The organism is Bacteroides sp. 2_2_4 (assembly GCF_000157055.1).
Lineage (GTDB): Bacteria > Bacteroidota > Bacteroidia > Bacteroidales > Bacteroidaceae > Bacteroides > Bacteroides ovatus.
Window position 1 is genome coordinate 46,234 of sequence record NZ_EQ973355.1, and the last position, 57,671, is coordinate 103,904.

At 40.7% G+C, this 57,671-nt stretch carries 50 protein-coding genes and 2 pseudogenes (1 of these 52 running past the window's edge); 23 read left to right on the forward strand and 29 right to left on the reverse strand.

Translation table 11 applies throughout. The features are described 5' to 3' along the window. Positions 1-30: 30 nt before the first annotated feature. The 5 genes from BSCG_RS26910 to BSCG_RS26890 form a co-directional block, all read right to left on the reverse strand. Positions 31-237: a hypothetical protein gene (locus tag BSCG_RS26910; protein WP_004307025.1), complete on the reverse strand. Its 207-nt coding sequence runs from the start codon at positions 235-237 to the stop codon at positions 31-33. A 52-nt stretch (positions 238-289) separates the two neighbouring features. Beyond that, positions 290-775, reverse strand: coding sequence for a cold shock domain-containing protein (locus BSCG_RS26905; RefSeq protein WP_004307024.1), 486 nt, complete (start codon positions 773-775; stop codon positions 290-292). A gap of 53 nt (positions 776-828) precedes the next feature. Then, positions 829-1,953 carry a DEAD/DEAH box helicase gene (locus BSCG_RS26900; RefSeq protein ID WP_004296138.1) on the reverse strand — a complete coding sequence of 375 codons (1,125 nt, stop codon included), beginning with the start codon at positions 1,951-1,953 and terminating at the stop codon, positions 829-831. 89 nt (positions 1,954-2,042) lie between these two features. Further along, a complete protein-coding gene (locus BSCG_RS26895) occupies positions 2,043-3,116 on the reverse strand; it encodes an NAD(P)H-dependent flavin oxidoreductase (protein WP_004307023.1) in 1,074 nt (357 codons plus the stop codon). Positions 3,117-3,487: 371 nt separating this feature from the next. Continuing rightward, on the reverse strand, positions 3,488-3,787 hold the full coding sequence (locus BSCG_RS26890) for an RNA recognition motif domain-containing protein (protein WP_004296140.1): 300 nt from the start codon (positions 3,785-3,787) through the stop codon (positions 3,488-3,490). Between the two features lie 315 nt (positions 3,788-4,102). Between BSCG_RS26890 and ung the strand changes: the two genes are divergently transcribed. Continuing rightward, entirely contained in the window at positions 4,103-4,765 is a 663-nt protein-coding gene (ung, locus tag BSCG_RS26885) for a uracil-DNA glycosylase (RefSeq protein ID WP_004310617.1), read from the forward strand. 47 nt (positions 4,766-4,812) lie between these two features. Further along, positions 4,813-5,586, forward strand: coding sequence for a LuxR C-terminal-related transcriptional regulator (locus BSCG_RS26880; protein ID WP_008774554.1), 774 nt, complete (start codon positions 4,813-4,815; stop codon positions 5,584-5,586). Positions 5,587-5,623: 37 nt separating this feature from the next. Here the strand turns inward: BSCG_RS26880 and BSCG_RS26875 are convergent, their stop codons facing one another. After that, complete coding sequence (locus tag BSCG_RS26875) at positions 5,624-6,208, reverse strand: hypothetical protein (protein WP_004296144.1); 585 nt, start codon at positions 6,206-6,208, stop codon at positions 5,624-5,626. Between the two features lie 137 nt (positions 6,209-6,345). On the opposite strand from BSCG_RS26875, the gene BSCG_RS26870 reads away from it, so the two are divergent. Further along, positions 6,346-8,409, forward strand: coding sequence for a HelD family protein (locus BSCG_RS26870; protein WP_008774555.1), 2,064 nt, complete (start codon positions 6,346-6,348; stop codon positions 8,407-8,409). An 87-nt stretch (positions 8,410-8,496) separates the two neighbouring features. After that, positions 8,497-8,793, forward strand: a complete 297-nt coding sequence (locus BSCG_RS26865) for a DUF1905 domain-containing protein (RefSeq protein ID WP_008774556.1) — start codon at positions 8,497-8,499, stop codon at positions 8,791-8,793. A gap of 91 nt (positions 8,794-8,884) precedes the next feature. On the opposite strand, the gene BSCG_RS26860 is transcribed toward BSCG_RS26865, so the two are convergent. The 12 genes from BSCG_RS26860 to BSCG_RS26805 form a co-directional block, all read right to left on the reverse strand. Beyond that, positions 8,885-10,441, reverse strand: coding sequence for an ATP-binding protein (locus BSCG_RS26860; protein WP_008774557.1), 1,557 nt, complete (start codon positions 10,439-10,441; stop codon positions 8,885-8,887). 148 nt (positions 10,442-10,589) lie between these two features. Further along, the gene (locus BSCG_RS26855; RefSeq protein WP_008774559.1) at positions 10,590-11,510 is read right to left on the reverse strand and encodes an N-acetylmuramoyl-L-alanine amidase; all 921 of its coding nucleotides are present in this window, start codon (positions 11,508-11,510) and stop codon (positions 10,590-10,592) included. Between the two features lie 30 nt (positions 11,511-11,540). After that, entirely contained in the window at positions 11,541-11,891 is a 351-nt protein-coding gene (locus BSCG_RS26850) for a hypothetical protein (protein WP_008774560.1), read from the reverse strand. 85 nt (positions 11,892-11,976) lie between these two features. Further along, positions 11,977-12,495 carry an HU family DNA-binding protein gene (locus BSCG_RS26845; RefSeq protein ID WP_008774561.1) on the reverse strand — a complete coding sequence of 173 codons (519 nt, stop codon included), beginning with the start codon at positions 12,493-12,495 and terminating at the stop codon, positions 11,977-11,979. A gap of 383 nt (positions 12,496-12,878) precedes the next feature. Then, positions 12,879-13,697 carry a DUF5106 domain-containing protein gene (locus BSCG_RS26840; protein ID WP_032849254.1) on the reverse strand — a complete coding sequence of 273 codons (819 nt, stop codon included), beginning with the start codon at positions 13,695-13,697 and terminating at the stop codon, positions 12,879-12,881. 142 nt (positions 13,698-13,839) lie between these two features. Next, positions 13,840-14,166, reverse strand: coding sequence for a hypothetical protein (locus tag BSCG_RS26835; protein ID WP_009040202.1), 327 nt, complete (start codon positions 14,164-14,166; stop codon positions 13,840-13,842). Positions 14,167-14,201: 35 nt separating this feature from the next. Further along, positions 14,202-15,833 carry a fimbrial protein gene (locus BSCG_RS26830; RefSeq protein ID WP_008774563.1) on the reverse strand — a complete coding sequence of 544 codons (1,632 nt, stop codon included), beginning with the start codon at positions 15,831-15,833 and terminating at the stop codon, positions 14,202-14,204. A 5-nt stretch (positions 15,834-15,838) separates the two neighbouring features. Then, positions 15,839-17,824, reverse strand: coding sequence for a hypothetical protein (locus BSCG_RS26825; protein ID WP_008774564.1), 1,986 nt, complete (start codon positions 17,822-17,824; stop codon positions 15,839-15,841). Between the two features lie 22 nt (positions 17,825-17,846). Next, the gene (locus BSCG_RS26820; protein ID WP_008774565.1) at positions 17,847-18,845 is read right to left on the reverse strand and encodes a FimB/Mfa2 family fimbrial subunit; all 999 of its coding nucleotides are present in this window, start codon (positions 18,843-18,845) and stop codon (positions 17,847-17,849) included. A 106-nt stretch (positions 18,846-18,951) separates the two neighbouring features. Next, entirely contained in the window at positions 18,952-20,709 is a 1,758-nt protein-coding gene (locus BSCG_RS26815) for an Mfa1 family fimbria major subunit (RefSeq protein ID WP_032849256.1), read from the reverse strand. A 43-nt stretch (positions 20,710-20,752) separates the two neighbouring features. Then, positions 20,753-21,916, reverse strand: coding sequence for a DUF3868 domain-containing protein (locus BSCG_RS26810; protein ID WP_008774567.1), 1,164 nt, complete (start codon positions 21,914-21,916; stop codon positions 20,753-20,755). Positions 21,917-21,924: 8 nt separating this feature from the next. Continuing rightward, positions 21,925-22,518 (reverse strand): DUF3575 domain-containing protein, encoded by a 594-nt coding sequence (locus BSCG_RS26805; protein WP_008774568.1) that lies wholly within the window; start codon positions 22,516-22,518, stop codon positions 21,925-21,927. A 267-nt stretch (positions 22,519-22,785) separates the two neighbouring features. On the opposite strand from BSCG_RS26805, the gene BSCG_RS26800 reads away from it, so the two are divergent. After that, positions 22,786-23,670, forward strand: coding sequence for a helix-turn-helix transcriptional regulator (locus BSCG_RS26800; protein ID WP_008774569.1), 885 nt, complete (start codon positions 22,786-22,788; stop codon positions 23,668-23,670). 217 nt (positions 23,671-23,887) lie between these two features. Here the strand turns inward: BSCG_RS26800 and BSCG_RS26795 are convergent, their stop codons facing one another. Continuing rightward, on the reverse strand, positions 23,888-25,108 hold the full coding sequence (locus tag BSCG_RS26795; protein WP_008774570.1) for a site-specific integrase: 1,221 nt from the start codon (positions 25,106-25,108) through the stop codon (positions 23,888-23,890). 563 nt (positions 25,109-25,671) lie between these two features. Here BSCG_RS26795 and BSCG_RS26790 point away from each other — a divergent pair. After that, positions 25,672-26,154 carry a hypothetical protein gene (locus tag BSCG_RS26790; RefSeq protein ID WP_008649850.1) on the forward strand — a complete coding sequence of 161 codons (483 nt, stop codon included), beginning with the start codon at positions 25,672-25,674 and terminating at the stop codon, positions 26,152-26,154. A gap of 440 nt (positions 26,155-26,594) precedes the next feature. Here BSCG_RS26790 and BSCG_RS26785 read toward each other — a convergent pair whose 3' ends face one another. Together BSCG_RS26785 and BSCG_RS26780 are read right to left on the reverse strand one after the other, a co-directional pair. Further along, a complete protein-coding gene (locus BSCG_RS26785; RefSeq protein ID WP_008774571.1) occupies positions 26,595-27,590 on the reverse strand; it encodes a type II toxin-antitoxin system antitoxin SocA domain-containing protein in 996 nt (331 codons plus the stop codon). Positions 27,591-27,595: 5 nt separating this feature from the next. Then, positions 27,596-27,949, reverse strand: a complete 354-nt coding sequence (locus BSCG_RS26780; protein WP_008649839.1) for a type II toxin-antitoxin system MqsR family toxin — start codon at positions 27,947-27,949, stop codon at positions 27,596-27,598. 233 nt (positions 27,950-28,182) lie between these two features. Between BSCG_RS26780 and BSCG_RS26775 the strand changes: the two genes are divergently transcribed. The 3 genes from BSCG_RS26775 (at position 28,183) to BSCG_RS26765 (ending at position 31,703) form a co-directional block, all read left to right on the forward strand. After that, a complete protein-coding gene (locus BSCG_RS26775; RefSeq protein ID WP_008774573.1) occupies positions 28,183-29,838 on the forward strand; it encodes a hypothetical protein in 1,656 nt (551 codons plus the stop codon). A gap of 162 nt (positions 29,839-30,000) precedes the next feature. Further along, positions 30,001-30,405 carry a hypothetical protein gene (locus BSCG_RS26770; RefSeq protein WP_008649835.1) on the forward strand — a complete coding sequence of 135 codons (405 nt, stop codon included), beginning with the start codon at positions 30,001-30,003 and terminating at the stop codon, positions 30,403-30,405. 11 nt (positions 30,406-30,416) lie between these two features. Continuing rightward, positions 30,417-31,703, forward strand: a complete 1,287-nt coding sequence (locus tag BSCG_RS26765; protein WP_008774574.1) for a leucine-rich repeat protein — start codon at positions 30,417-30,419, stop codon at positions 31,701-31,703. 135 nt (positions 31,704-31,838) lie between these two features. Here the strand turns inward: BSCG_RS26765 and BSCG_RS26760 are convergent, their stop codons facing one another. Beyond that, the gene (locus tag BSCG_RS26760; protein ID WP_008774575.1) at positions 31,839-32,546 is read right to left on the reverse strand and encodes a TIGR02757 family protein; all 708 of its coding nucleotides are present in this window, start codon (positions 32,544-32,546) and stop codon (positions 31,839-31,841) included. A 42-nt stretch (positions 32,547-32,588) separates the two neighbouring features. Then, positions 32,589-33,881 carry an MATE family efflux transporter gene (locus BSCG_RS26755; RefSeq protein ID WP_008774576.1) on the reverse strand — a complete coding sequence of 431 codons (1,293 nt, stop codon included), beginning with the start codon at positions 33,879-33,881 and terminating at the stop codon, positions 32,589-32,591. Between the two features lie 439 nt (positions 33,882-34,320). Between BSCG_RS26755 and BSCG_RS26750 the strand changes: the two genes are divergently transcribed. Together BSCG_RS26750 and proC are read left to right on the forward strand one after the other, a co-directional pair. Then, positions 34,321-35,634, forward strand: a complete 1,314-nt coding sequence (locus BSCG_RS26750; protein ID WP_008774577.1) for a lysine-sensitive aspartokinase III — start codon at positions 34,321-34,323, stop codon at positions 35,632-35,634. A 53-nt stretch (positions 35,635-35,687) separates the two neighbouring features. Then, entirely contained in the window at positions 35,688-36,503 is an 816-nt protein-coding gene (gene proC / locus BSCG_RS26745) for a pyrroline-5-carboxylate reductase (protein WP_008774578.1), read from the forward strand. Positions 36,504-36,595: 92 nt separating this feature from the next. On the opposite strand, the pseudogene BSCG_RS26740 reads toward proC, so the two are convergent. Then, positions 36,596-37,935: pseudogene (locus BSCG_RS26740) on the reverse strand (sigma-54-dependent transcriptional regulator). Between the two features lie 130 nt (positions 37,936-38,065). On the opposite strand from BSCG_RS26740, the gene BSCG_RS26735 reads away from it, so the two are divergent. From BSCG_RS26735 to BSCG_RS26720, 4 genes are all read left to right on the forward strand, one after another. Further along, complete coding sequence (locus BSCG_RS26735) at positions 38,066-40,591, forward strand: FAD-dependent oxidoreductase (protein WP_008774580.1); 2,526 nt, start codon at positions 38,066-38,068, stop codon at positions 40,589-40,591. Between the two features lie 31 nt (positions 40,592-40,622). Next, complete coding sequence (locus tag BSCG_RS26730; RefSeq protein WP_004314299.1) at positions 40,623-40,973, forward strand: winged helix DNA-binding protein; 351 nt, start codon at positions 40,623-40,625, stop codon at positions 40,971-40,973. 227 nt (positions 40,974-41,200) lie between these two features. Continuing rightward, positions 41,201-41,836 carry a DUF4136 domain-containing protein gene (locus BSCG_RS26725; RefSeq protein ID WP_004314298.1) on the forward strand — a complete coding sequence of 212 codons (636 nt, stop codon included), beginning with the start codon at positions 41,201-41,203 and terminating at the stop codon, positions 41,834-41,836. A gap of 15 nt (positions 41,837-41,851) precedes the next feature. Further along, on the forward strand, positions 41,852-42,478 hold the full coding sequence (locus BSCG_RS26720) for an outer membrane beta-barrel protein (protein ID WP_008019936.1): 627 nt from the start codon (positions 41,852-41,854) through the stop codon (positions 42,476-42,478). An 88-nt stretch (positions 42,479-42,566) separates the two neighbouring features. On the opposite strand, the gene BSCG_RS26715 is transcribed toward BSCG_RS26720, so the two are convergent. The 3 genes and pseudogenes from BSCG_RS26715 to BSCG_RS26705 all read right to left on the reverse strand — a co-directional run bounded on the left by BSCG_RS26715 (position 42,567) and on the right by BSCG_RS26705 (position 47,224). After that, the gene (locus BSCG_RS26715; RefSeq protein ID WP_008774582.1) at positions 42,567-45,578 is read right to left on the reverse strand and encodes a glycoside hydrolase family 3 N-terminal domain-containing protein; all 3,012 of its coding nucleotides are present in this window, start codon (positions 45,576-45,578) and stop codon (positions 42,567-42,569) included. Further along, entirely contained in the window at positions 45,575-46,414 is an 840-nt protein-coding gene (locus tag BSCG_RS26710; RefSeq protein WP_008649825.1) for a bifunctional metallophosphatase/5'-nucleotidase, read from the reverse strand. Before BSCG_RS26710 ends, BSCG_RS26715 begins: the two co-directional genes overlap by 4 nt. Before the next feature lie 25 nt (positions 46,415-46,439). Then, positions 46,440-47,224, reverse strand: a pseudogene (locus BSCG_RS26705) (5'-nucleotidase C-terminal domain-containing protein). A 155-nt stretch (positions 47,225-47,379) separates the two neighbouring features. On the opposite strand from BSCG_RS26705, the gene rplS reads away from it, so the two are divergent. Next, positions 47,380-47,730 (forward strand): 50S ribosomal protein L19, encoded by a 351-nt coding sequence (gene rplS / locus BSCG_RS26700; protein WP_004296199.1) that lies wholly within the window; start codon positions 47,380-47,382, stop codon positions 47,728-47,730. A 273-nt stretch (positions 47,731-48,003) separates the two neighbouring features. Here rplS and BSCG_RS26695 read toward each other — a convergent pair whose 3' ends face one another. Next, a complete protein-coding gene (locus BSCG_RS26695) occupies positions 48,004-48,984 on the reverse strand; it encodes an ROK family protein (protein ID WP_004307000.1) in 981 nt (326 codons plus the stop codon). Between the two features lie 179 nt (positions 48,985-49,163). On the opposite strand from BSCG_RS26695, the gene BSCG_RS26690 reads away from it, so the two are divergent. From BSCG_RS26690 to msrB, 6 genes are all read left to right on the forward strand, one after another. After that, on the forward strand, positions 49,164-49,880 hold the full coding sequence (locus BSCG_RS26690; RefSeq protein WP_004296202.1) for an ABC transporter ATP-binding protein: 717 nt from the start codon (positions 49,164-49,166) through the stop codon (positions 49,878-49,880). A gap of 30 nt (positions 49,881-49,910) precedes the next feature. Continuing rightward, positions 49,911-51,170: an ABC transporter permease gene (locus tag BSCG_RS26685; RefSeq protein WP_008649823.1), complete on the forward strand. Its 1,260-nt coding sequence runs from the start codon at positions 49,911-49,913 to the stop codon at positions 51,168-51,170. A gap of 4 nt (positions 51,171-51,174) precedes the next feature. After that, entirely contained in the window at positions 51,175-52,416 is a 1,242-nt protein-coding gene (locus BSCG_RS26680) for an ABC transporter permease (protein WP_004296204.1), read from the forward strand. A gap of 80 nt (positions 52,417-52,496) precedes the next feature. Then, the gene (locus BSCG_RS26675; protein WP_004296205.1) at positions 52,497-53,597 is read left to right on the forward strand and encodes an efflux RND transporter periplasmic adaptor subunit; all 1,101 of its coding nucleotides are present in this window, start codon (positions 52,497-52,499) and stop codon (positions 53,595-53,597) included. Between the two features lie 9 nt (positions 53,598-53,606). Continuing rightward, positions 53,607-54,944, forward strand: coding sequence for a TolC family protein (locus BSCG_RS26670; protein ID WP_004296206.1), 1,338 nt, complete (start codon positions 53,607-53,609; stop codon positions 54,942-54,944). An 84-nt stretch (positions 54,945-55,028) separates the two neighbouring features. Next, positions 55,029-56,057: a peptide-methionine (R)-S-oxide reductase MsrB gene (gene msrB / locus BSCG_RS26665; RefSeq protein WP_008649821.1), complete on the forward strand. Its 1,029-nt coding sequence runs from the start codon at positions 55,029-55,031 to the stop codon at positions 56,055-56,057. 138 nt (positions 56,058-56,195) lie between these two features. Here the strand turns inward: msrB and BSCG_RS26660 are convergent, their stop codons facing one another. Then, positions 56,196-56,711, reverse strand: coding sequence for a DUF3836 domain-containing protein (locus BSCG_RS26660; protein WP_008774587.1), 516 nt, complete (start codon positions 56,709-56,711; stop codon positions 56,196-56,198). Between the two features lie 360 nt (positions 56,712-57,071). On the opposite strand from BSCG_RS26660, the gene BSCG_RS26655 reads away from it, so the two are divergent. Continuing rightward, a protein-coding gene (locus tag BSCG_RS26655) for a transglycosylase domain-containing protein (RefSeq protein WP_008774588.1) crosses the window boundary here: on the forward strand, positions 57,072-57,671 show its beginning. It continues 1,350 nt past the right edge of the window; the window shows 600 of its 1,950 coding nt (coding positions 1-600); its start codon is at positions 57,072-57,074; its stop codon lies off the right edge, out of view.

A 57,671-nucleotide genomic window follows, 5' to 3' on the forward strand; every position in this document is an offset into this window, starting at 1 on the left:
TTTATTCCTCGTATTGCAATTTGCAACCGCCTATACTTTAGAACTATGCAGTTTTTTATAAATCTCCACACGAGCATCTATTTCTGCTTGAGTCAAATGCGCAGGAAGTTCAATGGTAGTCCGCGGAGTTATTGCTACCAATACCATATCTCCCAAACCCTTTTTATACTCTTTAATAACATTTTCAGTAAACTGACTGGATGAAATAACATCACGCATTATATTACCTTTTTTCATATCTCTAATTATTTTGTTTTTTATTTTACACACAAGCAGAATATACACTTCCCTATACAGGTTTAGATTGAGCTAAATCTTCCGATGTAGATTTGTTTTCCAAAGAGATATTGATCGCATTCATGCCTTTCACTCCACGCTCAAGGTCAAATGTTACGATATTATTTTCTGCAATATTGCCAATGACATTGTTTACATGAAAAAAGTATTTCTCAACACCTGAAAGGTCTTTAATAAAGCCAAATCCTCTTGACTCATTAAAAAACTCAACCCGTCCTCTCAAGATCGTCGGCTCCTCTTCTTCCTTTTTAGGAGTTGCTATAATTATTTCATCCGGATTAATTTCTTCCTTCTTTATATCCTCTGTCGGAGGAGTCGAAGTTATCATTCCGTTCTCATCTACATAGGCAATCATATCCTCAAAGCTATTTGAGCTGCCCGATAATTTCTTGCTTTCTTTCTTTTTCAGTTTTTCTTCTCGTTTAGCGAGTCTTTTCTTTTCATTTTCACGTTTACCAACTGTCATGGATTTTGCCATAGAATTTATATTTAGTTTTATATTAATTTTAAAGAGATTGTTATTTGTTGATTTCAAATAGTATAACTGGCTTTATTCAGCTTCTTACCCGTCAGTTTCTGAATATCATTAACGAGTTTACGCTCTTCCTGCGAGCAGAATGTCAGTGCTGTCCCTGTATTCCCGGCTCTTCCGGTACGTCCGATACGATGCACATACGTTTCCGGCACATCAGGAAGATCATAGTTGATAACTAAAGGAAGTTCGTTAATATCGATACCTCTGGCTGCAATATCAGTAGCCACCATCACACGTGTTTTGCCCGACTTGAAATTGCCCAAAGCCAACTGCCGCGCTGCCTGACTTTTATTTCCATGAATCGCCTGGCTACCAATTCCCGCCTTGCCCAGTATCTTTACGATCTTATCAGCATTATGCTTCGTACGTGAAAATACCAACACCGACTGATCTTCTGATTTTTGCAAAATCGAAACCAGTAAAAGACTCTTTTCCTTTTTCTCTACGAAATAAACCATCTGTTCAATAGCATCCACAGTCGATGATTTCGGAGTTATGCTGATTCGTACAGGATTCTTCAACAAAGAATTCGTTAAAGAAATAATTGTATCAGGCATTGTAGCGGAGAAGAATAAAGTCTGTTTTTCTTTCGGAAGTTTTGGTAATATCCGCTTGATATCATGAATAAATCCCATATCAAGCATACGGTCTGCTTCATCAAGTACAAAATATTGTATCTTATCCAGATGGATATGCCCCTGATTCATCAAGTCAAGCAAACGTCCCGGTGTAGCAACCAGGATATCAATTCCTTTGTGTAACATGTCAACTTGAGGACGTTGATTTACTCCGCCAAAAATAACCCCATGCCGCACTTGGGTATATTTGGCATAATCATTAATGCATTCACTTATTTGCAAGGCAAGCTCACGGGTGGGCGTCAAAATCAACGCTTTAATCCCCCGGCACTTGGCTGCCTCTTTATTCATTTGCAAATGTTGTATAATGGGAATAGCAAACGAAGCAGTTTTACCTGTTCCCGTTTGCGCACAGCCTAATATATCTCTTTTTGCTAATGCAGCCGGAATTGCCTCTCCCTGAATGGGAGTGGGCACTGCATATCCTTTTTCTTCAATAGCTTTTAAAATCGGTTCGGTTATATTTAATTCTTTAAATGTCATAATTGTTATTTTTGCTGTATCAAAACAGCTATTAATTTATATTGTAAAGGGACTGACAAACTCCATCATGGGAATGAAAATCCCGTAGGTTAAGCCAGTTTATGGGTTGCCAAGAAAAACTCGCGCTCCAGTGTACTCATTACTTCTTTTACACTACTGATTTTTTCAGCGAGAAAAGCATTGCTACCGGCAAAAGCATAGCCTTTTTTCATATTTCCTTTGGCTGCATTATATAAAGCCTTAATAATGCAATAAGGGCTTTTTGTATAATCACATGTTTTGATACAATGGAATGAGCAACTCTTAGGCCTCTCCAGTCCACTATTCACATTGTGAATAAATTCCCCGTCAATAGCTCGTCCTGGCATTCCCACAGGACTTTCAATAATAAGAACATCTTCGGACTTGGAGTGAATATATACTTCCTTGAACGTCTCGGAAGCGTCACATTCCTGGGTGGTAACAAATATACTTCCCATTTGTACCCCTGAAGCTCCCAGCTCCATAAAATGGGCAATATCTTCACCCGTCGAAATGCCGCCGGCGGCAATCACCGGAATCTGTTTCTGTTCTTTATAACTGGATGCAATCATTACCACTTCCGGAATCAAAGCTTCCAAAGCATAATGCTGATCCTGTAATTGTTCTTTTTTAAATCCTAAATGTCCACCGGCTTTAGGCCCCTCCACCACGATTGCATCGGGCAGATAATTATAGTTCTTCTGCCATTTATCGCAGATGATTTTGGCTGCTCGTGAAGAAGATACAATAGGCACTAGCTTGGTTGTACTCTCTGGAGTCAGATATGAAGGCAGGTCGAGTGGAAGCCCGGCACCGGAAAATACCACATCAATCTTTTCCTCGATTGCGGTGCGCACCATATCCGCATAATTCGATAAAGCAACCATGACGTTTACGCCAATAATACCTTTTGTTTTCGCACGTGCTTTCCGGATTTCCTCTTTCAGCCCGTTAATACATTTTTCAGGATAAGTACCTTTCCCTTTGGGGTATAACAAACCTAAACCTGCGCATGATATAACGCCTACTCCTCCTTCGTTTGCTACTGCCGAAGCCAAACCCGAGAGCGAGATACCTACTCCCATTCCACCTTGTATTACAGGTGTTTTTATCTCAATATTTCCTATAAAGAATGATTTCATATGTTTTATTTTGCTTTAGAGCAATTGAACAAGATAAACAGTGTGAGCACACTTTATTCAAGCGCTCAAGATTGGCCCTGTCATTGACTATTTGCCTTGTTGGGTGTAATTTATTAAACCTTTACTCCTGACTTCTTCAAGAGTATTGTGTATTACAAAAAAGTCTAATAAATCTATTTTCAGAATGGAAAGTGCAGGAGTAGATATTCCTGATATTGCACAGAAAAAGAGCCAGAATTAGCAGAACTTAAATGTAATATGATTTTTTGTCTTCCCCTGTGTCAATCAGAAGACTCCTCCGTTGAATCATGAAACGGAAATAACTTATTAAATAAAAGCAGAAGATAATATCTTCTGCTTTTATTTGGATATTAATATCTTCTAGAGTTATTATAACCACCACGGCCACCACCGTTAGACGGTCTTTCAGTACGAGGACGTGCCACGCTTACTGAAATAACTTTCTGGTCGTATTCAACTCCATTCAGTTCGTCAATTGCTTTTTGTCCTTCTGTATCATTCGGCATTTCTACGAAAGCAAATCCTCTGGATCTACCAGTTTCTCTGTCAAAAATTACTTTAGCTGAAGAAACTTCTCCAAACTCTGCAAATAAATTTGTTAAGTCAGCATCATTAGTGCCATAGCTTAAACCTGAAATGTAAATGTTCATTTAAAATTTTATTAAAATAAATACTAATTTGGAGTGAGGAGGATAATTAAAGACAAGGACTGCTTGCTAATAAAATATTATAAAGAAGAACTATACGATAATGATTCGTAACTCAAACTCTTGGTACAAAGGTAACACAATAAATCAGAATAATACATTTATACCCGTTCTTTTTCGGAAGAAAGACGATAATTATCATTTATTAGCACACAATTCATCCTAAATCGGCGAGATACACAATTTTGCCTATCATTCTTGATATTCTCTTGTAATATATCTACTTTTGCCATTACATAAATTATCAAGTCCCACTTTATGGATGTCAGAATAGAACCAAGTTGGAAACAACAATTACAAGAAGAATTTGACAAACCATACTTCGAAAAGTTGGTTACATTCGTCAAAGATGAATACAAACGGGCACACGTCCTCCCTCTCGGACATCAGATTTTTCATATATTCAATTCCTGTCCCTTCGAAAAGGTAAAAGTAGTTATCCTTGGACAAGACCCCTATCCCAATCCCGGACAATATTATGGAGTCTGTTTTTCTGTGCCTGATGGAGTAGCTATCCCAGGTTCACTAAGCAACATCTTCAAAGAAATACACCAAGATTTGGGAAAGCCAATTCCAACTTCTGGTAATTTGGATCGTTGGGTAGCTCAAGGTGTATTCCCGCTAAACTCTGTTCTTACTGTACGTGCGCACGAAACCGGTTCTCATCGAAATATGGGTTGGGAAATCTTCACAGACGCAGTTATCAGGAAACTAAGTGAAAAACGGGAGAATTTGATATTTATGCTTTGGGGAAGTTATGCGAAAGAGAAACGATCTTTGATAGATACCAACAAACATCTGGTACTAACCACTGTTCATCCCTCTCCCCGCTCTGCCGAATATGGTTTCTTCGGTTGTAAACACTTCAGTAAAGCCAATGCTTTCTTGCATAGCAAGGGAATAGAAGAAATTGATTGGTAAATAAACGATTTCTCAAAACAGATTATCAGTACCCAAAAACATTCGCTATGAATAAATCAAACAATATCACTCGGGAAGAAATGTGGGCAAAGCAATGCTTGTCTGCTACCGATATTGATTACGCTGTGTGGGAACGGGATAAATCCATACTTCACCAACTTTCAAAAATCTGTCACAACTGCACATTTGTTGTCGATGTTTACAAATGCAATTACACGTATGCATCCTCGAATTTCGTTGATTTACTGGGGTATGACAGTCACAAGATAGAAACTTTGGAAAAGCAGGGAGATTATTTAGAATCACGTATTCATCCGGACGACCGTGCGCAACTGGCAGCATTACAGGTCACGTTAAGCCAGTTCATTTACAGTCTGCCTCTCGAACAGCGAAACGACTATTCCAACATTTACAGTTTCCGTATACTCAATGCCAAGCAGCAATATATACGTGTCACTAGCCGACATCAAGTTTTGGAACAAGACCGTAACGGCAAAGCATGGCTCGTAATAGGCAATATGGATATTTCACCCGACCAAAAACATTCCGAAACAGTAGACTGCACTGTCCTAAATCTGAAGAACGGGGAATTCTTCTCTCCTTCCTCTTTGCTAATGCCTTCTTCGCTCAACCTCACTAATCGGGAAATAGAGATATTACGGCTTATTCAAAAAGGGTTGTTAAGTAAAGAGATTGCAGACAAGCTATGTATCAGTATTCACACTGTCAATATTCACCGGCAGAACCTGTTACGCAAATTAGGTGTGCAAAATTCTATCGAAGCCATTCGTTTGGGACAGGAAACCGGACTACTAAATTAATTAACCCATACACCTTTTCCTGAAGCTACCAGTCTGTCTAAGGCATCCATTCCACCACACCCACCACCGGGTGCAATCTTCTCCATTCCTCAAATTCCGGATAACTACGTACACCATCCTGAATCACAGCTTGATAATACTCCACTCCCATAATTTTTTCCGTATCAGGCGTTTCGTATTTCAATTTCAGGATAGCCAGTCTCATTTCATCTGTCAATACCGCAGAAATGCGTTCGGCCACCCTTTCAAAGTAGCCATCATAACGAGAGCCTTCTTGGATATGAATCATATCCATTTGCCAAAGTTCTCCCTCCATATCCTGATACCATGCATGCCACTCTATACACGCTTCTGCTGTATGTAATAAATTCGTATATTCAATCTTCTTTACGGACGTATTTTCCGCCAATTCAGCCATCGCCCGAAAGCTGGCAGACAAATCCAAAGGAGAAGTATAAATATGAAAATCAATATCCCGATGTTTCATCAATAATCCTGTACGCAACGAACCTACCAGATTCACTTTGGCACCAATCCCCTCCCATATCCGAACAATACGGGTATCCTCTATAATCTCCCAAGCTTTCTGCTGGTTACGTTTTGCCAATTCAAGAATATTCATCTTTTCCTTATTAAGTAAGTATGCAAAAATAGGAAAAAGGATACATATATAGCTATAAATAACTATTTAATCCCTTAATGGGTTGAGCTAACTTTGCCTGCAATTTCAATTCTTCATCATACAACTAAAAAGAGATTATGATATTCAATCAAACAGAGAAACAGGAAAAAGAGTATTTACAGCAAGTCATAACCACTATCCATGATACGATTAACACTACCAGTACTTCCGTCAAAGAGCATATAGACACCCTGCAGGAGTACAAGGATTATCTATGGTCGAACAAAGATATCGATCCCCACGAAATCCGTTCCATGCGCGAAAGCATATTAAATCATTTTGCATTAGGTGAAAATGTAATTGACAAACGCAGGCGACTAAGCAAAATACTGGATATCCCCTATTTCGGACGAATCGACTTTCAGGAAAAGAAAGACAAAAGCCAAGTTAGTCCGATCTATATAGGAATACATACTTTCTATGACCTCAATCAAAAAAAGAATCTGATTTACGATTGGCGAGCTCCTATTTCAAGCATGTTCTACGATCATGAATTAGGCGAGGCGTTCTACTCCTCTCCGGCAGGCAAAATTAACGGGACGATCTCACTCAAACGCCAATATCGTATTCGCAAAGGAAAAATGGAGTACATGATTGAAAGTTCCGTAACTGTTCATGACGATATTCTGCAAAAAGAACTATGTTCCAATGCCGACAATAAAATGAAAAATATCGTCACGACAATTCAGAGGGAACAGAATCAGATCATCCGTAATGAAAACGCTTCTGTACTTATTATACAAGGTGTTGCCGGTTCAGGAAAAACCTCTATCGCCCTCCATCGTATTGCCTACCTGCTTTATGCACAGAAAGGACAGATTTCTTCCAAAGACATATTAATCATCTCCCCCAATAAAGTATTTGCCGATTACATTTCTAATGTACTTCCGGAACTTGGCGAAGAGACCGTTCCCGAAACCAGCATGGGGCAAATTCTGTCGGACGTAATTGACAACAAATATAAACACCAGAATTTCTTCGAACAGGTGACGGAACTATTAGAAAACCCGACACCCGACTTTATCGAACGGATACAATACAAAGCCTCCTTCGAGTTTATATCACTACTTGACAAATTCATCCTTTACATGGAAAACAACTATTTCAAAGCAACAGACATAAAACTCACCAAATACATCACCATTCCTGCCGAATTTATTAACGAACAATTCAAACGATTCCACCGCTATCCCATACGTCAACGATTTGAGACTATGACAGATTACATCCTGGAAATGATGCAACTACAATATAATCTCACAGTTAGCACTCCGGAGAAAAACCAACTAAAGAAAGAGATAAAAAAGATGTTCGCGGGAAATAACGCTCTCCAAATCTATAAAGACTTTTTTGAGTGGATCGGAAAACCGGAGATGTTCAAGACACGCAAAAACCGCATACTAGAGTATGCGGACTTAGCCCCTTTGGCTTATCTGCATATCGCATTAAATGGGAATAACGCCCAATCTTACGTCAAACACCTTCTGATAGACGAAATGCAAGACTATTCTCCCATACAATACAAAGTGATTCAAAAACTTTATCCGTGTCGAAAAACAATTCTTGGAGACACTTCCCAATCCGTCAATCCTTATGGTTCTTCCACTGCCGATATGATTCAGAAAGCATTTGCAACAGGAGAAATAATGAAACTTTGCAAAAGCTATCGTTCTACTTTTGAGATCACCAGTTTTGCACAAAAAATTCAACCGAACAATGAATTAGAACCGATTATGAGACATGGGGAACACCCCAAGATTCTTCCATTCAAAAATACAGAAGAAGAGATCCAAGGTATTGCGGATTTAGTAAACTCCTTCAGGAACTCCCATTATACCTCATTAGGGATTATCTGCAAAACAGAATCCCAAGCAAAAGAACTTGTTCAAAAGCTCCAGATATATGCAAACGACATCTCACTTTTGTCCAATCAAAGTTCTGCTTATGTAAAAGGGATTATCATCACTTCCGCCCATATGGCGAAAGGACTGGAATTTGACGAAGTAATCATTCCGCAAACAGATGATAAGAACTATCATTCCAATATTGATAAAAGTATGCTTTATGTGGCAACCACAAGGGCTATGCACAAGTTAACTTTGACTTATTCTGTTTCTTCACCCAGTTGTCGGTTCCTGTAATAGAATATAACATCGAAAATTAATTGAGAGAAAAAGAACAACCAATCTCCTATTATTACCTATTTTTGTACAATGGAAAATAAAGGAATGAAATACGAGTTTACCGCAAAAGTATGGAACTACTCATCAACTGTTGGAACGGGCGGTTGGCACATAGCCTGCCTGCCGAAAGAGATGTCCAAAGAAATAAGAGAGAATCTCGGATTCTTAGAGGAAGGCTGGGGACGGTTGAAGATGACGGCCAAAACAGGCAATACCCAATGGGAAACCGCAATCTGGTTTGACACCAAACTTGATACTTATTTACTTCCTCTCAAAGCGGAAATCAGAAAAAAGGAAAAGATCACAACTGATAAAGAAATAGAGATTATGATTTGGATTTAAAACAAACGATAAGAAGAACTACCCGCAAAACAAGAGCCGCTTGAACAATCTCAAACGGCTCCGTAACTCCTTTAACAACATGGTTATCGAGCTAATACAGCCACCGGTCTATATTCCTTTTTTCTGCACTGAACTCCACTCCAACTTTAACCAACTCACGCCCGTCTACCTGATAAGGTATCAGATAGCCTTTTTCATCAATCTGCTGCAAAGCCTGTTCGGCAGTACCATTCAGTTTAAATTCAAATACATAAATATACTTCGGAGTTTTCACCACTGCATCCGCCCGTCCGCGGGCACTAAGAACCTCTGCTCCGGTAAATTGTCCCATCAATTTGAATACTAAGTAAAATACAACTTGATAATGACGTTCGGTCTTTTCGTTCAGTTCATAAGGGAAATCTGCGAAGAAAGCTTGTAAGCGGGTAAGAAAAGCGTCAACATCACCACTCTCCAATTCACGTACAAATTTACCTAGATAAAAGCCCCGTTCATCATCTACCACTGATGTGTAATAAGGAACCAAAAAATCCATAAATCCATATCGTACTTCATCATTGGGAAATTTCAGCAGGTAGTTTCCAAAACGCTTGTCATACCCCTTTATAGTCAAATAGCCACTCTGATAAATCAACGGAATCGGATTATTAGCATCTACCCTATATTCCATAAACGAAGAAGCATTGGCTTCTACCCCATCAATCAACGTACGCAAATCATACTCACTCTTTTTAAGCAGTTCGACTAAAAAAGTAGGAGTACCGGTTTGGAACCAATAGTTACTAAACTTATACCCGTCAAAAACGTTAAGCACACTGAATGGATTGAATACTCCTTCCGCAAACTCACAAAAATGATAACCGTCATATAAAGCCGTCATCTTATTTAATGTTTCTTCATAAGTCAGTTCATTTGTTTCTGCCAATCGATTCAGTTCAGGAATAAAAGTATCCTCCAATTCTTGTCGTGTAATACCACAAATCGTGGCATACTGCGGCTTCATACTGATATCATTCAGTTGATTCAAATCACTGAACACACTGACTTGCGCAAACTTAGTCACACCGGTAAGGAAAACAAAACGAAGATAACGGTCAGAACTTTTCAGTACACCATAGAAGGCCTTCAATGTCTTACGATAGTCATCAAGCAAAGCGTCATCACCCAATGCCTGCAACAAAGGTTTATCATATTCATCCACCAAGACTACGACTCCACGACCAGACTGTTCACAGGCTCGGCGAATTACACCCGCAAAACGTCCGGAGAGAGTTTCCTCATCCTCCCCTTTGCCATATTTCAGTTCCCATTGCGTCAACTGCCTGCTAAGAATTTCGACTAAAGCCTGGGGAGAATCATATTTTTCCGCGTTTAAATCCAAATGAAATAGCGGATATGTCTTCCATTCCTTTTCCATATCAGCTATGGCCAACCCTTCAAATAATTCTTTCTTACCTTCGAAATAAGCTTCAAAAGTAGAAAGAAGAAGACTCTTGCCAAAACGACGAGGACGACTTAAAAAATAAGGAGTCTCCGTTGAAGCAATTCTCCATACAAGAGCAGTCTTATCCACATAAAGATAATCTCCTTCACGAAGTTTCTCAAAAGTCTGTATTCCAATAGGAAGTTTACGTAATATCCCGTCCATGATTTTTCCTCTATTTTGATTATTCAAAGATACGCATTTCCATGGGAATACACATACAAACTCCACAAAAAAGTACACAGTTTCACAGACAGCACTACCATGACTCCATTTTTCATCAAAACTAACTTTGTACCAGACAAACAACATCTCACTTCCTCTTCACTTTGCAAATCCAACACACGATAACTAAAACCAGCAAAATAATTCCATACCAATACCAACCTCCGGTTGTCCTATTAGTAGTTTTCTCAACTCCCGTTTTATGAATCTCTGTCTTAGCACTCATATCCGACAAGCTCACAGACTGTAAATCTACTTCTTGAAGCAGTTGTTTCTCATTAACATTTTTCCTATCCACCACAGTCTTCACCACCATCCCAGCCTTCAATCTAAGCGTATCCACAGGAAATACAAACAACACCTGCTCGATATGCTCCCCCACCACCTCCGAATCCTTTTCTGAAGCAACCTTATTTTTAACAAGACTTTTCCCGGAGCTACTATTTAAACTTGAATCAACCCTAACTTCACTCTCCCTGTTTATCACCTCTTTCTTACTCCTACATCCCGACAGCAATACAGGCACAACCAAAGCCACCAACAACACAAACAGTAACTCCCTCCCACTCCTCAAAAACTCCTTCACATCAAAACAGGGACAAGCCTTCACATATTCATAAGGTTCAATCACTCCGTCACCATTCAAGTCCGGTGAAGTATCCCGATGTCCCAACACTTGGAGAATATTATATTCCCGCTGTAAATCCATAATAATCTGATAAAGCACCCGTTTTTGAGCATTCGTTCGGGTATCTGCCGGACGCCCGTTCTCATCCAATCCGCCGATATAACATATCCCGATACTCTGCTCATTCCAACCTTTACAATGAGCACCGGCCAAAGCGACATCCCGCCCCTTTTCCAATTTCCCATCCAAACGGATCACATAGTGATACCCGATACCGTTGAACCCACGTTCCCGGTGCCAACGGTCAATATCTGTGGCAGTAAAATCCTGTCCGGCTTTCGTAGCCGAACAATGCACTATGATAGAATCTATATTTCTCATGATAATTCATTATTAGTTCAAATGTACCTGTTAATAATCCGAAGGCGGCATACGCTTCACACACCCTCTAATCTCACACTTCTTCACTTCCGACTCCTTCTGTATCAACTCCACTTCATGACATTTATGTATCCAGTTTATCTTTTCTTCCTGCTCCTTGCGAAGTTCAATATAAAGCCCGTCTATCTTCTCGTCACGTTGAGTCAGCCGTTCTTCCAGCCAGTCCACCTTTTTACGGCGATTTTCTTCTTCCATACTGTTCACGGACGCTTCCTCTTTCCGTGCATCCGTCTTGCGGCAAGTGATATACCTCACTAACCATTTCACAGCTTCCAAACCACCCATAGCGGTAATAAAAGCAAGGATTGTAGTTATTTGCATATTTATATTTTTACGTAGTTATAAAGAAAGAATGAGGCCGAAGCCCCATTCCATACAAACCAGACAGTTCTCAACGGCTCATGAATCACGCAGCCGGATCCGGTGCTTCACTATTACCACCCGAACCACCATCCGGATCCGGAGTTTCACCCCCATCATCCGAACCGTCACCAACACTACCCGAATCATTAATATGATCCAAATCCTTGAACTTCAATCCATCCGAACGGGTAGTCGTCCCGGTAAACAGACGAATGTCCGAGTTAGCACGAAAACAGATACGAAGCCCTGAAATATTAGCGATCGTAAAATCTTCCGCCTTCTCCGTCCCTTTGCTTTGAGCGGAAAGGTAAAAATATCCCAGACCGGCGATATTCACCGAACGGCCACCCAGCAATGTCTTTCTCAATAACGTACGGAAATCCTTCAATACACTAATCGTTTCACCCTCGCTGACACCGGAAACAGACGCAATTTCCTTGGCAAACTCATCCAACGTTGCACTCGTATCATACTGATAAGAAATCACCGGATACACTTTCTTTCCTGCTTCTTTATTTGTAGGGTCACACAGGCGAGACACCCTTCTAAATCTAATAGCCATACTACTTTTCTTTTTTAAATAAATACTGTTTTAATTATCACTTCGCTAACGTTAACGATGCAAAGATGCAGCATCTTCCACGGAGATGAAACGACACCTAATAACCTCATCAGAAAAGTACTAAAAAGCATTTCAGACATATACAACTGACATAGAGGAACTAAATAAACGACAAGAAAACGACGAAAAGCAGAAAAAAGCGACAAAATCAATACCTGGGGGAGAATAATAAATAAACAAATATATTCAAACTAATAAATATCATAATAAAAAAGTGCACCTTCTTCCCCACCGGGAAAAAGATGCACACACAAACAAAACAAACAATAGGCTACCTTCACAGGCAGCGGAAAAGTCATGATTCCATTTTTCTTATGCCACTATTATATATCATCATACTTATTTAATAAATAACTGGTAACTTCACTTATAGAAGAGGGTTCTTTCAATAATACTTGCTTGTCCTCTCCCAACAAATATATCGAGGGAAGAGAACGTAAGAAATATAGTTCTTTTTCAGTCAACACCTTCCTGACATCATAACCGTTTATCCACACAGAAGGAAGAGACTGCTGATATTCTTTCCACATATCTATTTCACCTTCCATACAAATCGTAACAAGAGCAAGTTGCGATAGGGATAATCCACTATGTTGCAAGAAGGAATTTATTATCGATGATTCAGACAGTTCCATCATTGATTGCCGACAATAAATACAGTCCGGATCATAAAACAGTAATAATGTATATTTAGCGGAAATATCCCATAAATTCTGAAGTTCTCCCGTAGAAAGAATGAAAGTAAAATCAGCAGCTTTTATCCCTATCCGGTTCTTTTTAAGCATTTTCAATTGATACAAAGGACGTATACGCATCATTCCATCTAAATGTCCGGATGTTAATGCTTCCTCCAATACTGAAATATAATAACTATCATTCCGTAGTGACGAATCAGGTTCATATAGATGATGCTCCAACCGTTGTAGAAACCAACGGTTTACCACCTTATTAACTTTAGTCTTCAACACCAATCTCCTGATATTTTCACAAGCCCTTTCCTCTGTCAGTTCCGACAATTGAGAAAGATAATCCACCAGCATCTTTTCGGTAGTGGCAGAGCTGCTTAACCGGATAGTATCTGTAAAATCATACGTATCCCAAAAGCGCTCTATCAGTATGCTGTCTTTTTGTTGCTTTGCCATAGCATTTGATTTACCAGAATTGGCAGAACAAGTACATAAAAGTAAAAACACGCCTAAAGTAATATAAAGAAGTCTTATATATTTCTGATGGATTACCAATCTTAAAAGGTGTAATAATCTTAATCTTCGTTTATTCATAATTCTACAAGTTCAAGCACAATTCATTACACCATTTGACATACTCGTTTTCTCCACCGCAAATCCTTTCCGGCACTTTCATCTCTATACATTCATTCCCGACATATATCCGGCTCATCTCGAATATTTCCATCAGACAATCATCCGATATACACATACAAAAACATATAATATCCGGATTATCATATTTCACGATTTTAATCCCCGGATAAAGTAAAGACAGATAAAAAGCAGAATATCCGAATGCTTTCCATGAATCCTCTAGACAATACAAATAAACAGAGCCTCGATTATCACCTTCTTTTTCCAAAATATCGTTTAATATATTCATCCTCATATCTCCTTTCACTCTTAACACTATTTGAATTATCCTTCCTGACGTATCCGAAGTTCAAAATATCCATTCCTACCAAACAGACGCACCTTTCCTTCACGTGCATTGCCTGTGCCATTTTCCTTTACATGGACAAAAATGTAATCATTAGCAGAGTCTAACTGCGGATAAATAATAGCACCTTCGTGCCGTTGTTCAGCTATCCCGATCCAATCACATGAATCGAACACTTCCCCGTAATTCGTATATAACATAGGAAGCACTGTATATGACCGACCGATAGAGGAATGACGTTCAACAGTTACCGTTTTTTGTAGAACACCATATTGGATAATACTCGTAAAAGAGTATTCCGTACCTGCGACTTCACTCGATTCCGTGAAACACAAGTCCATCTCGACGGGATTATCAGGAGTATCATTACAAACTGTTTCCCCCGTTATTTCTGTCCCATCTGCTTTCACCGTTATCAATCCACGCTGAAGATTAGGATAATTCGGATCAAACATGGTGTAACCTTCCAATGATTCATCCCGGATGCACCGGTAAAAATGACCTAACACAAAAGAATTCAAGGTTTCATTACTGTATATAATCCAACGGGAATTTTCAAATCCCATCTGATAACCATTCTGCAAATAATTCTCTTGATAATCATGTGTACCATTATACTCTAATAACATGAATGCTTCCATATCATTAGTAAATCCATTCTTTTCTGCATTCTCGAATGAATTAGCGCCAAATCCCGTAACACTCCGGATATTCAGTTTATAGTAATCATTGCCTACAATTGAAGTCAACGGAACTTTTTCTCCTGTAGCATCATCTATTGTACATAGACGGAGTTTATAGTATCCTTCCTTTTCTGTCCCATCCGCTGCCGTATATTTTCCATGTACAACGATGTGAAATCCTTTATGCGCATCCAAACCCATTTTCCGAATCTGATACAGATAAATAGGATTTGACGAAGGAGCAAGGTTACTGACGGACAAAGTGGACGGACTGGTATAATCCACGTCTGCCAATACAGAGGCTGACACAGGACAACCCAACCAATTTATTGAAATCAATTCAAAATTGTTGTCTGCCACTCCCACACTGAATTTCGCAACATTCCGTTTTAAACTGAAACCATTGCTACCGTCACTTTCCATCGCATTACGAATAGCTATCATGTTGAGTGATGAAAGAGTTATGCGCCTGGTAGCCATTACAAAGGGTGGTTTTACAAGTGCTTTCGTACTTGTGCATATCCTGCTTTCCAAGTCCTGTAAAGTATGTATTGTCCCTGCTTCCATCGGATAATTAGCTATCAGATACAATGTATGCTCTCCTGTCGCCGAAGGAATGTTTACTGTCGTCTTATATTCATTTCCAGTCCATTCCAATACAGGATGCTGATGATAAACAATTTTTCCGTCATGATTGAATATCAGAAAATCCATACTTTCAACCTTTGCTTCATCGGCAGGGGTACCTGTTCCCCGCGTATACACAACAGACTCTTGTTGCACACTTAGTTTCAAAACCATTTGCTCCTGTACTTCTGTTGTATCGTTAATATCCGACATTTCATCACTATTGCAAGCCCCCAAAGAGAAAAGCAATACAAACAGGACTAATTGAATATATTTCTTTTTTACTATCATATCTATCATTTTTCTTATCCAACAGGGGGATAACGTAATTTCACACAACGCACCGTATGTCTCCCATTTCGCAATTCATCCGTCGTGGCACTTCCGTCCGGATCACTCATTGTTGCTACAATGAAAGTACCATCCTCATTCTTTCCCCAATAACTGTCCGAAAAGAAATTATTGGGAAGCCCGTTGGTTCCGGCATTCAGGAAAACATAATTCATTTCTTTTCCTGTAGGCAATCTCCATCCACTGCCTAAATTTGCACATATAGAGGACGCATTTTCCTTCGTGACATTCGTTACATCTGAACTTGAGACTATAAAATCTGAAAGTTCAGGAGGACGAACATCAAGTGTACAGTTATAGCGATATTTTTTATTCTCTTTATAATCGTCTATGAGATTTCCCGATCCGTAACTTACATATGCCTTTCTGCCATTTGTATCATGTTCCTCTATGCACCATGCTTCAGCAGAATTAATCGCCCAATTTTCACGTATGGTAGCTAATCTCCAGCATCCTTTCCCTCTTGTTGCATCATTCTCATTTACTCCTTCAGGATAATATGCTCTACATCCAGTTTCCCGGGTGGCTCTTTTATAAAACTCATCATTATAAATACCCGTACGTATCCAGTTAGCCTCTTCCCAATATCCCATGGCTTCAGCCCAAGTAACAAGGTTATTTCCGACACGAATTGTTTCAGATCTATAAAGTTGCAGATTAAGTTCAACAGATGCGGTACCCGATTTTAATGTAGTTACATATATAATATCATTACCAGTATTCCAATTTCCACGTCTGAACCCGACGCGACCGCTTTTCTTTGTCACGTCATCATATTCTATTGTCATCTGCAGTTGATTACCGATTGTCACCTCATCGGGAAGTTTCACTTCAACCGGAGCGTTACAAGCAAAACGCACATACGAGTAAAAGCGTAAAGACTTTACTTCGACCGTCTTTTTGTTGACTGCAAGAAAACTAGCTCCCGTTATTTCAATCGGAACATTGACTTCCGACCATCCGGAAACGTTGGATTTCACTTCAAGGGACTCCTCTCCATAACCGGTAATCGCTTTAATATTCAAACTATAATGCCTGTTGCGGGTTATATTCCATTCTGTAGAATGTGAATCAATTGAATTCATCGCATCACCAATCGGCAAAGTATATATACGGGTGATTCCTCTTGATGTCCCTTTAATGCGCAATACCATTCTGTAAATCTCATCCATCGGCAGATATTCCGGCAAATATATATCACCGGATGACCATGTGAAATGATTCTGTTCTGCACTGCTATTTTCTAGTGAAAAAACGCGGTTATCTAGAAACCCCTCTTCTATCCTGTATTTACAGGAAGCCAGATAACTATACTTTGGAATACGAAGTAACTCCATAGACTCAAGATTAACGAATTCACCTGTAGGGGTTCCATTTTCACAAATCTCCGTACTAAGGTCAAACTTCACACTTAACTTGGCAATCACTCGTTGCAACTTTATCTCCAGTTTTGAAACAGGAGCGGATGCCCCTTCCGGATATATCTCATTTTTACTCCGTACATTCACATTAAGCAACTGCCGGAAAAATACAAATTTTGAAGCACTCAGGCTGCTTTCCGTATTCATCTGAATATTTTTCAATTCTTCAGGGCTGTTGATTCCCGAAAGATCTACCGGTTCATTTCCTATCACATAAATATCATTGTATCCTATATAGGTAATGGCAACATAATCTTCATTTACATCTATCAATTGATTGCTGACTAAAACTTTAGGGCCGTAAGGATTGGAAGTACGTGTCGAGAAAATGATAACACGCAATTGTGATACCTCATTTTCATCCCCTGCAACAAGTTTCGGCATGATACTGACAGGAATTTCCTTGCCTTCCCCCTGGCCATTACTATCGGAAGATGCTTCTATTCCGTCAGTACAAGCAGTGAGTAGATATAATAATGTCACAACGAAGCTATATATATAAACTAATTTCAGTCTCATTCTCTCATTCAATTATAAAGTATCACATTTCCGTATCCTGCAATATGATTGTCCACCCTGATACGGTAACAGCCGTTTGCATATAAGTATCCGTGTCACCGTCCAGATCATCTATAAGCGATATTTCTACTTCATACACATCCTGCCGGTCAAGTTCCGACTGTACACGGGTATATGGATGCATCCGGATGAGTTCGACTAAACCAGAACGGTAGAGTTCTTTGATTGTGCCGTCCTGCATTAAACGTTCTATCAGTAGCGTCAATTTTTCCCCTTCCACCAAACGCATCAAAGAAAAAACACCTGCAAATTGATTCCATGCATCATTATTTGTGCCCTGATATGGATAATATGTCAATTCGTTGCCCGAAGCAACTACAGAATTATCAAATTTATAAGTCGCCCCTTTAGGGTCAACCACACGGACACGCACACCATCCGCACAGCGGTGAATACATGGTATTCCGCTTTTTTCAAACCACTTCACATTCAGATGCAAATGATTCTCATTCTTTATAAGTGAAAGAACTTCAGTGTGTTCCTTCACATCGTTTACTTCTACTTGTTTCATAGCATGAAAAACAGGAGTCAGTTTATAGTTCACACTACGTTCTTCTGTTGCGTTGAGTGATAATAACGCTTGCTCAAGCGTAGTTTGTCCGGCAATAAAGACCGGTTGTAAAGTCACTTCATCAGTCAAGTTTCCCCATGCCACCAACGTATAGCTACCGGCAGAAAGTTCCGGGTCAACCCGAAAATCTTTCGGGAAAGGCGTTCCTTTACGAGTTATACATTTCAGAAAACATCCGGCTGCATCAAATACATACAAGTCTATTTGCTGTACGTCAATGTTGAAGCGATCGGGACAAGTATTGTCCGTGTGATGAACATATTCGAAAGCCACCTGGAAACTTCCCTGCGGACAATCGGAAAAATCTTCATTAACGCATCCTGTAATAAGCCATAATAGCATTGATATATATGCCACCATCCTTCTTTTCCGGTAAAATGTACTATGCATGTTAAATTGTTATTGAGAGGGATTTTAGATTCTTTTACCGGGGACAATGCCCCGGCAAAAGAATCCGTTAAAATCTATTTTTAATGAACCGGCAAACTAATAGCAATTACATTCCCAGTTCTGCATCCTGTTCAACTTTCGTCCATGGTTCCACTGTGATATGTGCCTGCATGTACGTTTTCTGGTTGATGGGATCTGTCGGGTCCACGGTAACATCTTCATCATCAGGATAACCGATTGAAGTAATTTTTGAGATATTTACATTGTAAAAACGGTTGCGCATTACCGAATAGAACAGATTGTTGGCTTCCGTCTTTCCATCCATATTATCTTCAACATTCACACGATAGTAACAGGTACCTCCGGTGTACTGGAAAATACGTATTGTTCCTTCAATACTTTCCTTATAGCCCGGTAGTGCATTCTTGGGATGCGAATATTTCTTGATGGTAACAACTGAATAAATACCTTCAGAAGTAGAGAATGAGCTTCCATAATATACACTTACAGAATTTTCTATATCACCTTCGTCTACAGCACTTCCCTCGTCTACTGCATTTAACCATTTCTGTTTTCCGGCTTTATTCAAATAAGTCTTTAAAATCATGCCCAAGCCATAGTTTGCCAAGTTTCCACTAAAGTCTGCAGGAGCCGTATAAATCTGATTTTCCCATTCCGGGACAATAAAATATGGCGGTACATCTTTTCCTCCTGTAGTATAATCAGTTCCGTCTAATTTATTTTCGATACTAAGATTGCTACCATCATTTTTCACTTCAACAGCATTAATCATCACATTAGCCGCCGGAGCAAATACACCTTTCACCAACACATAAGTAGTATTTCCCCTTACCGGTGTCTGATTGGAGTTCTCCGGCAAATATATAGACTCTATAGCTTCCCCGTCAGCACTTGCTTTCAAATCCAAATTAGGCTCATTCACCTCGTCATAATATTTAGCGAAATCTGCAAATGTAGAGCTAGTATTAGTCATTGTATAAAACGGTGTAAGGAAACCATCAACATGATTATGCAGAAATATATAGCTCTGAACCGGAAGATTACGAACCGTAAAAGTCGGAGTAAGTAATTTGCCTAATGTATTACTTTCACTATCTTTCAATATCAAAGCATCCGCATTTGCATAAGTAGCCTGCAACTTAGCAGCAGCACGGGATATGAACACCTCCAAATGATTGTTTTTCTTCATTTCCGCCGAACTATCATACGCCGGTTTCGAGCAATCCTCAGCAGAAATCCCGGGATATAATGTGTATTCGGTTGCCTTCAATACGTTTGCCATCAGGAAACCATTGGTCGCCGCATTCCCATTACCGGATATTTTATCAAAATTACCGACACGCGATACAGCAACTGCCGTTTCTACACCTTTGGTATGGGCAATACGTCCTGCTTTCGTACAATGTGTCAAAGTAACAGCTTCAAATTGAGTAGTTGTAGTGGTAGACGTAATCCAGTCGTCCTGCATATTAGCTACTACATACACTTTCTTTTTACCGGAAGTTAGTTTCAATACAGCAGTGTGCTCCGTGCCATGTTCATCTACAGTAGCATTATCCGTCTTTGCTTCAAAGCTACCGGATTCATTGAAGATATAAGCCCGCAGATTTTTGATGTTTTTTTCTGTAGTAGTACCTTCATGTGTGTCACCCGTTGTACGTGCTACAACACCATCTTTGCCCAGTTTAAATGTAAACTTCGCCCAAGTAGGTTCTCCCTCTATGACTTCGGTATTACCATTGTCATCGCTTCTTTCTTCGCCTAGCTTGCCCTCACTGCTACAAGCAGCAAACGTTATTGTTGCCAGCGCAAATACTCCGATTAGAAAATAATTCTTTCTCATTTTTCGTTTTATGATTAAAAAATAAATTATTATATATTGAGATTTATACGGTTCCATTCTTCATCCGGTAATACACCTTGATGTATCCTGCTCGACGCAGTTGCGGAAAGAAGTGTTCTTCCAAATAACGATAGGGCACTCCTCTTTTCAAACGTTGCAACTGTCCCTCACGCCCTTTCATTATCGGAACAGAATCAATAATATTCAATACTTCCTTACGGTATTCCATACCAGAATGTTCCACTTTATAACGTAGTTCTTCCCAGCCCTCATCACCATTCACAAGCGCAAAGCAACTATCCGCCAAAGCAATCCGGTCGGCTATATATTGCTTCAGCGCTTCAGCTCGTTTTCCAGACAATCGTTTGTTGAATTCAAAAGCCCCCTCGGGTGAGGAAAGCCCCAATAGCACTACGCGAGCTATCTCTACTTCGGGATCTTCACTAATACGGCGAATTACATCAATAATATGTTCCAACACTCTCTCATTATCCAGATAATTGCTATCTATCTCTGCCTTTGCAAGCTTGAAATAAACAATCTGTGCTCCTTCCTGCTCGCCCGCCAGAATCCTTTTACCCGCTGAATAGTTATCTATGGGTTCTACAAATTTCTCTGTTTCAGCCAGTACTTCCGTAGCACATTTATGCGGTAACATTTCCGGTATTTCCACCTTATTCTTTATTTCCGGCTTAACAATAGAATATCCATCCGTCCGGCTCCACGTAAACAATTCCACCATATCCAACTCCTTTTTCATACAGCAATTTCCAAGTTGCCGCCGTAACACTAACTTTGCCTGCCATATCCAAAGTTGATTGGCTAACATCGGAGTTGAACATGTTATTGTATTCCATTGCCGATTGGATACTGTATATATTAAGTCTTTCTCTGCTTTTGATGAGTGAAGCACTTTTTGTCTTCGAACTATTTTCTCCCGTATTTTGCCATTTACGCGTATGACAGGGAAAGCAAAAGAGTGATTTCCCTTTATATCTATCAATATAGGTGTAAGCAACAACTCATCATTTGCTTTTGTAATGCCGGGAGCAATCATCAAATGAAATCTCAAACTCACAGAATCACCTTGAGCATTCTTCTCTATAGAAAAATTATTGATCTTGATCGAATCATTATTTTGAGCGGAAACTGACATGACCGTTATACTCATAAAAAAGGAAAGTATTATAATCTGAAAACTATTCATTTGGGATATTATTTAAGTAAATATATGATAGATACAGCGGCACGTGTAGGCCCTAAATAATTACGGTTGTTTACGCTTAAACGCTTACCACATTCCTTACACGGGTATTTACTATAATGCAGGTGTGCATAGCCGATCCCTAATGTCCCTTCTATACTCCAATGTGGTGAAAGAATCCACTGATACCCATAACTGAATCCGAATCCGGCAAGATTTCCCTGTCTTCTAAAGTCACCTAGTCCCCAATATCGAATATTACTGACATTATATTGTCCATAAAACAAATGTCCGCCAAAGAAATGTCCATTGAACCGTTCACAAAGCCAATAGCGAAGCTCTGATTGTATCAACCAATGCTTCATTTTTCTATTGTTGGAACCATAACCATTCTTACCCAAAGGAAAAGGATTGTAGGCTCCCCACAAGTCAACAGTCAGTTTGGGAGATATTCCCCATTCCACCCCTATGTTTGGTGTTTGTAACAACCCGCCATAAAGTAAATTCGTTTTTACTGCTATATCTTGTGCTCTAATCGCAAAACATCCTAGCAAAGTAAATAGACCAATAAGTAAGCCGGCTTTATTTCTTATACAATCATTCATTTTATACAGTCTTTTCAAACTATTTCTTATGCATCTCTATTCCGTAATAGAGATGCATAATTACACATAAATAATAAACATTTAATTATCAACGAATTATATTACAGAAACTAATAACAGAATGTTTCAATATCATAATATAATGAATCATAACAAACAAAATAAATAATATTATTCTGATATATAATTCATTAAAAAAATAGATACTGAAACAATTGTGAAACAAACAGATAAGTAACAGACTAAACAATCAAAACAGTTATTGCCATGGAAACAAAACATACAAAAAGCGAACTTTTGTACATTGAAGAACATCAGTCATGTCAAAACTACATGACAACGATTGAAACCGGATTCAAATATCTTGAATTCGCCAAGAATGCAGCATTTGAAGAAGATAATACAACTAAAAATTATCTTCTGTTCTTTCTGAAAGGCGATTTCACCATTTGTTGCAACCAGTTTCATAACAAGCTGTTTCATGCCGGAGAAATGATACTCATCCCTCGTTCTTCCCGGCTAAAAGGATTTGCGGAAACCGATTCAAGCCTGCTCTCCATGTTTTTCGATATACCTGCAGAGAACTGTGACAAGCTCATATTACAGTCTTTATCAAATGTATGCAACAACATTAAATATGACTTTTCACCAATTAAAATACGCTATCCACTAACACTATTTCTCGAGGTATTAACTCACTGCATCAAAAACGGAATGAGTTGCGCACACTTACACGGGCTGATGCAACGAGAGTTTTTCTTTCTTTTACGAGGATTTTATGAAAAACAGGAGATTGCAGCATTATTCCACCCCATTATCGGAAAAGAAGTGGATTTTAAAGATTTTGTCATGCACAATCATACCAAAGTAGATAATATAGAGCAGCTTATCTCACTATCGAATATGGGAAGAAGCTGTTTTTTTATCAAATTCAATGAAGTGTTTGGTATGACAGCTAAACAGTGGATGCTGAAACAAAAGAACCAAAGAATATTGGAAAAAATGACGAAACCGGGAGTATGTATAAAAGATATCATTGAAGAATTGGGATTTGATTCGCAAGGTAACTTCAACCGTTACTGCAAACAACATTTCGGATGTACCCCCAAACAACTGATAGAGCAATGTCAGGCAACCAATCAAACGAGTTAGCCATTATTATCTCTATCTGTACAAAATGAATAAATTATTGGACTTTATGATAAATTCAATAATGAAAAATTTCATTTACTTTGCAGCGTGAAATATATTAAGAAACAAAGGTATTTTTAATATACATCTCTATTACGGAATAGATTACAATATTGCAAAGATAAATAAAAATATGACATATTCTAATTTTCAACAGATTATATTACAAATAATTATTTCATTTGGATAAGTTTGTAACGATGCTATTCACCTGATTGAGCATGAATACATCAAAATCCTTTAAATAGACGCGTGTCATTTCTTCCGAAGTGTGTCCAAGTCCGGCACTAATCACAGAAATCGGAGCTCCATAGTCACGTGCGAGGGTAGCCCAGGTATGGCGTGCAGTATATGTCGTCAACGGTACTTCAATATCAGCTACAACAGCGATTTTCTTCAAATGCCGGTTAATACGGCCCAACGCCAAACGATACTGTTTGTATCCAGAAGCATATTCACCGCTGATTATCGGAAAGAGATACTCATTTTCTGTCTTATATTTATCTATCAAGCCCTGCATCTGCGGAGTCACCGCTATACGAATCAACTGTTTCGACTTATGACGGGAATAGGTCAGCACACCATTGCAAATATCGACCTTCTTCAAAAGAACAATATCAACAAAAGCCATTCCCTGCGCATAAAAGCTAAACAGATACAAATCGCGGGCAAACTCCAGTTGCGGTTCATTCGTCAAATCCAAGTCCGCCAGAATCTGCATATCCTTCCGTGACAAAGCGCGTTTCACAGTCTTCGCCGGACGGGTCTGCGCTTTAGCAAACGGATATTCGACACGGGGATGATAGCCGTCCATTACCGCCTGGTTATACAAAGAGCGCAAGTTGCGCAGATAATAACTTACCGTATTGCCGGAAGCACCGTTACTATACAGGAAATCCTCATATCTCCTGACGAACGCCAAATCAACCTCCGACATCCGCACATCGGGGCGACTTATAAATTTTGCCAACGACGAACGAGTACTCTTGTAGGCCGCAGCCATTCCCACTTTCTTCAGTTCCTGCTTCCGTTCAATCTGCGTATTGATATATCGCAATAAATAAAACTGTGGTTTTCCTGTACCAAAAGCATTTTGAGCCAGAATATCCTCCACTGTAAATTCTTCCCTTGTTCGCTCAAGCTGCCTGATCCGTGTATCAATCTGATTCCGCATCTTCCGTAGCTCGCGGTTCATTTTCACGACCTCCGTAGCCGTAAAAGTAGAACTTACGCCATTCATAATCTTCCCTTCCAGCTCGTCAAACACCTCTTCTTTCACCCGGTAGCCTGTATACAGTAACTTTTTTCTCCGATTGTGTATCACCTGAAATACTAAAGGGTAACTGCCATTATTCAATATCCTGCTCTTGTTCAGCATAAGTTTCACTGATGTTATCATATCTTGCTTTTTTTGTTTGAGACGTAAAAGTACAAAGTTCACCTTATTTATCAGAACTATTTTTCCGCCCGTTACGCAAGAAACAAGAAGTGGAATAAAAAGTTTTTCCACTTTAAGAATAGTTATCTAATAAATATAGTTAAAATACACGTTCTAGTAATCAGTATATTTTTATTACATATTTCCAATATGCATACGCATAAATTAGAGATGTATACTATTTATGATATTTCATTACACAATACAGATATTATCGCTATTATTCCTTTTGAAAAATTAGAATATTAGGTATAGCTTTGCACTATGGATTTTAGGGAGCCGTCCGTTCCTTTAAAAGGAAGAGGTCATTCCTCGGTGTGCAACGGGTCGTTCCTTTTAAAGGAACGGCCCGTTGGTTTTAAAGGAAAAACCGGCATTTGTAACCATTTGAATTTCAACTTCTTACTGAATTAAAATTCCGTCCCCGTAACCCATGGGATTTTTTCCAACAAACACGACAGAATCTGCCGCACGAAGCGGCAATCAGTATACAACAAATTTCAACAATCCAAAATTCAATTCCCATGGTTACAGTCACGTTTGCCATCAAGCCATATCTGGCGAGGTATATGTATGTCCGATACGGACAAAGTTTAGAACTTCAATCGCACAACAATCCACCTTCAAGGCTCCCCACTCCAATCCACCTCTCCCACCTCACTCCCATTTATCACTTCCTGCATCAATTATCCGTTCCTCATCCGCAAGGCGTCTCCTGGAAAGAGACAGGAAATATCTGTTTTGTTCTTCCCAGCCCAAGGCAAGGGAAGAATCCGGAAGTTTATAATTATTTCGGGCAGGACAGTATCTTTATTATCGAAAAGGAAATTGAGGTGGAAATGAAAGCGGAGCTTTATTCATTCCTGTTGGAAAATAAGTTCAAAAATGGAGTGATGTATATAAAGTCAATGCATGAGTTTGTGATAAAGTATGATATGGCGGAGTCGGTGGAAGAGGAAAGTTTGATGAGAGGGTTTCAGAGGTGGAGAAAGAAAATGAAAGTTTAATAAGACTAATAAGCAAATATCCCTAAGTGATAAGCTACAGCATATATACCCATAGTAATTATTCAAGATAAAATCAAATGCGATTTGGAATATTTTTCATTCCACATATGATAGAAAACATCCAAAAGCTTTGGAATATAATATTGTTTCAATAATTTTGTAAATTCAATTTTTAAATTAAATACTATGTACACACTAACAGAGATTAGAGAAGAGTTAAAAATTAAAGAACGTTCTGTAAATGATTTAATTAGATACATAAAAACAAGAACGGACGATAATCCCAATTATAGTCTATTATTAGGAGCCGGATGTTCTGTAAGGTATAAATTAAAACTACATAAAACTTCAAGTCCCCGTATAAATTATAGAATCGCTATATAAATCTAATAAGTTTATAGCGATTCTCTGTTTATACAGAACTAGGAAGGGGGCTTACATTACAACTGTCTCAAATCAAACGCATAACTATAATCAATCAAGCTATGCTGTTTTTCATTTTGACGCCACGCTTCTTCAGCATGACTCATTTCTGAAATTTCATTAGCCTTACTCTTCTCAAAATGAACTAATACACATTGTAAAACCTCTAATTCTTCAACTGTAAATAAAGATTGTTCAAATTGCTCAACAGTTGTAATTATACTTCCAGAATAACCATTTCCCAAATTTATGATTTCCTTTTTTAATCCGTCCAAGTTCTCATATATAGTACTATAACGCACAGGAACAGGCCCATAACTTATAGCTTGGTATTGTAACCCGCTAATACCTTTACCATATTTCTTATAGGAAAGAAAATCAGAATAAAATAATAATTTATTTAGTTTTGTTTCAAAAACTCCTTGTAATGCAGATGCAAAAAAGACAATAATCTGCTTAACCTTCTCGGGAATGACAGAAGCATACCCATTCATACTTGAACGTAAAGACAAATGGTTGTGAAATATAAATTCATTTATTTTATTCTCAAAACAGGAATTATTTAATAACAGTTCCTTTACCCTTTTTTCAATTTTAAGTATCTCATCATTGGGAAACTGATTTTGAGCAAGTTTCAGAATTTCCAAAAAGAAATGAGGATCTTTCAAAGCTGAAATCATTTTTCCATTAGACACACTAGGCGTCTCTCCTTCTTCGTATTTTCTATATTGGTTATCGCCAAAACCTAAAAGTTTAGACATTCGAAGTGCAGATATACCATATAATTCCCGGACTCTTTTTATTTCATCCGGAAATGGTATCGCATATTTCTGACGATACAAATTATAAACTTGATTCATATTCAGTTGATCAAGTTCAGTTGTAGTAAACTCTTCATTTGTATCCTTACATCTATAAAAATGATATACTATCTCAAAATTGTCTTTTCGAAATTCAAATGATTGCTTCTCATGACACAATGCAGCGTCACCACCTGTAAACGGACTTTTCATAACTTCTACTTTTTATTTTTGAAAGGATGTTCTATTTTTCTCTCTGCCAAATGAAAGGAGACACAGATTGGAGAATTTGCTCCAGTACCTTTACTTATTTTGATATAAACCTCCTTTTTATCTACGGACTTGCCAAACTTCCAAAGTTCTCCCATATAATTCAACTTATCTTCCGTAGGACCTTTATAATAGTCCTCAACTGTCAAAGACATTATTATCTTTTCACGCATAATTGCCGAAATCTCCAAATCAAGCAAAGCTTGCATATTCTTCTTTCTATCTATGCGAAAGATAATCCCGAAAACCCTAGCCTTATCTTTAAATTCTTTCAAGAATTTATCGACTGTTTCTATATCCATATCTAAAATATCTTTATGCAAAGATATGAATAATGTAGTATAACACAACAAACATTCAACTTTAAAGTTGAAAAAGAACTATTAAAAGACTATATATTCAAGATATATTGATATTAGTCCGAAAAATTCAACTCGAATCTATTTTCCTACCTTTACAAAATTAAACATCATAAGAATTATAAAGATATGACGATTCCATACTAAACTCGAAATATTTTCACTACATTCACAGCATGAAATGCAGAATTATACTCGAACTATTAGTAATTCTCTTTTTTACAGGATGTTATAACAGAGAACAGATTTCCCGGCTTGATGAGGCGGAAGCACTGTTACAAAATAAGCCGGATAGTGCCTTAACAATATTACAACAACTCAAATCGGAAGGCGGCCAGGCTGAACAGGCCAGGTATGCGTTGCTTTATTCAGAGGCTTTAGACAAAAATCACATCAAAGTAACCAATGATTCGCTCATTCGCCAGGCTTGGAGCCATTATAAACATCATCCCAAAGATTTACGCCGCCAATGCAAAACTCTCTATTATTGGGGACGGGTTAAACTGCGCGCAGGAGACAAACCGGGAGCGTTACGTCTTTTCCTAGAAATTGAAGAGAAACTGAAAGATACCAATGAGCCTTATTATGCAGGGCTTTTATACAGTCAAATCGGTGAAGTGTATTATGACCAAATGAACTATAGCCGGGCTTATCATTATTTTCGTGAAGCTCGCAATAACTTCCGGCAGACTGATAACACTCGTGAAGAAACAGAGGCAACTCTCGATATGGCAGCCGCAACTTTCAATTCAAAAGATATGGAGAAAGCCATGCGACTCTATTCTGCCGCACTCGATTTGGCTGATGAGCACAAGTACAATAAGTTAGCCAAAGCCAGTCTCACCAATCTTGCTTCTCTCTATGTGGTGTCAGGCAAGAAACAAATTCCTCATGACCTACTGCAACGCATCGAACTCTCTGCCCGGCAAGATACGTTATACGGATACCATACATTAGTAGATGTGAATCTACTAAAAAACCGTATAGACAGCGCACGCTACTATCTGGCACTTGCAGAAACACATTCCACCGATATACGTGACATGGCAGACCTGCAATACACCGCTTATCGGATTGAAGCGCAGGCCAGAAACTTCGAGAAAGCGACAGAGAAGATACACCATTATATCTATCTGACTGACTCGCTGACACGTTCAAATATGCAATTCTCCGCCGGTATGGTGGAACGTGACTATTTCAAGGAACGCTCCAAATTTGCCGAATACCGGATGAAGAACCGTACTACCTGGGAGATTACCATAGCAAGCGTAATTTTTCTAATAATAGGGGTAGCATACTACATCATCCGTCAACGTCTGCGCCTGCAACGCGAACGTACCGACCGCTACCTGCTATTGGCGGAAGAAGCCAACGCCCAATACAAAACCCTGACAGAACATATGGAAGGACAGCGCAATGCAGAAAGCCATTTAAAAGGTTTGATAGCTTCACGATTCGACATCATTGACAAACTGGGAAAGACTTACTATGAACGTGAGAATACCGCATCGCAACAAGCAGCCATGTTCCACGAAGTGAAACAGATTATCACCGATTTTGCAGAGAACAATGCAATGTTGCAAGAACTGGAACTTATCGTAAATACCTGCCATGATAATGCAATGGAGAAGTTGCGGAATGAATTTTCGTCAATGAAAGAAGCTGACATACGACTGCTTTGTTATATTTTTGTAGGTTTCTCTCCACAAGTAATCAGTTTGTTTATGAAAGATACGGTAGCTAATGTATATGCTCGCAAGTCACGGCTCAAATCACGTATCAAATCGGCAGAAACGGCCAATAAAGAGTTGTTTTTAGCACTTTTCGGATAGGTGTTAGACCTGTGTTAGAAATCTTAGAATATATCTTTCATAATCCATTGAATATCAATATACTTTAAATCAAAGTGTTAGATTTGCGAGATTGCATCACAACCCGAATTTGATGCAATCTTATTACTTTTGCATTCGAAAAATTAGAAAAAAGAAAAGATTATGAAGAAGATTGTTATTCTATTAAGCGCCATGCTTTTCATGGTAGCATGCGAAAAAGGAAACGAAGAAATGAAAGAAGCAAAAGTAGTGGTATCCGTTTATGATGAGAATGGAAAAATTGCAACGGGCGTTCCCGTAAAAATGTATAATGAAAAGGATTATAAGGTTTTTGAAAAAGATAATTTAACTTTGCCAACTGCAATCATACAGACAAATGAAAGTGGTATGGCCACCTTTGTACTGCCACGAGAGGAATGGTTTGCAACGCAGTCGCAACGGTTCCTGACATTCGTGGTACAAGAAGGGGGCGGCCCTAACAACTATCAGATATGGTCTTCCGGCAAAACCGTAGAAGCCGGAAAAGCCGTAAAAGTAGAAATACGTTTAACCCAATTCCCTAACTAAGCCTTTATCACATGAAGCAAACTAGACTTTATATAATTACAGCACTTTGCCTGCAAATGTTTTTGGGAACAATATTACTAAGTTGCAGCACCGAAAATGACGAATACAGAAAAGATTCACCTTCGGCAGCAAATCCTGTTGAACCCATAGAGGCTTCACTTGAAGATTTCTTCATAGAACAGCTACCCTCAAAAACAATTTATGCATTAGGAGAGAATATAGACTTAACCGGCCTTAACGTGACAGGAAAATATGATGACGGGAAACAACGGCCTGTAAAAGTTACCCCGGAACAGATCAGCGGTTTCTCTTCATCCACGCCTGTCGAAAAACAAGAAGTAACCATCACACTGGAAGGAAAACAGAAAAGCTTTTCTGTTCAGGTTTCACCCGTCCGTATAGAAAACGGAGTATTGACGGAAATATTGAAAGGATACAATGAAATCATACTTCCCAATAGCGTGAGATCAATCCCGAAAGCTGCCTTCAGCAACAGCCAAACAGCAAAGGTAGTACTCAATGAAGGATTAAAATCGATTGGAGATATGGCTTTCTTCAATTCGGCCATTCAGGAAATAGTATTTCCATCAAGCCTGGAACAGATGGAGGAAAACATTTTCTACTATTGCCGGAATTTGAAAAAAGCAGATTTAAGCCAAACGAAACTCACCAAACTTCCCGCCAGCACTTTTGTATATGCGGGCGTTGAAGAAGTGCTGCTGCCTGCGACACTAAAAGAAATCGGAGCACAGGCATTCCTTAAGACATCTCAACTGAAAACGATTGAGATTCCGGAAAATGTAAAAACAATCGGATTGGAAACATTCCGGGAAAGTAGCGTTACAACCGTGAAGTTACCGAACGGCGTTACAACCATGGCGCAAAGAGCCTTTTATTACTGCCCGGAATTGGCGGAAGTGACCACCTACGGGAGTACTTTCAATGATGACCCCGAAGCTATGATCCACCCCTATTGTCTTGAAGGATGTCCGAAATTGGCTCGCTTCGAAATACCTGAAAGTATTCGGATATTGGGACAGGGATTACTGGGTGGTAATAGGAAAGTGACCCAATTAACCATTCCGGCAAACGTCACACAGATTAATTTTTCGGCTTTCAATAATACAGGTATTAAAGAAGTAAAGGTAGAAGGGACAACACCTCCGCAGGTATTTGAAAAAGTATGGTACGGATTTCCGGATGATATTACCGTCATTCGTGTTCCTGCCGAATCTGTGGAAAAATATAAGAACGCAAATGGTTGGAGGGATTTCACAAACAAGATAACAACGTTCTAACAGTTCTCCAGTTTTTCGATTATAATCGAATAAAGTTGGTTTAATATCGACTTTTCCGGTTATAATCGAAATAACTTAAGAAAACACTATATTTTCGATAATAGCCGGAAAAATCAGTACTATTAGTTTATCTATTTAAATCTCCCCATTCACCCCCAAGCCGAACAGAGCAAAATCGCCCAGACAAGGATCATCCGGAAAGACTGTAGCCAATGCTGCCGTTATCTGACGGGCATTTTTCAAAGAAAAAGTTTCCGTATCCGTCAACTTGAAATAATGTGCTACCCGGCATACATGTGTATCTAAAGGAACAATCAAATCTCTGCGATCAAAACTTTCCCAAATCCCCAAATCGACCTCCGAATCCCGACGAATCATCCAACGCAAAAACATATTCAGTTTCTTTTGAGGACTTTTGGCAGAAACTTCAAGAAATGCACATAACTTTTCCATTGGTATTCCGGGATATAACATCAAAGCTTCCTCCAGACTTTCAAACTGTGTATAAGCTATATATAATCGCCGAAAGTATCCATAAAAATCAGCATACGACAACATCCGATAAAAGCTATTGGTTGCTCCTGAAGGAAAATCCTTCTCCCACTGGCAGGACAATACATACTGATAAGGCGAATCTCCCATTAGCCCGTGCAATTCGTCCGCTTTCTTCAAGATCTGTTTGCGATTGCCAAAACTCATAATCGCTGTCAGCAAACCGCTGACTTCGATATCCTGTTTCAGCGTATAACGATGGGGAAACTGCACCGGATCGCTTTGTATAAAGTCTGCGCGATGATACATCTCCGCACACATTAAAAGTTTATTCTTTATATCTTCAGTCATTTCGAGAAAGTATCAAGTATTGAAAGTACAAAAATACATATTCTAGTTGGATTTCCTCTTTAAGTAAATGATAGATTGTATCCCTAATAAAATAACAAACAAATATTCTGCCGTCATATACACAGTCAGAGAAGCATGAAAACATTCACTTAACAGATACAGATAAATCAAATATACAAGAATGGTGATTAACTGGAAGATAAAGGCGAGCTTCGTCTTTCCTGTACCGGTAACAGCATTGATATAAACATATCCGGGCAGTGCAAAAGCATAATTCAACAGCATAACTATAAAAGGATAGAAAGCTAGTCTCACCAGATTATCGTTATTCGTATAAAATCCGATAACCCATTGGTTACCCCAAAGAGCCATAACTATCAATGGCCCCCCCACGGCATAACTCAACCTAAGAACTTTATGGCAAACGGGAAAAAGTTCCTTCCCCTGCCCCGCCCCAATTAGATTGCTGACTAATGAACCAGTAGTGGATGCAAAAGAGTTGACAATCACAAAAAAGACGGTAGAAACACTACGAGTAATATTGGAAATAGCAAGCTCTGTCCTTCCCAGATGCTCGATAGCAACGAAGAACAGAAACCAGGGAGCAACGCTGACAAAAGAGTGAAGCATACTCCATACAGATATCCTCAACAACTTTATTAACACTTTCCCATCATAAACGACCTTCAGCCCATATTTCACTTTATCTACCCTCACCCACATATATAATAGGAGTACGATAAAAGCTCCGAACTCTGCCAAAGAAGAAGCCATCGCCGCCCCGGATATACCCAGATTCAGTTTGAATATCAGCAGATAGTTAAAAGGAATATTGATACAGATAGCCATGATAGCTGCCACGGACAATGCTTTGGTCGTTGTTATCCCTACCAGAAAAGACCGGAAAGCTAAAAAAGGAAATGAGAATAACAAACCGAAGCTACGCCAATCCAGATAATGAATCACTGCCTGATAAATTTCATCCGAAGTTATCAACCGGCGCAGGATCAAGGGAGAAGCCAAATGGAGCAATAGGCAAAGAATGACTGCCATCCCCGACAGGAAATATACTCCCTGAAAAAATGTACGTCCCGTCTCTTTATAATGTTGTTCCCCATTTCTCCGGGCAATCATTACCTGCAGCCCGATGCTGAATCCGAAGCCCAACATATAAACAGCTAAATAATAGATTCCGGCAAGCGCAGAAGCTCCCAGTTCGACTTCTCCCACATGCCCCAGGAAAATAGCGTCGGTAATATTGATTAATTGTTCCATCAGAATGCTCATCATCACAGGAAAGTTGATGAGCCATATTTGCTTATATGTATAATTCATTGCTCAACTTAAAAATAACACGATACGGTATACCACATCATAGCAGCACACAGTTCCGTAAATTTATAAAAATGGATATAAAACTCTTTGCCAGGCGAGTAGTTGCCTGTCGGATAGCTGAATAGCCCTGTTAGAAATGATGCTATTCGTTGAGCGTAGCTATATGCAGAGTTTCATAAATGGATGAATATTGCTGGTTTATCAATCAATTACGCAACAAAGATAAGAAATCTTATTTTCATATCCCAATGTGGTATGGTATTAGCAGATTACTTATAGTAAAGAAATGTATTAAAAACATTGATTGCAACATTAACAGATTGATTTATACAGATATACCATATTCTAAAGCTAAGGAATAATTCTTAAATATCTTTCTCTTTTGAAAAAAGGCATATCATTTTGAAAAGAGTAGTAACCAATAAATAACCAGATAACAATGAAAGTTTGTAAATTCGAGAAAATTAAAGATGAGGATGAAATGAAGCAAGTAATCAATTGTATTCAGAAAGAACATCCTTATGTAGCTGTAGTCCCTATATTGGCACAATTACAGGAGTGGTTACAGGCTATTTCCATCAGTTGGTTTCACGAAGAAGATGAAGCTTCTCATACCACAGTCAATGCCATCGAAGCATATTGCTGTACCCTTGCCAATCATCTCATTACAGATTCGCACTTAAATCAGGAAATTAAAAACCGGATTCTGGAGTGTATAAAGAAAATACATATACTTGTAGAAGACAAAGCAGATTTACTGATTGATAAAATGATAAAAGCGGAAATATACGGATTATCCAGCGATTTATTCACTTATTGCTTACGTCAACAGGGTCTTCGTGCCCAAACATTAGATACCGGCAAACTTATACAGATCAACCTGGAAAGAAAGCCGGATATCCCATATATTCAGGAATCTATCCAACAATACATTGACGAGAACCGGAATGTAGATATTTTTATCGCCCCACTTTCCATTTGCAGAAATGTGTATGGTGAAATAGACTTCATGAGCGAACAACGCAATGATTACTATGCAACAGTGCTTGCCACCCTATTCAAAGCGGACGAAATACTGTTATCCACCCCTATCAATCATATCTACGCAAACCGGAATTGCCTGCGAGAACAACATTCACTAACCTACATAGAAGCCGAACAACTGATTAACAGCGGAGTACACCTGCTCTACGCAGATTGTATAACCCTTGCGGCACGCTCCAATATAGTTATCCGCCTAACCGATACACACGATCTGTCAACAGAACGACTCTATATATCTTCCCATGACACAGGCAACAGTGTCAAGGCCATCCTCTCACAGGATTCGGCTACTTTTGTGCGTTTTACCTCATTGAATGTATTGCCCGGATATTTGTTTATGGGTAAGATATTGGAAGTTATCAACAAATATCAAATCAATGTCATCTCAATGGCCTCATCCAATGTATCCATCTCGATGATGCTGACAGCCAGCCGGGACACCCTGCGAATCATTCAAAGGGAACTACACAAATATGCCGAAATGGTTATGGACGAAAATATGTCTGTAATACATATCATCGGCTCCCTTCATTGGGAACGCACACAAGTAGAAAGCCATATTATGGATACTATCAAAGATATCCCCGTATCTCTCATTTCTTATGGAGGAAGCGATCATTGTTTCACACTATCTGTACATACCACAGATAAAAACAGACTGATTGGTTCGCTATCCAGACAATTTTTTGAGAGTCAGTGCGCAGCCTGATTCAAAGCCGGATAAAAAGAGACATCTGAAAGCCAAATAAAAAAAATAAAGAGATGAAAATAGCTATTATAGGAGCCGGACACATAGGGAGTGCAATCGTCACTTGTCTGGCGCAAGGACATCTTTACAATGAGAAAGACATTATTGTCTCCAATCCAAATATCGATAAACTGGAGAGACTGCAAGAACATTTCCCTGCAATACACATAACGACCGATAACCAACAAGCCATATCGGAAGCTGAAGTAATCGTCCTCGCCATCAATCCCTGGAAAGTAGATGAAGTATTGTCCCCTCTACGTTTCTCGCGTACACAAATCCTCGTATCTCTTGTGTCCGGAGTATGTATCTCCCACCTGGCTCATTTAACAGAAGCCGAGATGCCTATCTTTCGGGCAGTTCCCAATATGGCCATTACAGAACGTTCCAGCCTCACTTTGATAGCTTCCCGCGGAACCGATAAAGAATATCAGCAATTAATAAAACAGATATTTGAAGAAGGAGGAAAATGCCTGTTCCTGCAAGAGAAACAACTAGATACCACTTCCGCATTAACCTCCAGCGGAATAGCTTTCGCCTTAAAATATATGCAAGCGGTTATGCAGGCAGGGATTGAGCTAGGAATTCCCGGCAAGGATGCCATGCAAATGGCAGCGTATAGCATGGAAGGAACGACAGAACTGATTCTGAATCATAACACTCATCCATTGCTGGAAATAGAGAAAGTAACCACTCCGGGCGGAACCACTATAAAAGGATTGAACGAACTGGAGCACAAAGGCTTCACTTCTTCTATTATTCAAGCCATCAAAAGCAGTGCCACAACTTTGATTGACAAAGAGGAAGAAAATGCAAAAAATTTCCGATAGTCCTTATGGTATGGTTTCTCAAGTCCTTTTTGCCTATTTTGAAATGCTATATATCCCAAAGCCAGCATAAAAGGACTTAAGAAAATGTATGCTTAGATTTTATATTCCTCTATCTTCCGGTACAGGGTGGTAAGTCCGATTTTCAACAAGCGGGCAGCTTCCGTTTTATTCCCTTTCGTATATTCCAACACACGCGCAATATGCCTGCGCTCCATTGCAGCCAGTTCAAAACTACCTGTACTATCGTCCGAACATTCATAATGAGTGTTCTGGATTTCCAAAGGAAGGTCGCAGATATCCAGCCGTCCACCTTCGCAAACAATCAGGCTACGCTCAATCACATTTCTCAACTCACGGATATTCCCTTTCCACGGCTGTTGTTCCAGCGCTTCCAAAAAAGCAGGAGTCATCTCATTGATGGCATACGAAAGTTTTTCGGAGAAACTTTTGGCAAAAGCAGTTGCAAGAATTCTGATATCACCGGTACGTTCACGAAGCGAAGGAAGATGCACCTGAAAACCGAAAGACGATAAAACAAGTCCTCACGGAAATGCCCGGCTTTGATCTCCTCCTGCAAATTCCGGTTGGTAGCAGCGATGATACGCACATTGACTCTTGTCGGCTTGGTATCACCGATCTTTATATATTCTCCTGTTTCAAGGATACGCAGTAACTTTGCCTGCAATTCGAAAGCCATCTCTCCGATTTCATCCAGAAAGATCGTTCCGTTATTGGCCTCTTCAAAAAGCCCTTTCTTATCTTTCAACGCACCGGTAAACGAACCTGCCTTATGTCCGAACATCTCGCTTTCGAGCAGTTCTTTGCTGAAAGACGAACAGTTGACCGCCACAAAATTCTGTTTGCTCCGCTTGCTGTTATAATGTATAGCCTGCGCAAAGACCTCCTTTCCTGTTCCGGTTTCTCCCGTCAGCAATACGGGAACATCTGTCACAGACACCTTCTGCGCCAAAGACACCGACTCTTTCAGCACTTTTGACTCCCCCAGGATAGAATCGAACGAGTACATTTGCCCGACCTTCTTTTCCAGTTTTTCGAGACGGACATTCATTTTTGCTTTCTCTACGGCACGACTAATGAGAGGGATAATCTTGTTATTATCATCTCCTTTCGTTATATAATCAAACGCACCGTTTTTGATAGCCTGCACCCCGTCGGGAATATTACCGTGAGCAGTAAGAAGAATCACTTCCACATTGGGAGCTATTTTTTTGATATTCAAAACCAGATCCACTCCGTTTCCATCAGGAAGAAAAACATCACATAAAGCTACGTCGGGCAATTGAATTTCCAGTTGTTTGATGGCAGTTTTGCAATCACCTGCCTGACACACTTCATAGCCCTCAAGTTCCAGCATACGAGCTAAAAGGCTGCGAATCTGGACTTCATCGTCAATAATAAGAATTTTATTCATACAAATTGTCTACATTAATATAGAAGAATGAAAAACAGGGTGCGCAAATATAGTTTTTTTATCTGAATCCATGAACATTTCTTCGCCCCTGTTTGTTATTTCCACAGGAAACTATTTACACTATAAACAGATGAAAATAATTATTATTGGGGGAGTTGCAGGAGGAGCCACCACTGCTGCCCGAATCAGACGAGTAGATGAAACAGCAGAAATTATCCTTTTGGAAAAAGGAAAGTATATATCATACGCCAATTGCGGCCTTCCTTATTATATAGGAGGAGTGATAGAGGAACGGGATAAATTGTTCGTGCAAACGCCCGAAGCCTTCTCTACACGCTTCCGTGTAGATGTACGTACAGAAAACGAAGCGATTTTTATTGACCGGAAAAGAAAGACAGTGACCATCCGGCAAAGCAGTGAAGACACTTATGAGGAGAGCTACGATAAATTAGTCATCTCCACCGGAGCTTCCCCGGTGCGTCCTCCTCTTCCGGGAATCAACCTTAGCGGAATCTTCACGTTAAGGAATGTCACCGACACGGATCGGATCAAAGAATATATCAAGAGCCACGCTCCGCGAAAAGCCGTTATCGTAGGAGCCGGATTTATCGGTCTGGAAATGGCGGAAAACTTACATACACAGGGAGCGAAAGTGTCGATTGTGGAAATGGGCAATCAAGTGATGGCTCCTATCGACTTCTCGATGGCATCGCTCGTCCACCAGCACTTGATGGATAAAGGAGTCAATCTTTATCTGGAACAAGCTGTCGCCTCTTTTAGCCGGGAGGGAAAAGGATTGAAAGTAACGTTCAAAAATGGTCAGTCCATTTCTGCCGATATCGTTATCCTGTCGATCGGAGTACGCCCGGAAACCAGTCTGGCACGAGCTGCCGAACTGACTATCGGCCCCGCAGGAGGTATTGCCGTGAATGATTACCTGCAAACGTCTGATGAATCGATTTATGCCATCGGTGACGCAATCGAGTTCCGCCATCCGATCACCGGAAAACCCTGGCTCAACTATCTTGCCGGACCTGCCAACCGTCAGGGACGCATCGTTGCAGACAACGTTCTCGGGGCAAAAATACCTTACGAAGGTTCTATCGGCACTTCAATCGCAAAAGTTTTCGACATGACCGTTGCTTCAACCGGTTTACCCGGCAAGCGCCTGCGCCAGGAAGAGATAGATTATATGTCATCTACCATCCATCCCGCCTCTCATGCCGGCTACTATCCGGATGCCATGCCGATGAGTATCAAAATCACTTTCGACAAAAAGACGGGAAGATTGTACGGCGGGCAAATCGTCGGTTACGACGGAGTGGACAAACGGATTGACGAACTCGCGCTTGTCATCAAACACGAGGGAACGATCTACGACCTGATGAAAGTGGAACAAGCGTATGCTCCTCCGTTCTCTTCGGCCAAAGATCCGGTAGCACTGGCAGGATATGTAGCGGAAGACATCATTACCGGCAAAACCAATCCGGTATATTGGAGAGAGTTGCGGGACATTGAAATGGAAAATAAGTTCCTGCTGGATGTCCGCACCCCGGACGAATATTCTTTAGGCAGCTTACCGGGTGCCGTGAATATTCCGCTGGATGAGCTTCGTGACCGGCTGGCCGAACTGCCGAAAGATAAAATGATTTATACCTTCTGCGCTGTCGGACTACGGGGCTATCTTGCCTACCGGATATTGACTCAACATGAATTTGACAAGGTGCGTAATCTCTCGGGAGGACTGAAGACTTATCGAGCCGCCACTGCTCCGATTATCATACGCGAAGAAAATGGAAATGAAATAGACGAATCACCCGAACAACAGGGAGGTAGTCCCCAAGTTGGGCAACCTGCGGTTGCTAAGGTTTCGGATACCACGGTTACTGCCACGGCTGCCGTCACCGCCGATGCCCTTGCAACCCCCGCTAAAACAGTTCGGGTAGACGCCTGCGGGTTACAATGTCCCGGCCCGATTTTGAAAATGAAAAAAACAATGGATACACTGGCTTCAGGCGAACGGGTGGAAATCACCTCAACCGATCCGGGATTTCCGCGTGACGCCGCCGCATGGTGCAGTTCAACGGGCAATCAACTGATTTCGAAAGACAGCTCCGGAGGAAAATCTGTTGTTGTCATAGAAAAAGGAGAACCAAAATCGTGCAATATTGTTACTTCATGTGAGGGCAAAGGAAAAACCTTTATCATGTTTAGTGATGATTTGGATAAAGCTTTGGCCACTTTTGTACTAGCAAACGGCGCAGCAGCTACGGGGCAGAAAGTCACCATCTTCTTTACGTTCTGGGGACTGAACGTCATCAAGAAGTTGCACAAACCGGAAACCGAAAAGGATATTTTCGGAAAAATGTTTGGCATGATGCTGCCTTCCAGCTCCAAAAAGCTGAAACTTTCTAAGATGAGTATGGGCGGAATAGGCGGAAAAATGATGCGGTATATCATGAACAAAAAAGGGATTGATTCACTGGAATCCCTGCGCCAGCAAGCGCTGGAAAACGGTGTGGAATTTATTGCTTGCCAGATGTCAATGGACGTGATGGGAGTCAAACAAGAAGAACTCCTGGACGAGGTGACCATTGGCGGCGTAGCAACGTATATGGAACGGGCGGATAACGCAAACGTTAATCTATTTATTTAAAAAATGAACAAATGAAATATTTAAATAAGGTATGAAAACAATATGTGCAATGCGTGATGTATTCAAAGCAATGGGAAACTTTGAAACAGCATTTGAAAAAATGTACCAGATAACGCTTAATGAAGCAATGATATTGTGTGCCCTTAAAGAGGCTTCGGACAAAGTGACGGCTACCAACCTGTCTAAACAAACCGAACTAAGCCCCTCACACACATCCAAAATGCTGCGGATACTGGAAGAAAAAGGACTAATCGTCCGATCACTCGGAAGTGAAGACCGGAGACAGATGTATTTCCATCTGACTCAATTGGGTAAACAACGGGTAACTGAACTGGAACTTGATAAGGTAGAAATACCGGATCTACTAAAACCTCTGTTTTAATAAACGGATTTTTCAAATAAATATCTGTAAATAATAAACGGTGAGCAAACTCCCTGATAATAGGGCAGAGCGCTCACCGTTTTTCTTTCCGCCGGGCCAAAGAAATATGTTAATTTTCCGGCAAAAGAAATTTCCACGCGAACCTTTTTCCACCTTTCTTGTTGTTTGTATCAAAAGCCCAAGGTACCTGGGCGTGATTTTTATATAACCTAAACATTATAAAAGATATGAAGAAATTAATTCCTATTTTATTGGCGGTCTTTGCACTCGCTTCATGTGAAAAAGACCCGGACATGGGTAAACTGGATGACAATTATCTGGTATACACTAACTACGACAAGAAAGCCGATTTCAAAGTTCCTACATTCTATCTGGCACCACAGATTCTGGTCATCAGTGATAGTAAAGAACCGGAATATCTCGAAGGTGAAGGCGCAGAACAAATTCTGGCAGCTTATACAGACAATATGGAAGCTAGAGGTTACGAAGCAGCAGCTGACCAGGAAAGCGCAGATCTTGGTATCCAAGTGAGCTACATCGCAAGTACTTATTATTTCACCAGCTACACACAACCTGAATGGTGGTGGGGTTATCCCGGATATTGGGGCCCTGGCTACTGGGGTGGCAACTGGGGTGGTGGATGGTACTACCCGTATGCAGTAACTTATAGTTATAGCACCAACTCCTTCCTGACAGAAATGGTGAACTTGAAAGCCGAACAGGGAGACAGTAAAAAACTGCCTGTTGTATGGACAAGTTATCTGACCGGATTTGAAACTGGTTCCAAAGCTATCAACCGTACTCTTGCAGTAGAAGCTGTCAACCAGTCATTTACACAGTCACCTTATCTTACTAACAAATAAACAACTACAACTGTTATGAAAACAAGAAAAAATATATACTTCAAGGTAGTAGCCTTGGCGGCTATTGCCATCGCCTTCGCCATGCCGGCTAAGGCACAGCTATCGGACAATGGATATGCAAATATCGACTGGCAGTTCAACGCTCCGCTAAGTAACAATTTTGCTGATAAAGCAAGCGGTTGGGGTATGAACTTCGAAGGTGGTTATTTCGTGACTCCTAACATCGGTTTGGGTCTTTTCCTCAACTATCACAGCAACCACGAATATGTAGGTCGCGAAACCTTCCAAATGGGCGCCGGTGAAGTGACTACCGATCAGCAACATACCATTTTCCAATTGCCTTTCGGTGCTGCTGCACGTTACCAGTGGAATCGCGGTGGAGCCTTTCAACCATACGTCAGTGCTAAATTAGGTGCTGAATATGCTAAAATCCGCTCTAATTTCAGCATGCTGGAAGCAAGAGAAAACAGTTGGGGATTCTATGCTTCTCCTGAAGTAGGTATCAATGTATTCCCATGGGTTTACGGACCGGGTTTGCACTTTGCTTTGTACTACAGCTATGGTACCAACAAGGCTGACGTACTGCATTACAGTGTAGATGGATTGAGCAACTTCGGCTTCCGCCTGGGTGTATCCTTCTAAGACTGGCTGACAACTATCAGAATATTACGTTAATAATAAAAAAGGTAAAAGGTAGCTTTTAATATAGGCACCTTTTACCTTTCTTTTTTTATTTTTTCTTCATCGCATCATAAATAGCTCCCTGTATTCGCTCACGAATGTGCAGTTGGTTCAGTTTGCGATTTGTTACATCCGGATAAATCCGGTTGCTAAGGAATACATAAACCAGTTCATTGACCGGATCTACCCATGCACATGTACCGGTAAAGCCGGTATGACCGTACACTTCGGCAGGTGCAGCAGGAGCACAATTTCCTTTCTTCGGATCATCAGCATCCGGTTTGTCAAAGCCCAAGCCACGCCGGCTGATCTTTGAAGTTTCCGTAGTAAACAACTGACAGGTTTCTTTGCTTAGATAGCGTTGACCATCTATTTCTCCTCCATTCAGCAACATCTGATAAACGCGGGCTACATCACGGGCAGTAGAGAAAAGTCCGGCATTTCCGGCCAATCCGCCAAAGAAAGCGGAAGCCTCATCATGCACAAATCCCTGCAAAGTCTCTTTACGCAAGAAACGGTCTTTGTTGGAAGGGACAATTTCCGATTTGGCAAAACGGCGTAAAGGCAGGTAACCTGTATGTTCCAACCCCATCGGCTCATAAAACTCACGTTGCAAATAGGCTTCCATAGGCATACCGGCCAGTTGTTCCACCAACATTCCCAAGAGTATAAATCCGACATCACTATATACATAGCGCTTCTGCTTTAACGGAGCTTCTGCAATTTTCTCTTCTATCACCTTTCGGAAAGAACGGTTTAACCACAAACTGTCACAGATCTGAACAGTATAATCACCGGTCTTGACCGGAGAAATATATTCACTCTTGAATTTGAATTTCGGATTCGCCCACGTAGTCGTACCAATCTGTACCGGATGGTGGATATCTTTACGTGCGCTGAACAATCTTCCATCATAGCTATCCTTGTCAATAGCTTCCTGATAAAAAGGAATCCAGGAAGGTAAACCGGACTGATGATACAGAATTTCCTGAATCGTTATATCTTTCTTATCAGTACGTTGCAAAAACGGCAAATGATCCGAAATTTTATCTGTCAGATTAAAACGTCCCTTATCGTAGAGTTTCATAATGGCAAGCAAGGTGCCCGTCGTTTTTGAAAGGGAAGCCAGATCGTAGATATTCGTAGATTCGACACGAGGACTTCCTTTACCCGTATAAGTACCGAAAGCCTTGTCGAACATAATATGACCGTTTTTCAGCACCACCACCTGGCAACCGGGATAGGCTCCCTGATGAATACCATCCAATGCAATGGAATCAATCCGTTTTAGATGAGCAGAGGAAAGCCCGTATTCTTCCGGAACGAAATGCAACGGCGTTTTAGGGGTAATAGTCACTCCTGCTCCCGTTGGAAACAGTTCTCCCAGACTTGCCGACAACTGTCCGTCTGCAGATGCCTTGGCAAATAGCACATCTGCCACCTGGCGCTGCACGTCACTACTATAGCTATGTCCCAGCACCACCGCCGAAGCATGAGCCACCGCGCGCTGAATCTGCAACATCATCTTCCCGGGAGTAAAAAACAGATAAATGGCCGGGCTTTCGGGAACAAACTTAGCAAAGAAAGGCTGATAAGGAGCCAGCCGCTGTTCACTGACGGCTACAATAATCCGTTTATAGGTAGACAAAGAATCACGCAACCGCTGATTTTCCTCTTTCGTCTGATTGGCACGAAGGGAAAAACGAGCCAAAGACGTATAGCGGGAAAGTTGTTTCGCCAACGCATCAGTTTCTCCGGGATCTCCTACCTCGAGCAATGCAATCGTCTGCTCTTTGTCTGTATGCAAGGGGAGAATATGATTCTTGTTGTTCAGAACTGTTATTGCCGCTAAATTCAACCGGCGAACCAAATCACGCGTTTGCGGACTGTTAATCCGTTGTTCCAGACCGGATAATTGTACATACGACTTTTTCTTCAGTCCCAACACATATTTATAAGTCAAGACCTTACGACATTTGCTTTCAATATCTTCGCGGGTCAACTCTCCTTTTTCAATGGCTTCCAGTACGGCCGGTATCTCTTCCTTCAAGTTTCGGGGAGACAATACCATGTCATTACCAGCTTTCAAAGCCTGCAAACTGACATTTCCATTTCCCGCCACTCCTTTCATGGCAAGCGCATCTGTAAATATGAGTCCTTTGAACGCCAGTTCATCTGTCAGCAAATCGTATACGACATTGCGGGACAAGGAAGACGGAAGTCCACCAATCGGTTCTATCACCGGAACTTGCAAATGTCCTACCATCATACCGCCCAATCCGGCACGGATGGCTTCTTTAAAAGGATAAAGTTCCACACTGTCCAGACGCTCACGAGTGAAAGGAAGTACCGGAAGCGCCTTATGCGAATCAACATCGGTATCTCCATGTCCGGGAAAATGTTTACACACAGATAAAACCCCTCCACTTTCCAAACCGGAAGCATAAGCGATAACCTTATCAGCCACCTGTATCGGATCTTCTCCAAAAGAACGGGTATTGATTACGGGATTTTCAGGATTTATATTCACGTCCGCCACCGGAGCAAAGTTGACCTGTACTCCAATCTGTCGGCATTGACGAGCAACTTCACGCCCGTATTCATAGAGCAGCTTGTTGTCACGGATACATCCCAATACCATATTCCGTGGAAAAACAGGCATACCACGCAAACGCATGGCCAGTCCCCATTCTCCATCAAAGGTAATCATCAAAGGGACTTTTGCCTGCCGTTGCGCCCGGTTTGTCAGTTCAACCTGATTTTGCATCTTCCCACCGGAAAAGAGAAGTCCGCCCACTTTATAGGTGTCGATTACTTCGCGCAACAGTTCCAGGTTTCGTTTGGTATCTACCGGGGCAATGGTATAGATGAACAACTGCCCTACCTTTTCTTTAAAGGAAAGCTTATCCATAACCGAATCAACCCAGTGCCGGCAGTCTTTGTCCTGAAGGGCTTTATACACCAGCAGAGGTTCAACGGTTGTAGCATTCTGCGCCGGACTTGAAACCGTGCCGGCCGCAATAAGGAATAAAAGCGTTACTATTGAGGGGATTATCTTCATTTATGTTTCAAAGTCAAATCGAGACGGCCTACACGAACACCATTTTTTCCCGTGTGCATAACAGGCACCTCTTTTCCGTCCATATTCAAGTATGTTTTGGGGCCTTTCATAAATGTATGAGAGTGCCCGCCCAGAATCACGTCGATATTGCGTGTTCCGGCAACCAGATGTTCATCCATTTGAATGCCCAGATGAGACAGGCATACTACCAAATCACAACCTTCTTCGTCTTTCAACAAAGCAGCTATTTCGTTGGATACGCGGATAGGATCTTCATAAACGACTCCTTCGCATTTATTAGCCTGAATCATCCCTTCGGGTTGGGTTCCAAGGCCAAACACACCAATTCTCAAACCATATTTCTCAAGAACGACGTAGGGTTTAACTATATCTTTCAATACCGTAGCATCCAGATTATAGTTGGCACAAACAACCGGGAAATTAGCCATCTTGAAAATACGTTCCATATTATCCACATCGAAATCAAACTCATGGTTACCGATAGTCATAGCATCGTAACCCATTTCATTCATTAGTTTAACTTCCACTTCTCCGCGGAACATATTATAATAAGGTGTTCCCTGAGAAATATCTCCGCAGTCGAAAAGCAGCACATTCTTATGCTCCTTGCGGAACTGTTCGAGAAAAGCAGCCCGGCGAAGAAAACCACCTTTATTATAGTATTCGTCCCCCTTCTGATTGACAGGTTCGATACGACTATGCACATCGCTTGTTTGTAAAATAATCACTTCTTTGGTATCCTTATCCTGCGCAAAAATTGAGAAAGTAAAGCTCAATGCAAGACATAACAGGAATAATATCTGAATTCTTTTCATATTCAATATTTTTAGATTCTCCTTTTTATTTTATGGTAATACGTCCATCCAGTTTGGAGGTAATCGCTTTGCCTTCGGCAGTCTGTTTGCGTACATAATCAAGAAATAGTCCGCGTAAGGTTGCGTCTTCGGGGCATACTCTCTTTTCTGCCTGCAGGAAAGCATCCATCCGTCCATTTCCATCTGCCAGATAGTCGATAGTGGCCACCGTGTAAAGCTGGTCATCCTTTAGTGGTTTTTCACCGACAAAGGCGTTCAGCAACTTTCCATTTTGGTGATTTCAAGGCGGATACCGCTCACTCCTTCTCCGTGCAGAGATGCAATCGCTTCAAAAAGACGTCTCAAGTCTGTTCCTTTCATAGTCAGTACGCAAAGAGAATTCTCAAAAGGAAGAATTTCAAACACATCGCCTACCGTGATATCTCCTTCGGGCAAGATATTACGCAAGCCGCCCATATTTACCAATCCCATATCAGCAGGTTTCCCCAACACCTGAACAGCCGCTTGCTGCAAAACACCTGCAACAAGGTTGGAAAGTAAACTTTCGGGACCTCCTTTGTCCATTTTCATCGCACTGGTGCCGATGACTTCATACATCATCGCATCCACCTTTTCCTTATAAGGCTTTAAGATTTCGGCAGCTTTCGCGTTGGGAATGGTGTCCCAAACAGAATCAATCGTTATCATGCTACCCTCTACTTTGGTTACTTCGTACTGTGCCGTAGTCTCGCGTGCGGTCCGGCAGGAAGTAAACAGGAAGCCTCCTGCAAACGTCGCCACCATCAGATACTTTACATAAGTCTGTTTCATGTTCGCTATTTTTAGATATGCCACAAATATACAAAAACATTTGGCTATCTGGCAAATAATTCGTTACTTTGCACCGCTTTCGCGCAATCGCTGTCAAGAGAAGAGATACTTGGTATGTTGCGTTGTAACGATGAAACAATTTAATAATAACAACAATGGATTTAATTAAAATTGCAGAAGAAGCATTTGCTACCGGAAAACAGCACCCGAGCTTCAAAGCAGGAGACACTGTAACAGTAGCATATCGTATTATCGAGGGTAACAAAGAACGTGTACAGTTGTACCGTGGTGTTGTTATCAAAATCGCCGGTCACGGAGACAAGAAACGTTTTACTGTACGTAAAATGTCAGGAACTATAGGCGTAGAAAGAATTTTCCCAATCGAATCACCGGCTATCGATAGCATCGAAGTGAACAAGGTAGGTAAAGTTCGTCGCGCTAAATTGTACTACCTGCGCGCTCTTACTGGTAAGAAAGCTAGAATCAAAGAAAAAAGAGCTAACTAATAAGCCGAACTTTTCGATTCGAAATAAAAAAGGGAACTTCATTATGAGGTTCCCTTTTTTATTGTATATTTTCTCAAACATTCTCATGCCTATGAGAAAAAAATCTCATTGCAATGAGAATAATTCCTCAAAGGTATAAGAATATTTTCTCACTTCGGTGAGAATAACCCTTTGTCTGAATAAGCCGTACACGTCAGAAAGGACTAAATAAAACAAAGCCCCGAAAGTCATAAACTCCCGAGGCTTCATTACCTTTATTATAATAATGAAATGTTATTCTTTCAAATCTTTCAGTTCCCAAGCCAATGCACTGGCGCCCAGTACAGCAGCATCAGAATCCTTCAATTCGGAAACGAGCAGTTTAGTCTTGCCTTTATAGATATTCAGGATATTATCATCAATTGATTTCTGAATTGGTTTCATGATATAGTCACCGGACTTAGCCAAACCACCAAACAATACAATTGCTTCAGGGCTGGAGAATGCAATAGCATCTGCCAGTGCTTCACCCAAGATGTTACCTGTAAAGTTAAAGATTTCCTGTGCCAGTTTATCACCTTGTACAGCTGCATCATACACATCTTTTGAAGTGATGTTTTCTGCAGGAATGTTACGAAGCAAGCTAGCATCCGTACGGGCAGCAAGGAATTCACGGGCTGTGCGAGCTACACCGGTAGCCGAACAGTAAGTTTCCAGACATCCCTTACGGCCACAACCGCAAAGACGACCATCGCGACGGGCGATAACGTGTCCCAATTCACCTGCAAAACCGTCATGACCATACACCATCTGACCGTTGATAACGATACCGCTACCCACACCAGTACCCAGTGTAATCATGATAAAGTCTTTCATACCACGGGCAGCACCGTAAGTCATTTCACCGATAGCAGCAGCGTTTGCGTCGTTTGTCAAAGCAGTGGGGATACCCAGTCTTTCTTCAAACATGGCAGCCAACGGAAGAATTCCCTTCCAAGGCAGGTTCGGAGCAAATTCAATCGTTCCCGTGTAGTAGTTGCCATTCGGAGCACCGATACCAATACCTCTGATTTTATCAACACCACCATTAGCAATAATCAATGGAAGCAGACTTTTACACACTTCATCAGCGTATTCTTCTACTGTAGGGTAACCAGATGTTTTGATTGAACTGCTGGCAATAATAGTTCCGCGTGCGTCTACAATTCCAAAGACGGTATTCGTTCCGCCTATGTCAATACCTACTACGTAGGGTTTTTCCATGTTTGAATTCATGATACTTTTATTTAAAAGGGTTAGTTAATCATTAAGTTTACTGCACACAAATTACGTAAAGAAGATTGAGTCTACAAAATGTTTTTTGAAAAAAGTTCAACCTGTTTGCAACTTTTCGTATCTTTCGCACGTCTAATAGTAGAAAATTATCAGAAAACAGAAACTAAATAAAGAAAATTGTGATACAACTAACGAATATCAACAAGACCTACAACAACGGAGCGCCTCTCCATGTACTTAAAGGTATCAATCTCAACATTGAACAGGGGGAATTTGTTTCTATCATGGGAGCATCCGGGTCTGGGAAATCAACTTTACTCAACATATTGGGAATCCTCGACAACTACGATACCGGAGATTATTACTTGAACAACGTACTTATCAAGAACTTGAGCGAAACCAAAGCTGCCGAATACCGGAACCGTATGATCGGATTTATTTTCCAGTCATTCAATCTGATTTCCTTTAAAGATGCCGTAGAGAATGTAGCACTTCCTTTATTTTACCAGGGTATAAGTCGCAAAAAACGAAATGCGCTTGCCTTGGAATATCTCGACCGTCTGGGTTTAAAAGACTGGGCACATCACATGCCGAACGAAATGAGTGGCGGTCAGAAACAACGTGTAGCCATTGCACGAGCTTTAATCACCCAACCACAAATCATTCTGGCAGATGAACCAACAGGAGCTTTGGACAGCAAAACTTCTGTGGAAGTGATGCAGATTCTGAAAGATCTTCATAAACTGGGAATGACGATTGTCGTTGTCACCCACGAAAGTGGAGTCGCCAACCAGACAGACAAGATTATACATATCAAAGATGGAATCATCGAACGTATTGAAGATAATATCGACCATGACGCTTCTCCTTTCGGAAAAGACGGTATCATGAAATAATCTAAAATCCACCACTATACAAACATTATCATGATTGACATCTGGCAAGAAATATATAGTACCATCAAACGCAACAAGCTAAGAACTTTTCTCACAGGATTTGCCGTGGCATGGGGAATCTTTATGCTTATCGTCCTACTAGGTGCAGGCAACGGACTGATCCACGCATTCGAGCAATCGGCTTCCGAACGTGCCATGAACTCCATCAAGATTTTTCCGGGATGGACCAGTAAATCATACGACGGACTGAAAGAAGGAAGACGGGTGCAACTGGACAATAAAGACATGGATGCTACCAGTCATTATTTCCCGAATCATGTCATCAAGGCCGGAGCAACCGTGTGGCAGGGAGGCGTTAATCTTAGTTTCGGACAAGAATACGTCAGCCTGAACCTTTCCGGCGTATATCCCAATCATACAGAGGTAGAAGTCGTGAAGCTTTTCGAAGGACGTTTTATCAATGAAATCGATATCAAGGAACGCCGGAAAGTTATTGTGCTTCATAAGAAAACAGCAGAAATCCTTTTTAACAAGACTCATACCGAGCCAATCGGACAGTTTGTCAACGCCGGAAATGTGGTTTATCAGGTAGTAGGTCTTTATAATGATAAAGGAGATAGCGGAGACAGCGATGCCTACATTCCTTTTACCACTCTGCAAACGATTTATAATAAAGGAGACAAACTGAATAACCTGGTCATGACTACCAAAAATCTGGAAACAGTAGAGGCCAATGAGGCTTTTGAAGCCCATTACCGCAAAGTATTGGGAGCCAACCATCGGTTTGACCCAACGGACCACAGTGCTATCTGGATATGGAACCGGTTTACCAACTATCTGCAACAGCAGAAAGGTTCGGGCATGCTGCGTATCGCCATCTGGGTAATCGGCATCTTTACGTTACTTAGCGGAATCGTTGGAGTTTCCAACATCATGCTGATTACCGTCAAAGAACGTACCCGCGAGTTTGGTATTCGTAAGGCTTTGGGAGCCAAACCGCTTTCCATTCTCTGGTTGATTATCGTAGAGAGCGTCACCATCACCACCATATTCGGATATATCGGCATGGTAGCCGGTATCGGAGTGACCGAATGGATGAACAGCGCTTTCGGCAATCAGACCATGGACACCGGAATGTGGACGGAAACCGTTTTCCTGAATCCGACAGTAGATATAAGAATCGCCATACAGGCTACACTCACATTAATAATAGCTGGTACGTTAGCCGGATTATTCCCTGCCCGAAAAGCAGTTAGCATCCGACCGATCGAAGCACTTAGAGCAGATTAAGACTATGAGAATAGACATGGATACCTGTGAGGAAATCCTCATTACCATTACAAGAAATAAAACGAGAAGCCTGCTGACTGCATTCGGTGTTTTCTGGGGAATCTTTATGCTCGTAGCCCTTATCGGCGGCGGGCAAGGATTGGAGGACATGATGAAAAAGAACTTTGAAGGATTTGCCACCAATTCTGGTTTCCTTGTCTCGCAAAGAACGGGCGAGGCTTACAAAGGCTTCCGCAAAGGGAGATGGTGGAATCTGGAATCTACCGACATTGACCGTCTTCGCTCCCAAGTGAAAGAGGTGGAGATCATTACTCCGTCCGTAGCCCGTTGGGGTTCCAAAGCCGTATACGAAGATAAGAAATATGATTGTAGCGTGAAAGGATTGTATCCGGATTATCTCCACATTGAATCACAGGAAATGGCATACGGCAGGTTCATCAATGAGGTGGATATAAAGGAAGCACGCAAAGTATGTGTCATCGGAAAACGAATTTATGAAAGTCTTTTCAAACCGGGAGAAGACCCGTGTGGCAAATATGTAAGAGTAGATGGCATTTATTATCAAGTGATTGGCATGTCTTCTTCCGAAGGGGACATGAATATACAGGGACGGGCTTCGGAGGCCGTCACTCTTCCTTTCACTACGATGCAGCAAACATATAATCTGGGAGGACGAATTGATGTGATCTGTTTCACTGCGAAGCATGGAGTCAAAGTGTCTGAAATACAACCCAAAATGGAACAGGTCATTAAAGCCGCACATTATATCTCCCCGGATGACAAACAGGCTGTTATGTGCCTGAATGCCGAAGCTATGTTCTCTATGGTCGATAACCTGTTTACCGGTATCAACATACTTGTTTGGATGGTAGGATTGGGAACTTTGCTGGCAGGTGCCATCGGAGTATCCAATATTATGATGGTGACCGTTAAAGAACGTACCACTGAAATCGGTATCCGCCGGGCGATCGGTGCACGACCGAAAGATATTCTGCAACAAATTCTATCAGAGAGTATGGTACTTACCACCATTGCAGGAATGTGTGGAATATCCTTTGCCGTCATGGTGTTGCAACTTGTAGAGATGGGAGCCAACGCTGACGGAGGGGACACCCGTTTTCAAGTTACTTTCGGACTGGCAATCGGTACTTGTGCCCTTCTAATCGCACTGGGAATGTTGGCAGGTCTGGCACCTGCTTACCGGGCCATGGCTATCAAACCGATTGAGGCGATTCGGGATGAATAAGGAAGTGGAACAGTTATCTGGATATGTGAGGAGTTTAGTTTCAATCATCAATCGTAAATAATAAAATTATAAATAAAATCATGAAAAAGTATCTGAAAATCACATTATTGGTAGTCATTGCTATCATTCTTGTCGGAACATTCGTATTCCTTTATCAGAAATCCAAGCCTAAGGTAATCACTTACGAAACAGTTAGACCGGAAATGACTGACCTCCAAAAAACTACAGTAGCTACCGGAAAGGTGGAACCGAGAGACGAAATTTTAATCAAACCGCAAATTTCGGGTATTATCGACGAAGTATATAAAGAAGCCGGACAAGCTGTAAGAAAAGGGGAAGTTATTGCCAAAGTAAAAGTAATCCCTGAACTCGGACAACTGAATTCTGCAGAAAGCCGTGTGCGCCTGGCAGAAATTAATGCAACCCAGGCAGAAACGGATTTCGCCCGTGTGAAGAAGTTGTATGACGGTCAGTTAATTAGCCGGGAGGAATACGAGAAAAGTGAAGTGGCTTTGAAACAGGCTCGCGAAGAGAGACAGACGGCCAAAGACAATCTGGAAATCGTAAAAGAAGGAATTACCAAAAACAGTGCCTCTTTCAGTAGCACGATGATTCGCTCTACCATTGACGGGTTAATCCTGGACGTACCTGTAAAAGCTGGTAATTCGGTGATTATGAGTAATACGTTCAATGATGGAACCACGATTGCTACGGTAGCCAACATGAACGATATGATTTTCCGCGGTAATATTGATGAAACAGAAGTGGGACGTATCCACGAACAAATGCCAATCAAGCTGACCATCGGAGCTTTACAAAATCTGACTTTCAATGCCATTCTGGAATATATCTCTCCGAAAGGGGTGGAAACCAATGGAGCCAACCAGTTTGAAATCAAGGCTGCGATTACCATTCCGGATTCTGTTCAGATTCGTTCCGGATATTCGGCTAATGCGGAAATCGTATTACAAAAAGCCAATCAGGTATTGGCAGTGCCCGAAAGCACTGTTGAATTTAGTGGTGACTCTACATTTGTGTACATCATGACAGATTCAGTGCCCGAACAAAAGTTCCAGCGTACACAGGTGACTGCCGGTATGAGTGATGGAATCAAGATAGAAATCAAGAAAGGGGTAACCGTTCAGGACAAAATACGTGGTGCAGAGAAAAAAGATAAATAATTGAATCCGATGAAAATAATTCGTAAAACCATATCAGCCCTTCTGCTTGCCGGAGTCGGAATCACCTCCATTCAGGCACAGAACAACTCTTCGCAAGCGTGGACGCTGCGGCAATGTATCGACTATGCCATTGAACATAATATAGAAATCCGTCAATCGGCCAATAATGTCGAAGCAGGCAAAGTGAGTGTAAACACTACTAAATGGGCACGCCTTCCGAATCTGAGCGGTAGTGCCAGCCAAAACTGGAGTTGGGGTCGTACCGCTTCTCCGATAGACAACTCGTATAGTGACATCAACAGCGCCAATACCAGTTTCAGCTTGGGAACAAACGTACCTATATTTACCGGTTTGCAATTGTCCAACCAATATTCACTTGCCAAACTGGATTTAAAAGCTGCTATAGAAGATTTGAATAAAGCCAGAGAGGATATTGCAATCAATGTCACTTCGGCTTATTTACAGGTTTTATTCAATCAAGAATTAAGTAAGATTGCTCATAATCAGGTCGATTTAAGCAAAGACCAGTTAAAACGTATTCAAGGTCTTCAGGGAGTGGGTAAGGCATCCTCTTCTGAAGTGGCCGAAGCACAAGCCCGTGTTGCACAGGATGAAATGACTGCTGTACAATCAGACAATACGTACAAACTGTCCTTACTGGATCTCACCCAACTCTTGGAATTACCCACGCCTGAAGGATTTGTACTCGAAAGCCCTAAGGAAGAATTAGAGTTCGAATCTCTCACTCCGCCGGATGACATATATACACAGGCGCTTACTTACAAACCAAGCATTAAGGCTGCAGAATATCGTTTACAAGGTAGTCTTAATAGTATTCGTATTGCCCAAAGTGCGTTTTATCCACAACTCTCTTTCAGTGCCGGTCTGGGAAGTAATTATTATACGGTTAGCGGAAGATCAGAGAGCAGCTTCGGCAGTCAGATGAAAAACAATCTGAATAAATATATAGGATTTAATTTGAGCGTGCCAATCTTCAACCGTTTTGCCACAAGAAACCGGGTACGCACCGCTCGTTTGCAACAAATAGATTTATCCTTGAAGTTGGATAACAGTAAAAAAATACTCTATAAAGAAATTCAGCAAGCCTGGTACAATGCTCTGGCAGCAGAAAGTAAATACAACTCCAGTGAAGTGGCAGTAAAAGCCAACGAAGAATCTTTCCGCCTGATGAGTGAGAAGTTCAATAACGGCAAGGCTACCTTTGTGGAATACAATGAAGCCAAACTTAATCTGACGAAAGCTCTTTCGGATAAGTTGCAGGCAAAATATGACTACCTGTTCCGGACTAAAATTCTGGATTTCTACAAAGGACAGGTCATTGAATGAAAAAAAATAAAGTTGAGTTTAGTATAGTAGTTCCTTAAAACATATCCGTTGGTTCATTCGTTATTATAGAAAGAACTAACGGATATGAAGTATTTTATCGTCCTAGTGATTGTAATGATTAGTAATACATTTTTAGGAGTTGCTAAACCAATGAAGAATCAAGCAGAAATCTATTTTGCGGGAGGATGTTTCTGGGGGACAGAACATTTCCTGAAACAAATTCGAGGAGTAGAAAATACTCAGGTAGGGTATGCCAACAGTAATGTTGCCAATCCGAGTTATGAACAGGTCTGTTCAGGAAAAACCAATGCTGCCGAAACAGTAAAGGTGGTTTATGATCCGAAAACGGTAGATTTGAATTTACTGCTCGATCTATATTTCAAGACAATCGATCCTACCAGCCTCAACCAGCAAGGTAATGACCGGGGAACGCAGTATAGAACCGGAATTTATTATGTAGATAAAGAAGATCTCCCTGTCATCAAGCAGGCGATTCAACTATTATCCGCGCAATATAAAACTCCTATCGTCCTAGAAGTAAAGCCATTGACAAATTTCTATCCGGCAGAGACTTACCACCAGGACTATCTGGATAAAAATCCGGGTGGATACTGCCATATCAATCCCGCTTTATTCGAAATGGCACGCAAAGCGAATGCGCCGAAAGCTAAAGCGTATCAAAAAGCGGATGATGCAACCCTTCGTAAGGAATTGTCGGCGGAACAATATGCCGTAACCCAAAAGAATGCCACTGAACCTGCTTTCCACAATAAATACTGGAATGAGCATCGTCCCGGCATTTATGTGGATATTACTACCGGAGAACCTCTGTTTGTCTCTACCGACAAGTTTGATTCAGGTTGCGGGTGGCCAAGCTTTTCCCAACCGATTCAAAAAGATCTAATCGCAGAAAAGAAAGATACTTCGCACGGCATGATACGTACGGAAGTACGCAGTAAAACCGGAGATGCTCATTTGGGACACGTATTCACAGATGGGCCGAAAGAGAAAGGTGGATTACGCTATTGCATCAATAGCGCTTCACTTCGTTTTATCCCGAAAGATAAAATGAAAGAGGAAGGTTATGGAGAATATCTACCACTCGTTAAATAGATATTGAAGAGTTACAAAAGCTAATCGTAACTGTTCATTAGAAAAACAGAACGGTGGATTATCCCATAAGGAAATCCACCATTTTTAATGTAGTTAAATTAAAAGAGAGAGAAGGAGTTTCACAACTCCGATTTATTTTTATCTGCTGGCAGTCAGCAGAGTTGCTTCATTAGTTGCCGGAGTAGATACATTCATAGCCCAGCTAGCAGCGGATTCTTCAATCCATTTATCATTCCATTTATAGTTCATATAAGCAACCGGCATATTAGCGTCGTTCAGTTCATAAACGCTCTTTTCAACAGATGCGTCGTAAGCTCTGTGAGAGTCATTCCAGCGTGCATATACCAAAGTGATTTCATTAGATGAATAAGTATAATCAATTTTAAAGTACGGTATCCATTTTTCAGTAGAAGCATCCCATTTGAAAGCTTCTTTGGAGGACATTCTCTTCTGATCGTCATAGGTAAAATCATATTTCATGTGGCGATAGAGAGAACCATCGAGTCTGTAAATCACTTTCGATACTACAAGTTCATCTACTTTTTCTTCATTAGTAATGAAGTTATTACCCTGTGCCTTCACTGTTGTATTAGCGATTCCTGCAAATACCATAGCAACTAAAACGATCATTCTGAATAATACTGTAGTCTTCATAATTGTATATTTTTTATTTGTTCAACATTCTGTTTTTGTTCTTCTGTTTATTAGACGGATCAAGCGTCTCAAACGGTTGCAACCTTCTGAAGTTTTTTTCATTTTTCTTCGTTGTCCGCTTGCGACTATAGAGATGCAACGAGCGTGCCAAAACGATAACTAGCTAATAATCAAGGAAATCATAAAACAGAACGGTGTACGAAAACGAACAGTTGTACGCTTAAAAGCGAACAACTAACCATTTTTTTCGCATTTTCTTCTTTCTACTGATGAATATAACTCTAAAAATGGGAAAATACTCCGCTTGTTGCCCGAATTATTATCTACCTTTGCAGCGATTATCATATCAAGAAAAAGAAGATGGAAACGTCCAACAAAAAAAGAATTATCATTCTATCGGCTATCGGTATCTTGCTTACCGGCCTTATTTGTCTCTTTGCATTCCGCAATGTCATTTTATGCCATATCGTTGACAAACGAACTACACGTGCCGAACAAACATACGGTCTACAAATTCATTATCAGGAGTTACGAATGAAAGGCTGCAATGAAGTGGCTTTACAAGGACTTTATATTGTTCCCAACCAACGCGATACCCTCCTGACATTACAATCCGTCAATGTAAAACTAAGTTTTTGGGAATTGCTAAAAGGAGAAATCGAAGTACGGAATGTGCTTATGAATGGCCTGGCAATCAACTTCATCAAGTATGATAGCATAGCTAACTACGATTTCCTGTTCTTTAAACGGCAACAAGAAGCAGAACCCCAACCTGTCATAGAAAGTGACTATGCCAACCGTATTGACCGGATATTAAACCTCATTTACGGTTTCCTGCCTGAAAACGGGCAACTCAGGCAAATCAATATAACCGAACGTAAAGATAGTAATTTCGTTGCAGTCAACATTCCTTCTTTTATTATTGAGAACAATCATTTCCAATCAACCATTCAGATAAAA

What these genes read in the sequence shown, in the direction of transcription:
- BSCG_RS26755 (WP_008774576.1), bottom strand. Translation starts at nt 33,881, where the DNA reads ATGAATTATACATATAAGCAAATATGGCTCATCAACTTTCCTGTGATG.
- msrB (WP_008649821.1), top strand. Translation starts at nt 55,029, where the DNA reads ATGAAGTATTTTATCGTCCTAGTGATTGTAATGATTAGTAATACATTT.
- BSCG_RS26830 (WP_008774563.1), bottom strand. Translation starts at nt 15,833, where the DNA reads ATGATAGATATGATAGTAAAAAAGAAATATATTCAATTAGTCCTGTTT.
- BSCG_RS26730 (WP_004314299.1), top strand. Translation starts at nt 40,623, where the DNA reads ATGAAAACAATATGTGCAATGCGTGATGTATTCAAAGCAATGGGAAAC.
- BSCG_RS26900 (WP_004296138.1), bottom strand. Translation starts at nt 1,953, where the DNA reads ATGACATTTAAAGAATTAAATATAACCGAACCGATTTTAAAAGCTATT.
- BSCG_RS26670 (WP_004296206.1), top strand. Translation starts at nt 53,607, where the DNA reads ATGAAAATAATTCGTAAAACCATATCAGCCCTTCTGCTTGCCGGAGTC.
- BSCG_RS26785 (WP_008774571.1), bottom strand. Translation starts at nt 27,590, where the DNA reads ATGAAAAGTCCGTTTACAGGTGGTGACGCTGCATTGTGTCATGAGAAG.
- BSCG_RS26880 (WP_008774554.1), top strand. Translation starts at nt 4,813, where the DNA reads ATGAATAAATCAAACAATATCACTCGGGAAGAAATGTGGGCAAAGCAA.
- BSCG_RS26715 (WP_008774582.1), bottom strand. Translation starts at nt 45,578, where the DNA reads ATGAAGATAATCCCCTCAATAGTAACGCTTTTATTCCTTATTGCGGCC.
- BSCG_RS26870 (WP_008774555.1), top strand. Translation starts at nt 6,346, where the DNA reads ATGATATTCAATCAAACAGAGAAACAGGAAAAAGAGTATTTACAGCAA.
- BSCG_RS26835 (WP_009040202.1), bottom strand. Translation starts at nt 14,166, where the DNA reads ATGAATATATTAAACGATATTTTGGAAAAAGAAGGTGATAATCGAGGC.
- BSCG_RS26795 (WP_008774570.1), bottom strand. Translation starts at nt 25,108, where the DNA reads ATGATAACATCAGTGAAACTTATGCTGAACAAGAGCAGGATATTGAAT.
- BSCG_RS26765 (WP_008774574.1), top strand. Translation starts at nt 30,417, where the DNA reads ATGAAGCAAACTAGACTTTATATAATTACAGCACTTTGCCTGCAAATG.
- BSCG_RS26660 (WP_008774587.1), bottom strand. Translation starts at nt 56,711, where the DNA reads ATGAAGACTACAGTATTATTCAGAATGATCGTTTTAGTTGCTATGGTA.
- BSCG_RS26860 (WP_008774557.1), bottom strand. Translation starts at nt 10,441, where the DNA reads ATGGACGGGATATTACGTAAACTTCCTATTGGAATACAGACTTTTGAG.
- BSCG_RS26865 (WP_008774556.1), top strand. Translation starts at nt 8,497, where the DNA reads ATGAAATACGAGTTTACCGCAAAAGTATGGAACTACTCATCAACTGTT.
- BSCG_RS26780 (WP_008649839.1), bottom strand. Translation starts at nt 27,949, where the DNA reads ATGGATATAGAAACAGTCGATAAATTCTTGAAAGAATTTAAAGATAAG.
- BSCG_RS26680 (WP_004296204.1), top strand. Translation starts at nt 51,175, where the DNA reads ATGAGAATAGACATGGATACCTGTGAGGAAATCCTCATTACCATTACA.
- BSCG_RS26850 (WP_008774560.1), bottom strand. Translation starts at nt 11,891, where the DNA reads ATGCAAATAACTACAATCCTTGCTTTTATTACCGCTATGGGTGGTTTG.
- BSCG_RS26790 (WP_008649850.1), top strand. Translation starts at nt 25,672, where the DNA reads ATGGTTACAGTCACGTTTGCCATCAAGCCATATCTGGCGAGGTATATG.
- BSCG_RS26805 (WP_008774568.1), bottom strand. Translation starts at nt 22,518, where the DNA reads ATGAATGATTGTATAAGAAATAAAGCCGGCTTACTTATTGGTCTATTT.
- BSCG_RS26675 (WP_004296205.1), top strand. Translation starts at nt 52,497, where the DNA reads ATGAAAAAGTATCTGAAAATCACATTATTGGTAGTCATTGCTATCATT.
- BSCG_RS26910 (WP_004307025.1), bottom strand. Translation starts at nt 237, where the DNA reads ATGAAAAAAGGTAATATAATGCGTGATGTTATTTCATCCAGTCAGTTT.
- BSCG_RS26800 (WP_008774569.1), top strand. Translation starts at nt 22,786, where the DNA reads ATGGAAACAAAACATACAAAAAGCGAACTTTTGTACATTGAAGAACAT.
- BSCG_RS26770 (WP_008649835.1), top strand. Translation starts at nt 30,001, where the DNA reads ATGAAGAAGATTGTTATTCTATTAAGCGCCATGCTTTTCATGGTAGCA.
- rplS (WP_004296199.1), top strand. Translation starts at nt 47,380, where the DNA reads ATGGATTTAATTAAAATTGCAGAAGAAGCATTTGCTACCGGAAAACAG.
- BSCG_RS26820 (WP_008774565.1), bottom strand. Translation starts at nt 18,845, where the DNA reads ATGCATAGTACATTTTACCGGAAAAGAAGGATGGTGGCATATATATCA.
- proC (WP_008774578.1), top strand. Translation starts at nt 35,688, where the DNA reads ATGAAAATAGCTATTATAGGAGCCGGACACATAGGGAGTGCAATCGTC.
- BSCG_RS26875 (WP_004296144.1), bottom strand. Translation starts at nt 6,208, where the DNA reads ATGAATATTCTTGAATTGGCAAAACGTAACCAGCAGAAAGCTTGGGAG.
- BSCG_RS26750 (WP_008774577.1), top strand. Translation starts at nt 34,321, where the DNA reads ATGAAAGTTTGTAAATTCGAGAAAATTAAAGATGAGGATGAAATGAAG.
- BSCG_RS26810 (WP_008774567.1), bottom strand. Translation starts at nt 21,916, where the DNA reads ATGAATAGTTTTCAGATTATAATACTTTCCTTTTTTATGAGTATAACG.
- BSCG_RS26845 (WP_008774561.1), bottom strand. Translation starts at nt 12,495, where the DNA reads ATGGCTATTAGATTTAGAAGGGTGTCTCGCCTGTGTGACCCTACAAAT.
- BSCG_RS26710 (WP_008649825.1), bottom strand. Translation starts at nt 46,414, where the DNA reads ATGAAAAGAATTCAGATATTATTCCTGTTATGTCTTGCATTGAGCTTT.
- BSCG_RS26685 (WP_008649823.1), top strand. Translation starts at nt 49,911, where the DNA reads ATGATTGACATCTGGCAAGAAATATATAGTACCATCAAACGCAACAAG.
- BSCG_RS26760 (WP_008774575.1), bottom strand. Translation starts at nt 32,546, where the DNA reads ATGACTGAAGATATAAAGAATAAACTTTTAATGTGTGCGGAGATGTAT.
- BSCG_RS26890 (WP_004296140.1), bottom strand. Translation starts at nt 3,787, where the DNA reads ATGAACATTTACATTTCAGGTTTAAGCTATGGCACTAATGATGCTGAC.
- BSCG_RS26725 (WP_004314298.1), top strand. Translation starts at nt 41,201, where the DNA reads ATGAAGAAATTAATTCCTATTTTATTGGCGGTCTTTGCACTCGCTTCA.
- BSCG_RS26895 (WP_004307023.1), bottom strand. Translation starts at nt 3,116, where the DNA reads ATGAAATCATTCTTTATAGGAAATATTGAGATAAAAACACCTGTAATA.
- BSCG_RS26840 (WP_032849254.1), bottom strand. Translation starts at nt 13,697, where the DNA reads ATGGCAAAGCAACAAAAAGACAGCATACTGATAGAGCGCTTTTGGGAT.
- BSCG_RS26905 (WP_004307024.1), bottom strand. Translation starts at nt 775, where the DNA reads ATGGCAAAATCCATGACAGTTGGTAAACGTGAAAATGAAAAGAAAAGA.
- BSCG_RS26825 (WP_008774564.1), bottom strand. Translation starts at nt 17,824, where the DNA reads ATGAGACTGAAATTAGTTTATATATATAGCTTCGTTGTGACATTATTA.
- BSCG_RS26815 (WP_032849256.1), bottom strand. Translation starts at nt 20,709, where the DNA reads ATGAGAAAGAATTATTTTCTAATCGGAGTATTTGCGCTGGCAACAATA.
- BSCG_RS26720 (WP_008019936.1), top strand. Translation starts at nt 41,852, where the DNA reads ATGAAAACAAGAAAAAATATATACTTCAAGGTAGTAGCCTTGGCGGCT.
- BSCG_RS26775 (WP_008774573.1), top strand. Translation starts at nt 28,183, where the DNA reads ATGAAATGCAGAATTATACTCGAACTATTAGTAATTCTCTTTTTTACA.
- BSCG_RS26855 (WP_008774559.1), bottom strand. Translation starts at nt 11,510, where the DNA reads ATGAGAAATATAGATTCTATCATAGTGCATTGTTCGGCTACGAAAGCC.
- BSCG_RS26695 (WP_004307000.1), bottom strand. Translation starts at nt 48,984, where the DNA reads ATGAATTCAAACATGGAAAAACCCTACGTAGTAGGTATTGACATAGGC.
- BSCG_RS26735 (WP_008774580.1), top strand. Translation starts at nt 38,066, where the DNA reads ATGAAAATAATTATTATTGGGGGAGTTGCAGGAGGAGCCACCACTGCT.
- ung (WP_004310617.1), top strand. Translation starts at nt 4,103, where the DNA reads ATGGATGTCAGAATAGAACCAAGTTGGAAACAACAATTACAAGAAGAA.